Annotated in this window: 45 protein-coding genes, 1 tRNA gene and 5 pseudogenes (1 of these 51 only partly in view); 29 read left to right on the forward strand and 22 right to left on the reverse strand. The window is 59.0% G+C overall.

Going from position 1 to position 57,671, the window contains the following annotated elements:
* Positions 1-1,309: the final stretch of a trifunctional serine/threonine-protein kinase/ATP-binding protein/sensor histidine kinase gene (locus ASC97_RS09165; protein WP_162246683.1), read on the forward strand. The gene continues 4,088 nt to the left of window position 1, outside the view; the window shows 1,309 of its 5,397 coding nt (coding positions 4,089-5,397); its start codon lies off the left edge, out of view; it ends in the stop codon at positions 1,307-1,309.
* A gap of 103 nt (positions 1,310-1,412) precedes the next feature.
* Here the strand turns inward: ASC97_RS09165 and ASC97_RS09170 are convergent, their stop codons facing one another.
* From ASC97_RS09170 to ASC97_RS09185, 4 genes are read right to left on the reverse strand one after another with little or no spacing between them, the layout of a single operon-like run.
* A complete protein-coding gene (locus ASC97_RS09170; protein ID WP_057468044.1) occupies positions 1,413-2,006 on the reverse strand; it encodes an NADPH-dependent FMN reductase in 594 nt (197 codons plus the stop codon).
* A 53-nt stretch (positions 2,007-2,059) separates the two neighbouring features.
* Positions 2,060-3,088 carry a D-cysteine desulfhydrase family protein gene (locus ASC97_RS09175; protein WP_057468045.1) on the reverse strand — a complete coding sequence of 343 codons (1,029 nt, stop codon included), beginning with the start codon at positions 3,086-3,088 and terminating at the stop codon, positions 2,060-2,062.
* A gap of 43 nt (positions 3,089-3,131) precedes the next feature.
* The gene (locus ASC97_RS09180; protein ID WP_057468046.1) at positions 3,132-3,947 is read right to left on the reverse strand and encodes an SDR family NAD(P)-dependent oxidoreductase; all 816 of its coding nucleotides are present in this window, start codon (positions 3,945-3,947) and stop codon (positions 3,132-3,134) included.
* A gap of 40 nt (positions 3,948-3,987) precedes the next feature.
* Entirely contained in the window at positions 3,988-5,274 is a 1,287-nt protein-coding gene (locus tag ASC97_RS09185; protein ID WP_057468047.1) for an epoxide hydrolase family protein, read from the reverse strand.
* Positions 5,275-5,487: 213 nt separating this feature from the next.
* On the opposite strand from ASC97_RS09185, the gene ASC97_RS09190 reads away from it, so the two are divergent.
* A complete protein-coding gene (locus ASC97_RS09190) occupies positions 5,488-6,156 on the forward strand; it encodes a VOC family protein (protein ID WP_057468048.1) in 669 nt (222 codons plus the stop codon).
* 271 nt (positions 6,157-6,427) lie between these two features.
* On the opposite strand, the gene ASC97_RS09195 is transcribed toward ASC97_RS09190, so the two are convergent.
* Positions 6,428-7,360, reverse strand: coding sequence for a LysR family transcriptional regulator (locus ASC97_RS09195; protein ID WP_057468049.1), 933 nt, complete (start codon positions 7,358-7,360; stop codon positions 6,428-6,430).
* Positions 7,361-7,606: 246 nt separating this feature from the next.
* Here ASC97_RS09195 and ASC97_RS09200 point away from each other — a divergent pair, with 246 nt between their 5' ends.
* The 6 genes from ASC97_RS09200 to ASC97_RS09220 all read left to right on the forward strand — a co-directional run bounded on the left by ASC97_RS09200 (position 7,607) and on the right by ASC97_RS09220 (position 16,028).
* Positions 7,607-8,278, forward strand: coding sequence for a response regulator transcription factor (locus ASC97_RS09200; protein ID WP_057468099.1), 672 nt, complete (start codon positions 7,607-7,609; stop codon positions 8,276-8,278).
* A 138-nt stretch (positions 8,279-8,416) separates the two neighbouring features.
* Positions 8,417-11,062, forward strand: a complete 2,646-nt coding sequence (locus ASC97_RS09205; protein WP_057468050.1) for a PAS domain-containing sensor histidine kinase — start codon at positions 8,417-8,419, stop codon at positions 11,060-11,062.
* A complete protein-coding gene (locus ASC97_RS09210; RefSeq protein ID WP_057468051.1) occupies positions 11,059-11,433 on the forward strand; it encodes a response regulator in 375 nt (124 codons plus the stop codon). The genes ASC97_RS09205 and ASC97_RS09210 overlap by 4 nt, the downstream gene beginning before the upstream one ends.
* 135 nt (positions 11,434-11,568) lie before the next feature.
* On the forward strand, positions 11,569-14,184 hold the full coding sequence (locus ASC97_RS09215; RefSeq protein WP_244481429.1) for a PAS domain-containing protein: 2,616 nt from the start codon (positions 11,569-11,571) through the stop codon (positions 14,182-14,184).
* Positions 14,185-14,210: 26 nt separating this feature from the next.
* Positions 14,211-14,552 carry an ATP-binding protein gene (locus tag ASC97_RS35150; RefSeq protein ID WP_244481430.1) on the forward strand — a complete coding sequence of 114 codons (342 nt, stop codon included), beginning with the start codon at positions 14,211-14,213 and terminating at the stop codon, positions 14,550-14,552.
* Positions 14,553-14,729: 177 nt separating this feature from the next.
* Positions 14,730-16,028 carry an epoxide hydrolase family protein gene (locus ASC97_RS09220; RefSeq protein WP_057468100.1) on the forward strand — a complete coding sequence of 433 codons (1,299 nt, stop codon included), beginning with the start codon at positions 14,730-14,732 and terminating at the stop codon, positions 16,026-16,028.
* A gap of 376 nt (positions 16,029-16,404) precedes the next feature.
* On the opposite strand, the gene ASC97_RS09225 is transcribed toward ASC97_RS09220, so the two are convergent.
* Both ASC97_RS09225 and lov read right to left on the reverse strand, forming a co-directional pair.
* The gene (locus ASC97_RS09225) at positions 16,405-17,928 is read right to left on the reverse strand and encodes a PAS domain-containing sensor histidine kinase (RefSeq protein ID WP_057468052.1); all 1,524 of its coding nucleotides are present in this window, start codon (positions 17,926-17,928) and stop codon (positions 16,405-16,407) included.
* A 347-nt stretch (positions 17,929-18,275) separates the two neighbouring features.
* Positions 18,276-19,322, reverse strand: coding sequence for a blue-light-activated histidine kinase (gene lov / locus ASC97_RS09230; protein WP_057468053.1), 1,047 nt, complete (start codon positions 19,320-19,322; stop codon positions 18,276-18,278).
* 711 nt (positions 19,323-20,033) lie between these two features.
* Here lov and ASC97_RS09240 point away from each other — a divergent pair.
* The 7 genes and pseudogenes from ASC97_RS09240 to ASC97_RS09265 all read left to right on the forward strand — a co-directional run bounded on the left by ASC97_RS09240 (position 20,034) and on the right by ASC97_RS09265 (position 27,944).
* Entirely contained in the window at positions 20,034-21,596 is a 1,563-nt protein-coding gene (locus tag ASC97_RS09240) for an EAL domain-containing protein (protein ID WP_057468055.1), read from the forward strand.
* Between the two features lie 1,952 nt (positions 21,597-23,548).
* A complete protein-coding gene (locus ASC97_RS09250; protein ID WP_057468057.1) occupies positions 23,549-23,791 on the forward strand; it encodes a hypothetical protein in 243 nt (80 codons plus the stop codon).
* Positions 23,792-23,898: 107 nt separating this feature from the next.
* Positions 23,899-24,144, forward strand: coding sequence for a hypothetical protein (locus ASC97_RS09255; protein ID WP_057468058.1), 246 nt, complete (start codon positions 23,899-23,901; stop codon positions 24,142-24,144).
* A gap of 333 nt (positions 24,145-24,477) precedes the next feature.
* Positions 24,478-24,801, forward strand: coding sequence for a hypothetical protein (locus tag ASC97_RS35910; protein WP_274534147.1), 324 nt, complete (start codon positions 24,478-24,480; stop codon positions 24,799-24,801).
* A pseudogene (locus ASC97_RS35915) lies at positions 24,785-25,258 on the forward strand (hypothetical protein). The gene ASC97_RS35910 and the pseudogene ASC97_RS35915 overlap by 17 nt, the downstream one beginning before the upstream one ends.
* A 281-nt stretch (positions 25,259-25,539) precedes the next feature.
* Positions 25,540-25,818, forward strand: a pseudogene (locus tag ASC97_RS35155) (hypothetical protein); the annotation flags it as partial.
* A 245-nt stretch (positions 25,819-26,063) separates the two neighbouring features.
* Complete coding sequence (locus tag ASC97_RS09265) at positions 26,064-27,944, forward strand: glycerophosphodiester phosphodiesterase family protein (RefSeq protein WP_057468059.1); 1,881 nt, start codon at positions 26,064-26,066, stop codon at positions 27,942-27,944.
* Positions 27,945-28,451: 507 nt separating this feature from the next.
* Here ASC97_RS09265 and ASC97_RS09270 read toward each other — a convergent pair.
* The 5 genes from ASC97_RS09270 to ASC97_RS09290 all read right to left on the reverse strand — a co-directional run bounded on the left by ASC97_RS09270 (position 28,452) and on the right by ASC97_RS09290 (position 36,199).
* Positions 28,452-30,389 carry an elongation factor G gene (locus tag ASC97_RS09270; protein WP_057468060.1) on the reverse strand — a complete coding sequence of 646 codons (1,938 nt, stop codon included), beginning with the start codon at positions 30,387-30,389 and terminating at the stop codon, positions 28,452-28,454.
* Positions 30,390-30,792: 403 nt separating this feature from the next.
* Positions 30,793-33,195, reverse strand: coding sequence for an arylsulfatase (locus tag ASC97_RS09275; RefSeq protein WP_057468061.1), 2,403 nt, complete (start codon positions 33,193-33,195; stop codon positions 30,793-30,795).
* A 378-nt stretch (positions 33,196-33,573) separates the two neighbouring features.
* Positions 33,574-34,632, reverse strand: a complete 1,059-nt coding sequence (locus ASC97_RS09280) for a terminase large subunit domain-containing protein (RefSeq protein ID WP_244481431.1) — start codon at positions 34,630-34,632, stop codon at positions 33,574-33,576.
* Positions 34,633-35,250: 618 nt separating this feature from the next.
* Positions 35,251-35,715 carry a hypothetical protein gene (locus tag ASC97_RS09285; RefSeq protein WP_057468062.1) on the reverse strand — a complete coding sequence of 155 codons (465 nt, stop codon included), beginning with the start codon at positions 35,713-35,715 and terminating at the stop codon, positions 35,251-35,253.
* A 409-nt stretch (positions 35,716-36,124) separates the two neighbouring features.
* Positions 36,125-36,199: transfer RNA gene (locus tag ASC97_RS09290), tRNA-Met, on the reverse strand.
* A 117-nt stretch (positions 36,200-36,316) separates the two neighbouring features.
* Here ASC97_RS09290 and ASC97_RS34605 point away from each other — a divergent pair.
* Positions 36,317-36,478, forward strand: coding sequence for a hypothetical protein (locus ASC97_RS34605; RefSeq protein WP_200959448.1), 162 nt, complete (start codon positions 36,317-36,319; stop codon positions 36,476-36,478).
* 50 nt (positions 36,479-36,528) lie between these two features.
* Here the strand turns inward: ASC97_RS34605 and ASC97_RS32750 are convergent.
* Positions 36,529-36,747 (reverse strand): annotated as a pseudogene (locus ASC97_RS32750) (DUF982 domain-containing protein); the annotation flags it as partial.
* Between the two features lie 270 nt (positions 36,748-37,017).
* On the opposite strand from ASC97_RS32750, the gene ASC97_RS32755 reads away from it, so the two are divergent.
* Both ASC97_RS32755 and ASC97_RS09300 read left to right on the forward strand, forming a co-directional pair.
* Positions 37,018-37,209 (forward strand): hypothetical protein, encoded by a 192-nt coding sequence (locus ASC97_RS32755; protein ID WP_082529933.1) that lies wholly within the window; start codon positions 37,018-37,020, stop codon positions 37,207-37,209.
* 539 nt (positions 37,210-37,748) lie between these two features.
* On the forward strand, positions 37,749-38,003 hold the full coding sequence (locus ASC97_RS09300; RefSeq protein WP_057468064.1) for a CrpP-related protein: 255 nt from the start codon (positions 37,749-37,751) through the stop codon (positions 38,001-38,003).
* A gap of 184 nt (positions 38,004-38,187) precedes the next feature.
* Here the strand turns inward: ASC97_RS09300 and ASC97_RS09305 are convergent.
* Positions 38,188-39,163: pseudogene (locus ASC97_RS09305) on the reverse strand (LysR family transcriptional regulator).
* A 100-nt stretch (positions 39,164-39,263) separates the two neighbouring features.
* Between ASC97_RS09305 and ASC97_RS32760 the strand changes: the two are divergent.
* A complete protein-coding gene (locus ASC97_RS32760; RefSeq protein ID WP_082529934.1) occupies positions 39,264-39,524 on the forward strand; it encodes a helix-turn-helix domain-containing protein in 261 nt (86 codons plus the stop codon).
* Positions 39,525-39,614: 90 nt separating this feature from the next.
* Here ASC97_RS32760 and ASC97_RS09315 read toward each other — a convergent pair whose 3' ends face one another.
* Positions 39,615-39,986 (reverse strand): nuclear transport factor 2 family protein, encoded by a 372-nt coding sequence (locus tag ASC97_RS09315; RefSeq protein ID WP_057468066.1) that lies wholly within the window; start codon positions 39,984-39,986, stop codon positions 39,615-39,617.
* Between the two features lie 191 nt (positions 39,987-40,177).
* On the reverse strand, positions 40,178-40,396 hold the full coding sequence (locus tag ASC97_RS09320) for a hypothetical protein (RefSeq protein WP_057468067.1): 219 nt from the start codon (positions 40,394-40,396) through the stop codon (positions 40,178-40,180).
* A gap of 352 nt (positions 40,397-40,748) precedes the next feature.
* On the opposite strand from ASC97_RS09320, the gene ASC97_RS09325 reads away from it, so the two are divergent.
* Positions 40,749-41,231, forward strand: coding sequence for a ProQ/FINO family protein (locus tag ASC97_RS09325; RefSeq protein ID WP_057468101.1), 483 nt, complete (start codon positions 40,749-40,751; stop codon positions 41,229-41,231).
* Between the two features lie 76 nt (positions 41,232-41,307).
* On the opposite strand, the gene fhuB is transcribed toward ASC97_RS09325, so the two are convergent.
* The 5 genes from fhuB to ASC97_RS09350 form a co-directional block, all read right to left on the reverse strand.
* Positions 41,308-43,302 (reverse strand): Fe(3+)-hydroxamate ABC transporter permease FhuB, encoded by a 1,995-nt coding sequence (gene fhuB, locus ASC97_RS09330; RefSeq protein ID WP_082529935.1) that lies wholly within the window; start codon positions 43,300-43,302, stop codon positions 41,308-41,310.
* Complete coding sequence (locus ASC97_RS09335) at positions 43,286-44,158, reverse strand: ABC transporter substrate-binding protein (RefSeq protein WP_057468102.1); 873 nt, start codon at positions 44,156-44,158, stop codon at positions 43,286-43,288. The genes fhuB and ASC97_RS09335 overlap by 17 nt, the downstream gene beginning before the upstream one ends.
* Positions 44,159-44,242: 84 nt before the next feature.
* Positions 44,243-46,426 carry a TonB-dependent siderophore receptor gene (locus ASC97_RS09340; protein WP_057468070.1) on the reverse strand — a complete coding sequence of 728 codons (2,184 nt, stop codon included), beginning with the start codon at positions 46,424-46,426 and terminating at the stop codon, positions 44,243-44,245.
* A 179-nt stretch (positions 46,427-46,605) separates the two neighbouring features.
* Entirely contained in the window at positions 46,606-47,490 is an 885-nt protein-coding gene (locus ASC97_RS09345; RefSeq protein ID WP_057468103.1) for a helix-turn-helix domain-containing protein, read from the reverse strand.
* A 133-nt stretch (positions 47,491-47,623) separates the two neighbouring features.
* Positions 47,624-48,631 (reverse strand): LacI family DNA-binding transcriptional regulator, encoded by a 1,008-nt coding sequence (locus tag ASC97_RS09350; protein WP_057468071.1) that lies wholly within the window; start codon positions 48,629-48,631, stop codon positions 47,624-47,626.
* 180 nt (positions 48,632-48,811) lie between these two features.
* Here ASC97_RS09350 and ASC97_RS09355 point away from each other — a divergent pair, with 180 nt between their 5' ends.
* From ASC97_RS09355 to ASC97_RS09390, 8 genes are all read left to right on the forward strand, one after another.
* The gene (locus ASC97_RS09355; protein WP_057468073.1) at positions 48,812-49,840 is read left to right on the forward strand and encodes an ABC transporter substrate-binding protein; all 1,029 of its coding nucleotides are present in this window, start codon (positions 48,812-48,814) and stop codon (positions 49,838-49,840) included.
* Between the two features lie 78 nt (positions 49,841-49,918).
* Complete coding sequence (locus ASC97_RS09360) at positions 49,919-52,153, forward strand: ABC transporter permease (RefSeq protein ID WP_057468074.1); 2,235 nt, start codon at positions 49,919-49,921, stop codon at positions 52,151-52,153.
* Positions 52,150-53,214 carry an ABC transporter ATP-binding protein gene (locus ASC97_RS09365; protein WP_057468076.1) on the forward strand — a complete coding sequence of 355 codons (1,065 nt, stop codon included), beginning with the start codon at positions 52,150-52,152 and terminating at the stop codon, positions 53,212-53,214. The genes ASC97_RS09360 and ASC97_RS09365 overlap by 4 nt, the downstream gene beginning before the upstream one ends.
* 34 nt (positions 53,215-53,248) lie before the next feature.
* The gene (locus ASC97_RS09370) at positions 53,249-54,049 is read left to right on the forward strand and encodes an inositol monophosphatase family protein (protein ID WP_057468077.1); all 801 of its coding nucleotides are present in this window, start codon (positions 53,249-53,251) and stop codon (positions 54,047-54,049) included.
* Positions 54,050-54,179: 130 nt separating this feature from the next.
* Positions 54,180-55,094, forward strand: coding sequence for a DnaJ C-terminal domain-containing protein (locus tag ASC97_RS09375; RefSeq protein WP_057468079.1), 915 nt, complete (start codon positions 54,180-54,182; stop codon positions 55,092-55,094).
* A gap of 2 nt (positions 55,095-55,096) precedes the next feature.
* Positions 55,097-55,441, forward strand: a complete 345-nt coding sequence (locus tag ASC97_RS09380; protein WP_057468081.1) for a chaperone modulator CbpM — start codon at positions 55,097-55,099, stop codon at positions 55,439-55,441.
* A 30-nt stretch (positions 55,442-55,471) separates the two neighbouring features.
* Positions 55,472-55,957, forward strand: coding sequence for a cupin domain-containing protein (locus ASC97_RS09385; RefSeq protein ID WP_057468082.1), 486 nt, complete (start codon positions 55,472-55,474; stop codon positions 55,955-55,957).
* Between the two features lie 115 nt (positions 55,958-56,072).
* On the forward strand, positions 56,073-56,546 hold the full coding sequence (locus ASC97_RS09390) for a VOC family protein (protein ID WP_057468084.1): 474 nt from the start codon (positions 56,073-56,075) through the stop codon (positions 56,544-56,546).
* A gap of 45 nt (positions 56,547-56,591) precedes the next feature.
* Here ASC97_RS09390 and ASC97_RS36210 read toward each other — a convergent pair.
* Positions 56,592-56,687, reverse strand: a pseudogene (locus tag ASC97_RS36210) (DUF6615 family protein); the annotation flags it as partial.
* Between the two features lie 234 nt (positions 56,688-56,921).
* Between ASC97_RS36210 and ASC97_RS09395 the strand changes: the two are divergent.
* Positions 56,922-57,137: a hypothetical protein gene (locus ASC97_RS09395; RefSeq protein WP_057468104.1), complete on the forward strand. Its 216-nt coding sequence runs from the start codon at positions 56,922-56,924 to the stop codon at positions 57,135-57,137.
* The last annotated feature ends 534 nt before the right edge of the window (positions 57,138-57,671 follow it).

Raw genomic sequence — 57,671 nt, forward strand, 5'->3', positions numbered from 1 at the left:
AAACCCCTACTCCAGCGATGCCTATTTGGCGACCAATCGCGTCCGCTCGGTCTTGTGCTTGCCGTTGATCAATCAAGGCAGGTCGATCGGCGTTCTCTATCTGGAAAACAATCAGCTCTCTCAGGTTTTCGCACCTGCCCGTGTCGCCGCAATCAAGGTAATTGCATCGCAGGCCGCGATTTCGATCGACAATGCCCGCCTCTACCGCGACCTGGCAAAACGAGAAGCCCGGATCGGGCGGCTGGTGGACGCCAACATCATCGGAATTTTCATCTGGGAGCTGGGAGGGCGGATCGTCGAGGCGAATGACGCGCTCCTGACGATGACTGGATACGACCGGGCGGAGTTCGCGGAGCGCGGATTAAATTGGACCGAACTCGTGCCCCGCGACCTGCGTGCTCTCGACGATGCCCTATTTTCAGAATTGCGCGGGACCGGCAGACTTCGACCTTTCGAAAGCGAGTACATGCGAAAGGATGGCACCCGCGTTCATGTCCTGGTCGGCGTCGCGGCCTTCGACGATGACGCGGAGCAGGGTGTGGCCTACGTTCTCGACCTCACTGAACGGAATGAAGCTCAGGAGGCGCTCAACCTGGCTCGGGCGGAGCTCGCTCATTTCTCCAGGGTGTCGGCGGTCGGAGCGCTGACTGCCTCGATAACGCATGAAATCAGTCAACCGCTGTCTGGCATCATCACGAACGCCAGCCTCGCCCTTCTCGTACTCGATTCCGCGCAGCCAGATTTGAACGTCGTACGCGAAACCGTCGTCCGCACCATGCGTGACGGAGACCGCGCCAGGGGCGTTCTCGACCGGTTGCGCTCGCTCTTCAGCAAGGGGGAATTCGCGGACGAGCGTCTCGACCTCAATGAAGCCGCTCGAGAGGTTATCACGCTCGTATCCGCCGATCTCCGGCGCCAAGGGATAGACCTGCGCCTGGAATTGGCAGACGATCTGCCTGCGGTCTTCGGAGATCGGCTTCAGCTTCAGCAAGTTGTCCAGAACATCGTTCGCAATGCATCGGATGCGATGACGGATATTGGCGACCGGCCGCGACGGATGCTGATCAGAACTGCTGCACGACCCGATAATACGGTGACATTCAGTGTGACAGACTCGGGAATAGGACTACCCTCGACGGGGCAGGAGTCGCTGTTCGATGCATTCTACACCACTAAGACCGACGGCATGGGGATAGGCCTGTTCGTCAGTCGCACCATCATTGAAAGGCATAATGGCAGCTTATGGGCCGAGCCGAACCAATCCTCCCCGGGAGCGACATTCGCGTTTGCGCTTCCCAGCGTTGGGTGACGCTGCCAGTCCGCCCGGCGATATAGCGCGGGATCGTGCTCCGTGTAGAAGATAAAAACGGAGCGGGGGCGGCTCAAGCCCCCGTTCCTTTTCTTCCCAGGGGTTAGACCTCCGAAGCCTTCGCAGCCATCGTGGCCTTCGCCCACCAGACGAGCTCGTCCAGCGCAGTCTTCGCCGACGGCAGCAGATTGGCTTCGATCTCCTCGATCGGCTTGTTGCCGCCCATCGAGAAAACGGTGAAGAAGTCGCTGCCGCCAATATGAACGGCCGCATGCGTGGAAACCATCTGCAGCTCGACGCCGATTCCGCGCAGATGCTCGAGTGCGCGCGACCCGCCCGCGGTGCCATAGGCGATCGCGGTGAACGGCTTGCGCGCCCATTCCACATACGACTGGTCGAGGGCGTTCTTCAGCACGCCGGTGATCGAGCGATTATATTCCGCGACGACGAAAATGTATCCGTCGTAGCGAGCGACGGTCTGCTGCCAACGAACGGCTTCCGCACTTTGGCTTGGCGCGTAGGCGTTCGACGCGACCTCGTCGAAGAACGGCAGGGGGTGGTCACGCAGATCGACGATTTCGACGTCGATGTCGTCGCGGGACTGAGCCTGCCTCAGTATCCACTGGGCGGGCTTGTCGGCGAAACGCGTCGGCCTTGTAGAGCCGATGATGATGGCGATCTTTGGTTTCGTAGGCATGGCATTCCTCATTTTATGTCGTGTTGATGATGATGACCCTCGGGGAGAGAGGATCAGTTGCTGCTCAGGGCGTCTGCATACGCATAAAGCCCAGGAGAACCTCCGGTCATGACGAACAGGACGTTCGATCCTGGCGCGATGACTTCGTTTTCGATATCGGACAGCAGGCCGGCGAAGGCCTTCCCTCCGTAGACGGGATCAAGAAGCAGGCCTTCAGTGCGGCCGACGAGCCCGATCGCTTCGACCATTTCGGAGGTCGGCATGCCGTAGCCGCCACCGAGCTGCGCGCCGTCTATCGCCAGCTCCTGCGCTAGAATGCGGTCTTTCTTTCCGAGGAGGTCGAAGACCGCGTTGACCTTTTCCACCGTCGCGGCGACGCATGTCTCCGATGGCGAGAGAACGGTGTATGCTCTGATCCTTGAAGGATCGTTCCGAGCCAAGGCCGCTCCCGCGGCTAAGCCGGCGTGCATGCCGCCGCTGCCATTTGGGATGACGACGTGGTCGAACGCGATGCCGATCTCGGTCGACTGCACTGCAATCTCGAACGCGCAATCGACGTAGCCCAGAGCTCCGACCGGCGTCGAACCTCCAAGCGTGCCCAGGAAGGCCTTCCCCCCGGACGCGGCGATCTCGGACGACCGGCGTAGAGCGAACTCTCCGGCATCGTCTCCCGTTTTTAGGATATGAACGCGAGCGCCAAACAGACGGTCGAGCACGACGTTGCCATTCGCCTGGTAAATCTCGCTATCGCGGGGAACCATCTGCGCAAGAACCCCTTCGCATGCCAGCCCAATTCTTGCGCAGGCGGCGGCGGCCAATCGGGTGAAGTTCGACTGCACGCCTCCGGTGACGACCAGCGTGTCGCAGCCTTCCGCCATCGCCTGTCCCAGCAAGAACTCCAGCTTGCGGAGCTTGTTGCCGCCTCCGCCGAGTTCCATCAGATCGTCTCTCTTCGCCCAGATCGAAACACCTTTCCGCCGATCGCCAAGCACCTGCTCCAGCCGGCTTAATCGCTGGATCGGCGTCGGTCCTTGCATCAACCGTACCCGCGGGAATCGGTTTAGTAGATCGAGGTCGGCCATATCGTTGATCCACTTCACTCGTTGTATTCGTCGCGTCGGCACATCAAACCTGCGGCGCTAACGCGGGAGTCCGATATCGCGGAGCCGGAATGTTGCGCGAAAGATTCGGCATCAGCTTCTGCCGGGCCGCTTCGTAAGCGTTCCAGTCTGCGATGTCGGGAACCGAAGGAAGGGTGATCAATTCGCCCATGTCGAGACCCGCGAGTGCAGCATCGACCGCGTCTTCAGCCTTCATGATGATCTGGTCTGGCAGATGGTCGAGCGAACCTCCGGATGCTTCCCAAAAAGGTGTTGCGACCGCGCCCGGAAGGACCGCCTGGATGCGAATGTTCTTTTCGGCCAGTTCCTTCTGCAGGGAGAAAGTCAGGGCAATGACGAATGCCTTGGTTGCGCCGTATACCCCGTTGAGGATTTCGGGCGCGAGTCCCAGTGCCGACGCCATGTTGACGATGGTTCCGTGCTCTCGAGCGACGAAAGACGGCGCGACGGCATAGACCAGACGGGTCAGAGCCGTGACGTTGAGCTGGATCATCCGCTCCATGGCCTCCACGTCGGACATCAGCAGCGGCTCGACGGCGCCGACGCCGGCATTGTTGACCAGCATCGTGATCGACGGGTCGCTGCGAAGGATTCCTTCGATCTTCAGAAGGTCCTCCCGCTGGCCAAGATCGGCCCGAACGGTCTTCACGCTTCGACCCGTTGCCTGCGCAATATCCTTGCCGACACGGGTTAGCGAATCCTGGCTTCGCGCCACGAGTATCAGGTCGTAACCACGGCGCGCCAACTTGTTGGCGTAGAGGGCTCCGATGCCTGACGACGCGCCTGTGATAAGTGCAGTCCCTTTTGGAAAGTTCGTCATGGTATATTTCTCCTGGTTTTAGTTGGATACTTCGGATCGTTCAGCGCAACGTCCTGAACGCCGCACGCAGCTCCGATGTGAAGAGCTCGGGCTGCTCCCAGGCGGCAAAGTGGCCGCCCTTGTCGACTTTGTTGTAGTAGATGAGGTTGTGGTACGCCTTCTCGGCCCAGCTCTTCGGAGCCTGGTAGATCTCGCCAGGAAAGACGGTGATCGCCGCCGGGATCTTGATGTCGACGGCGTTGAAGTTGTTGGCGTTGTTCTCCCAGTATAGACGAGCGCCCGAGGTGGCAGTCCCGGTGAACCAGTAGAGCGATATGTCGTCGAGCATTTCGTCCTTGGTCAGGGACTTCTCCGGATCGCCGCCGCTGTACGTCCAGTCCGCAAACTTGTCGTAGTACCAGGCGGCAAGACCGACGGGCGAATCCGTCAGCGCATAGCCCAGCGTCTGCGGCCGCGTGACCATCATTAGAGCGTAACCGGCTCCCTTGGTGTAGAGAGCATTCATCTGCTCGTATGCGATCTTCTCCTCCGCGGAGAGACCGGCGGGAGCAGGCTCGCCATCGGCAAGCGCCTTCGCGATCTCAAGAGGAACCGTGGCCGGCATGTTGGTGTGAATGCCGAGCAGCCCTTCTGGCGCCTGGGCCGCCATTTTGTCGGAAACGACGGCGCCCCAGTCACCGCCTTGCGAGACGTAACGGTCATAGCCGAGCCGCTTCATCAGCACGTGCCACGCCCGTCCGATGCGGTCCGGTCCCCAGCCGGTCTCGGATGGAACCTCGGAGAACCCGTAGCCTGGCATCGACGGTATGACGACATGGAAGGCGTCTTCGGCTGTGCCGCCATGCGCGGTAGGATCGGTGAGCGGCCCGATCGTCTTGACGAGTTCGAGTACTGATCCCGGCCAGCCATGCGTCATGATCAGCGGAAGTGCATTATCGTACTTCGACTTCACGTGAATGAAGTGGATGTCGAGGCCATCGATCCTGGTCATGAACTGCGCATGTGCGTTCAGTTTCTTTTCGCAACGGCGCCAGTCGTATCCCTCGCCCCAGTACTCAACGATAGGTTTGAGCTTTTGAAGCTGCGCTCCTTGCGAACGGTCGGGAACCGTCTCCTTGCCGGGCCAGCGCGTTGCCCGGACACGGCGGCGCAGTTCATCGAGTTCCTCCTGCGGGATTGCGCACTTGAAGGGGCGGATAGCATCGCCCCCCGTTGCCGCCCTGACGGGCTTGGGGAGAACGCTGAGGGCGGCGGTCGCGGCCGTGACTGCAAGCAGTTCGCGCCGCGTCGTCGATAGTGCGGTTCTCGTTTCTACTCCTGCTGACATGACGTTCTCCGTTGAAACTGAATGGTTGGAATGCGTCCTAGGGATCGTCCGGCAGGGCTGCCGAAGATATTGTTCGAAGGTATCGGCGATACCTAAGGATCGGTAGCGACGTGCTCGACACATCGACACCTTCGGACAATGGACATCAGCGACGGCGACTGCGCATCGTGCCGACCGCGGTGAAAATGCCCGCCATTCAACAGGGAGATCGAGATGGCTATCCAGGAACCCACCCCATCCAGTTCTGCGCGCCCAGGCCACATAGACATCAAGCTCGAGGTCGTCGTCATTCCCGTGTCCGACGTCGATCGTGCCAAGTCCTTCTACACCGGCCTTGGCTGGAGGCTCGACGCCGACGTATCCGGGAAGGACGGCTTTCGCGTCGTGCAGGTGACCCCGCCGGGCTCGCCTTGCTCCGTGATCTTCGGATCGAATGTGACGGCCGCCTCACCCGGTTCCGCTCAAGGCCTTCACTTGGTCGTCACCGACATCGAGATGGCGCACGCGGCTCTTGCCTCCCGCGGCGCCGAGATGAGCGGCGTCTTCCACGACGCCGGCGGCGTCTTCCATCACAAGGGCACCGACCAACGGCTGCCAGGACCACATCCCGCCCGGTCTAGCTACGGTTCTTTCGCCTCCTTCTCCGACCCGGACGGAAACGGCTGGCTGCTGCAGGAGGTCACGGCGAGACTTCCCGGTCGCATCGACGCCAAAGGCGCTGCGTTCACATCCGCCGGCGACCTCGCAGAGGCGCTGCGAAGGGTTGCTTCCGCCCATGGCGAGTATGAGAAGCGCGTCGGCGGCAAGCACGACGAGTCCTGGCCGGAATGGTACGCCGACTATCTGGTCAAGGAGCAGGCTGGCCAAACCCTGCCGACGTGACCGCTTCAATCTCTCACTTCAAGGCTTTCCGACCGCCCTTCGGGTCTGAAAGCCTGCGCCCCAGGCGATCCTTCCCGCCCGAGCGTTGCGCAAGAACGCCGGCCCCCTCGGGCCGGCGTTCCCGCTGGCTACCGGCGACACTCGTCCGTCCGCCTCGGATAACGAGCACTCGGCCGGTACCGAGCTCATCACCGTGACTGGAGGTTAGCCGGGGAGGACGCCACGGAGAACCGTCGTTTACCTGCAGACAGCCAACCGCGTTTCGGCACAATTATTCGAGGCTGCCGGATTCTGCGGCGATGCGTCCAAGTTCCGAACGTAGACGCGGGACTGCAAAGTCGATGAAGGCTCGCACTTTCGGAACGGCTGCGCGACCTTGAGGGGTGAGGATGTGGACAGGCAGCGCAGGTGGCTCCGCCTGATGAAGAACGACTCTGAGGCGACCGTCGCGAACATATTCCGCGACATGATAAGAATAGAGCCGGGTGACGCCCATTCCTTCGGCGGCCGAGGCGGCGGCTGCTCGGACGCTATTGACGAGATAGCGTGGGGTGAAGTGAACGGTTCTTGGGGCGGACGAACCGTTGGCCGGTGCGAAGCTCCAGGATTCGAGACCGAAGTTTGAAAAGGCGATCAAGTCGTGGCGGGAGAGATCCGACGGCTCATTGATAGCGGCTCGGCTGTCGAGATATTGCGGCGCCGCGACCACGACGCGGCGAACATCTCCGCCGATCCGTGTGGACATGTGGGTCGAGTCTGCGAGATTTCCGATTCTCAGGGCGACGTCCACTCCCTCATCGACAAGGTTCACGAAGCGGTCGAGCATCAAAAGCCGAACCGAGACGTTGGCGTTCTCACGAAGGAAGCTGTCGAGGATCGGCCGGAGCACCTCTTCGCCCAGGATGGGCGGCGCCGAAATTGTCAGCGTCCCACGCGGCATGGATCGCTCTGAGCCGGCGATCATGTCCGCCTCCTCGAGATCGACAAGCACCCTGCGGCATGCTTCGACATATCTCTGGCCCGCTTCGCTCAGCTTTAGACTCCTTGTCGTGCGGTGAAGAAGCTCCACGCCGACATGTTGCTCAAGCAGACCCAATGCCCGACTGATCGCAGTTGGGGACCGCTTCAGCCTACGGGCGGCGCCCGCCAGACTTCCTTCTTCGACCGCAGTGACGAAGACCTTCATTGCATCGATACGATCCATTACCTGCTCCTGACCGCTTCTGGCGCCGGCGACCCGCGCAAAGTTGTGTCACGGGCCTTCTACCCAACAAGCGGGTGACACGCGACCCTTCAGGCCCGATACCATCGTACAATGGACTTCCCCGCTGGACCGCTCATTCTGTCCACGTTTGCTAAGCGAACTGATGATTTTGTCGCCAAGCGCACATTTTGTGATACCATTTTTCGGGAAGTTGGCGACGACCTGGACAGCTCTTTGGGAGAGCACATGTACCGGATGACCTCCACGGTGACGACTTTGAACCTAGGCGATCAGGATCGACCGACGGTCTTCGTCGTTGATGACGACATCTCAGTGCGAGAATCGCTGGAGCTGCTGATTGGGTCCGCCGGGTGGCGCCCCCTGCTTTTCGACTCCGCGCAAAGTTTTCTCGAAGCACCGGTTCTGGCCTCGCCCTGCTGCCTGGTTCTTGATGTGAATATGCCAGGACTGAACGGCCTCGATCTCCAGAGCATGATTACGACAAGCCGGAGTAGGATGCCGATCATATTCGTATCCGGTTTCGGCGACGTCCCGACGACCGTGAAAGCCCTCAAAGGAGGCGCGTTGGATTTCCTTACCAAACCGATCGAGACGGTTGCTTTCCTGGAAGCTGTGAGCTCGGCGTTGGAACAGAGCGCGGCCATGTTGCGTGACGATAGCGACTTGGTCGAACTGCAAGGGTGTTACGAGGCGCTCACCAAGCGCGAACGAGAGGTCATGGTGCGCGTGGTCAAGGGCCTTCTCAACAAGCAAGTGGCATACGAGTTGGATATCAGCGAGATCACCGTCAAGGCCCATCGCGGCCAAGTCATGCGGAAGATGTGCGCCCGAACTCTTCCAGACCTCGTGAACATGGCCGCGCGCCTTCGGCTGGAGGAGTCTGCCGAAATTCATTGAAGCATAAACTCTCGATGGGCGCGCGGCAACTTGGTAGTACCCGGCGATAAAGTCACAACCGATACCATAGGATAATATACGGCAAGTTGATTAAAACGCACGATATCCTGAGGGTGCAATCCCGCGAAAAGGATAGATATGAGCGTGGAACTCGTTCGGGTTCTGGAAGCGTTGCCAGGAATGGCTTTTACCGCCCTCCCGGACGGCAGCATCGATTTCATGAACGCCAGTTTGGTTGATTTCCTCGGGCTTGGTGAAGCGGTGACGGTCTGGCCACTAGCCGCCTCCCCCGCAGATCTGCTGAACACGAGAGAGCAGTGGTACGTGCTGCTGTCCGGACGCGAGCCTTTTGAAATCACATTGCCTATAGGTCACCCCACCGCCTCGTTGAAGGGATTGCATGTCCGTTGCAAGCCATCGATCGACAACGATCGAGTGGAGAGGTGGTACGGCTTGGCGACCGAGGGGGCGGACATTGCATCGCGACCCGAGATGGGAGAGGGCGCCGCCGCGAAGGCCTCGGAAAATCAGACTGTCTTGGAAAGCATACCGGCTGGCATAGGAGTCCTCGATGCGAACGGAAACGTCGAGGCGATCAACGGCCACCTCCTGCAATACTATGGTCGGTCGCTTGATGAACTACGTTCCTGGGGTCGAAGTGACGTAGTCCATCCCGATGACATGCAGGGGTTAACCAAAGCCGTTCAACAGGCGGTCGAAAGAGGCACGGCCTACGAGGCCGAGGTACGGCTCCGGCGCGCCGACGGAGAATATCGTTGGTTTCAAATCGTCGGTTATCCCCTCGCGGATGAAAGCGGCGGCATCGCCCGTTGGTACGCGCTCCATATAGATGTCGATGACCGGCGGAAGGCCGAGGACGCGCTACGATCCAACGAAATGGAGCTCAGGAACATCGTCAACGCGATGCCACTCACCGTGTGGACGAGCCGCCCCGACGGCTACTGCGACTTTGTGAATGATAGATGGCTGGAGTATGCCGGATTGAATGCCCAACAAGCGGAAGGCTCTGGTTGGAAATCCGTCGTTCACCCGGAGGATGCGAGCCATCTCGCAAAGTCCTGGAACGCTTCTCTTGCTTCGGGGCGTCCTGCCGATTTCGAGGCAAGAATGCGTGGAGCCGATGGCGGATACAGGTGGTTTCTCTTTCGCGCCACGCCGCTTTTGGGTCAAGACGGCAAGATCGTGAAGTGGTACGGAACCCACATCGATATAGAAGATCGCAAGCGCGCCGAACGCGCGCTTGCCGAACGAGAGCGCGAGTCTCGTTTGATCGTCGACGGCATCGCAGGCATGATAGCGATCTTTTCGCCAGACGCCCAGTTGATCGACGGCAATCAGCAGATCCTTGACTATTTCGAGCGTCCGCTCTCGGAATTGAATGACTGGTCGAGCAACGGTATCACGCACCCGGACGATCTGCAGACCTGCATCGATAGCTTCATGGGTTCCATTGCCACGGGAGAACCGTACGATTACGAAACCCGCTTTCTCCGGCACGACGGTACGTGGAGATGGTTCCAGCTTCGAGGACTCCCCCTTCGCGACGCCGAAGGCAAGATCATCCGGTGGTATGGACTATTAACGGATATCGACGACCGAAAGCGGGCCGAGGAGAAGCTGCGGAGAAGCGAGGCGTTTCTCGCGGACGCCCAACGCCTTAGCAAGACAGGGAGCTTCTTGCTGAATCTTGGTACGAGCGAAGTCACCTGGTCGGCGGAAACCTATCGTATTTTCGAAGTCGATCCGACGACGCCAGTGACGCTCGACGTCGTCCTGTCCCGTCTGGATTCAGATAGTCTGGCTACCGTGGAACAGGTTATCGATCAAGCCAACAGAGGGGCCGGCGACTTCGACTACGACATAACCCTGATAACGCCGAGCCAATCGACGAAATACATACGGGTACTTGCGCATAGTGAGCGGAACAGGGATGGGGATCAGGAATTGATCGGCGCCGTGCAGGACGTTACCGAGAGCCGGAAGGCGGAAGATGCGCTCAATCAAGCGCGGTCAGAACTGTCCTATGTAACTCGCGTTACGAGCCTCGGCGTGTTGACCGCCTCGATTGCTCACGAGGTGAACCAACCGCTAGCTGGCATGGTGACCAATGCGGAGACTTGTCTGCGAGTTCTGGCTTCGAATCCCCCAAATCTCGAGATCGCAAAGGACACGGCACGGCGAACGATCCGCGACGCAAACCGCGCTGCCGACGTGATCGCCCGTCTTTGGGAATTGTTTAGCCGCAAACCACCGCACCTCGAGGCAGTCGACATCAATGAGATTGCCGAGGAAGTCATCGCGCTGATATCGAGCGACCTGCAGCATGCGAAAACGTCATTGACGGCCGACTTCGCAAAGGATTTGCCGACCGTGACCGGCGCTCGCGTGCAGCTTCAGCAAGTTATCATGAACCTCCTTCGAAATTCGATCGAGGCGATGCCGACCGCGGGAGATCGGCCGCGACGAATTCGTTTGAGGACAGAGGGGGGTCTTGAAGAAGTCCGCCTCTGCATTGAGGATACCGGCGTAGGATTTCCCCCCCAGGGGGCAGACCGGATTTACGATGCCTTTTACACGACAAAGCCAGACGGCATGGGAATCGGCCTCTCTGTCAGCCGTTCGATTATAGAGAACCATCACGGCCGGCTGTGGGCTGCACCAAACGCTGACTATGGTGCTACCGTAGGGTTTTCAGTCCCTACGTCTCCGAGCAGCGACGGGGAAAGTATCGGTCGGTCGGCGGATATGCGGAGGAATTTATGACTACCCGCAAGAAACAGGTCTCGGTCGTCGACGACGACGAATCCGTCCGCGAAGCCCTACCGGATCTCCTCCGCTCGTTCGGTCTGTCTGTGGAAGCTTTTGCGTCCGCTGAGGCGTTTTTGAATTCTAAGTCCTTAGAGACCAGCGACGGCATGATCCTTGACGTGGCAATGCCTGGCATGACCGGGCCGGAGCTTCAGCAGGAACTCGGTCGGAGAGGCCGACGGATTTCAATCATTTTCATAACGGCGATCAAGGATGAGGACGTGCGGTCGAAATTGATACGTGAAGGTGCTTGCGACTGTCTGTTCAAACCCTTCAGCGCCGACGACCTTCAGGATGCGTTGCGCCTCGCATCATTGTTAGACTGATACAGAGGGGTTGGCGGACCTAGGATGCCTGCAATCCGGCATGCGCGTAGGTACTAAAGTGTCTAGTCCCGCGCAGTAGCCGTCAAAGGATCGATATTGTAGGCTCTCGCTCAGAACGTGGGCTTTGAGTGGGCGATGGGGATAAACGTCTTTCAGTTCTTAGATGTGCTGCCCGGCATGGTATGGACCATGCAGGAGGATGGCCAGGTCGATTTCGTCAACCGAAGCTGGGTAGAGTTCACGGGGCTGCGACCGGCGTCCGCAGAGTCTTGGCGCTGGGAGGATGCGGTGCACCCGGCCGATGTTGGCGCAGTCACCGTCCATCTGCAGAACGTTAGGCACGCAGAGACAGAGGGAACGATCGAAGCGCGCCTTCGAAACGCTACAGGCGAATTTCGTCGATTCCTCATTCAGTGGGCGCCATTGGAAGACACGTGGTGCGGGGTGGCGACCGATATTGAACCCGTCGTTCAGAAACGGGAAAGGTCACAGGCCGCACTCGATTTCCAGCTCGTCGTCGATAGCATCCCGATACCCGTGGCCGTGACAACCCCAACTGGGGAAGTCGAAGGCCTTAACCAACTGACCCTCTCCTATTTTGGACTGAGCCTCTCGGATCTAAAGGGCTGGAAGGCATCGGAGGTCGTGCACCCGGATGACCTGAAGGAAACCATAGAAGCCCAGATCGGAGCTCACATGGCGGGCACCTCTTACAACGTTGAGAGCCGCCACCTTCGCGCCGACGGCATTTATCGGTGGCATAACGTACTGGGTCTACCGCTGCGGGACCAGTCTGGTGCGATCCAGCGGTGGCTGCATCTGCTGATCGACATCGATGACCGAAAACGGGGCGAGGTAGCCCTTGCAAACAGTGAACGCGAGTCTCGATTGATTATCGGCACTATCGCAGGATTGGTTGCGCTCTTTACGCCCGAAGGTCAGTTGAATGGCGCAAATCAACAGCTTCTCGACTACTTTCAACTGCCCCTTGAAGAGGTCGTGAACTGGGCGACCAACGGCATCACGCACCCCGACGACCTGCAGCACTGTGTCGAGACATTTACGGCGTCGCTCAAGACGGGAGAGCCGTATGACTTCGAGACGCGCTTCCGTCGCTATGATGGCGAATTTCGCTGGTTCCAAGTCCGCGGTCACCCGGTCAAAGACGATAATGGCGGGATTGTCCGCTGGTATGGTCTGCTGACTGATATCGATGATCGGCGCAAGGCGGTGGAGGCGTTGCGCGAGCGCGAGATCGAGCTGCAATTGATCGTAAACTCGATCCCAGGCCTCATCATTGTGCTCCGGCCCGACGGGGCTGTGGAGAGCGTAAACGATCAGTCCTTGCGATATTTCGGCTATGATTTTAACGAGCATCAAAAGTGGCAGACCAACGATATCATTCATCCTGACGATCGCGACCGGGGCGTGGCTAGGTTCGCCGAGGCGGTCGCCGCAGGTCAATCGTACGAGGTAGTGGAAAGGCTCCGTCGGCACGACGGCGTCTATCGTTGGTTCCAGGTACGAGGAACTCCCGTGCGCGACCACGAGGGCCTCGTCGTACGATGGTACTTCCTGTTGAATGATATCGACGACCGGAAGCACGCCGAAGTGGCGCTTGCGAACAGCGAGAGGGAGTTCCGCCATATCGTCAACATGGTTCCGGGCATGATCATACTTTCGCAGCCTGATGGAACGCTCGACGGGAGCAACCAACAGCTACTGGACTATTTCGGAATCTCTCTCGACGAGGTGCAAGACTGGTCGACGAACGGCATAACTCACCCCGATGACGTGCAAGTCAATATCGACACCTTCCTGGGCGCACTCAAGGGCGGCAATCCTTACGACTACCAAAGCCGTTATCGAAGACACGACGGCGTGTTCCGGTGGTTCCAGGTGCGGGGACAGCCACTTCGGGATGCAGAGGGCAAGATCGTCCGATGGTACGGACTACTGACCGACATCGACGATCGCAAGCAGGCCGAAGATGAACTGCGTAGAAGTCAGGCCCTTCTCATTGCAGGCCAGCGCTTGATCAGGACGGGTACGTTCTCCTGGCATGTCGAAACCGACGAACTGATCTTGTCCGACGAATGGCTTCGAATCCTCGAATTCGAAAAAGACGAAGTCGTGACGTTTGACCGGATAACGGAGCGGATACATCCGGACGACGTCGCACTGTTTGCCGGGAAGATCGGCGCCGTACGCGAAGGCGACGAGGACTCGGAATACGAGGTCCGCGTTCTCGCCCGCAACGGCGACATAAAGTACGTTCGCGTCATCGGCGAGGTTATAATTCACCGGAATGGAAGTCGGGAATGCCTTGGAGCGATTCAGGACGTGACACAGAGGCGCTTGACGGAGGAAGCGCGCGATCAGTTGCGCACCGAGCTTGCGCGAGTAACCAGCATCCTCAGCCTCGGCCAGATGTCGGCGGCGATCGCGCACGAGGTGAACCAACCACTATCGGGCATCATCACGAACGCGAACACCTGTCTGCGGATGCTTGCAGCCACGCCGCCCGACATAGATACGGCCCTTGAGACGGCGCGGCGCACGATCAGGGACGGCAATCGTGCCACCGAGGTGATCGCCAGACTGCGGGCGCTATTCAGCAAGCGCAACATCGAATTCGAAGACGTCGATATAAACGACGCGGTGAGTGAGGTATTGCCTTGTCTGCAGGTGATCAGAGACGCAACGGCGTCGCTGTACGAACGTACTTTGTCAACTCCCTTCCCCCAGTGAACGGCGATCGCGTTCAACTTCAACAAGTGATCAACAACCTGCTTCGCAACGCTATTGACGCGGTATCAGGTGTGAAGGATCGGCTGAGATCGGTCGAGATCCGAACCCAGCTCGGTGGTGATGGGCAGATAAGCGTTGCGGTCAGCGACAACGGAATTGGTCTCGACCCGGACGGAGGTACGCGGATCTTCGAAGCCTTCTACACCACGAAGAACAATGGGATGGGGATCGGTCTTTCAGTCTGTCGCTCCATCATCGAGAGTCATGGTGGGCGCCTTTGGGCCGAGCCTAACCATGGGCCGGGTGTCACCATGCATTTCTCCGTACCGGCCGCCGAAGAGGCAAGCATCACCGCGGCCTCGCAATGAAAGGCTGGAATCTTCCCCCGCTCCGGCAGCTCTGATCCGGTCCACCTCCGCACGAAGTCGAGCAGTCGGGGAAGTACCCGATACAAAGGTGTCGGCCATACCTTGGTGCAATTGTTGCAGACCTCCCTCGGTGCGAATTTTCTCCTCGTCAAACAGCGCACGAGCAAGGAGGACGCCATGTCCCGAGTAGAGCCAAAAGTTACCCGTCGAACACTGCTTGCAGTCGCGGCGTCCGCCAGCGCAATCGGAGTCTTTCCTGAAGCGTTCGCAGCGACCGGTCCGGTATCCGAACTCCGACCCTTCAAGTTTACCGCGTCCAAGGATCAACTCGCCGATCTCCATCGACGCGTTGCCGCCACCCGCTGGCCGGACGAGGAAAATGTCACAGACGACAGCCAAGGCGTCAGGCTGGACACGATTAAGAAGCTCGCCACCCATTGGAAGACCCACGACTGGCGAAAGGTCGAGGCTCGGCTAAATTCATTTCCGCAGTTCCTGACCGAGATAGACGGCCTCGACATTCATTTCATTCACGTCAAGTCGAAGCACGAAAATGCGCTGCCGATAATCATCACCCATGGCTGGCCTGGATCGGTCATCGAACAGATGAAAATCATAAAGCCCCTCACCGATCCTACCGCTTTTGGTGGCACCGAAGCTGACGCTTTTCATGTGGTCATTCCTTCTCTTCCGGGCTACGGCTTCTCGGCCAAGCCCAGGCAGACGGGCTGGAATCCGCCCCGCATCGCCAAGGCATGGGCTGGGCTGATGCAGCGCCTCGGCTACACGAAGTACGTCGCGCAGGGCGGCGACTGGGGCAATGCGGTCACCGAGCTGATGGCTGTGCAGGAGCCAGCGGGCCTCATCGGCATCCACACCAACATGGCGGCCACCGTGCCGGCCGATATCGCCAAGCTGCTGTCATCGGGCGCGCCGGCGCCTGCGAACCTCTCGGACGATGAGAAGCGCGCCTATGGGCAGCTGGACGATTTCTACAAGAACGGTCTCGGCTACGCGATCGAGATGAACAATCGGCCGCAGACGCTCTACGGCATTGTGGATTCGCCTATTGGACTTGCCTCCTGGATGCTCGATCACGACATCCGCAGCTACCGGATGATCGCTCGTTCCTTCGGCGGCGAGAAGGAAGGCCTTACGCCCGACGACGTGCTCGACAACGTCACGCTCTACTGGTTGACGAATACGGCTATCTCCTCGGCTCGCCTCTACTGGGACAACGCGCACTTCCCCTCCGGCGGCTTCTTCGATCCACGTGGCATCAAGATCCCGGTCGCCGTCAGCGCCTTCCCAGATGAAATCTATCAGGCGCCGCAGAGCTGGGCCGAAAAGGCCTATCCGAAACTCATTCACTACGGCCGCCCGGCAAAGGGCGGACATTTCGCCGCCTGGGAGCAGCCGGAGCTGTTTACAGCCGAACTGAGAACCTCCTTTAGGTCTTTGCGTGATCAGATCTGAAACTGTCCGGCGGCGGGGTCGCCGGACTTGACTGAAATCTCACATCTGCCGACCTCTCTCTGGTCCAATCATGGAGCAGACATCAGTGACGAGGTCGGCGGGAAGCCCCTTCCCGCGCATGCGTTAGATCGTCTCCGCATCCTCCGCGTCGTGAACACAATCGGCCACATAGCTCGTGGCCCACTTATGTGGGACCTCCAAGGCAGCGACTGGGCATCTCGGCTGCGAACTGCTTCGAGTTTGCCAAAAGCCAAATCGAACCATCTAACCTATCGCCTCTTCGATGACGGCTACGACAAGCTCTCGGATGTCCAAGGCGCGCGAAGCAAGAACGAAAGGAACGCGAAAAAACGGGCATCAAACCGGCCGCTGACGATCAGAAGCACCGCCCACCTTTACAGGCCTCCGTAAGCGCCCGCGACAACTGAGCCTGCGTGTATGGCTTCGACAACCTGACGACGTCTCCGAGATCGCCGACGCCGTCCGGCAGTTCCGCGTATCCTGTCGCGAGTACGACCGGAAGCGTGGGAAACCGCTCTTGGATTTCCTGGCAGAGCCGCGCGCCTGTCATCTTCGGCATCGCATGATCGGTGACCACTACGTCCGGTAGCTGCTCTGTCCCGAGTATCGCAAGCGCCTCCTCGCCGGAACTGGCCTGGAGGGTTTCCATGCCAAGGTCCTCCAGCAGGAGCACCGTGTTCATGAGAACGAGGGCGTCGTCATCAACGACGAGCACGGTCATCGACGTAGGGGCCGGTTCCACGAGGTCCTCTGGAACGGCTGGCATGGGAGCCGCGTCGCTCTCGTCCGCGAGGGGCAGCCAGAGCTCGGCAGTCGTTCCCTCGCCTCGGGTGGATTTCAGCACCAGTTGTCCGCCGGACTGGGCCATGAGGCCGTGGACCATTGGCAGACCGAGCCCTGTGCCCTTGCCGACACCTTTCGTGGTGAAAAACGGGGTCGTTGCATTGGCCAGAGTTTGCGTGTCCATCCCCTCTCCCTGATCGCGCACCGAGAGACAGAGGTAGTCGCCTGACGAAGGTATCGCGCCCTTTGGAACGGTTCGCAGATCTGCGGCCACGACGATCTGTCCTCCGTCCGGCATGGCGTCGCGGGCGTTGACCACGAGGTTCAGAAGCGCACTCTCGAGCTGGTTCGCGTCTGTACGTACCCGAGGCAGATTGGGGGAGAACTGCGTGGCGATGACGACTTCGGGTCCGATGGTCCGGCGCATGAGTTCGGTCATACCTGCAACAAGAGCGCCGACGTCTACGGAAGCGAGCTGAAGTTCCTGGCGGCGGGAGAAGGCGAGCAGCCTCTGGGTCAGGTTCGCCCCGCGCTGTGCCCCCTGTATGGCGTTGTCGATAAGGTCAGCGACATCGGCTCTGACGGCCCTCTTTTTCGCGATCTCAAGACTTCCGAGGATCGCCGTCAAGAGGTTGTTGAAGTCGTGGGCGAGACCGCCCGTCAACTGCCCCACCGCTTCCATCTTCTGCGCCTGGAACATCGCTTCCTGCGCAGCACGTTTCTCGCTGATATCGCGAGTGATTTTCGCGAAGCCGACAAGCTTGCCGTCCGGGTTCCTGATCGGATCGATAATGACGTTCGCCCAGAAGCGCGAGCCGTCCTTCCTGAGACGCCATCCCTCGCGCTCAAAGCGGCCTTCCTGCTCCGATATCTGTAGGGCGCGCGCGGGAAGGTCTTCGGCGCGATCCTCTTCCGTGTAGAACGTAGAGAAGTGTCGTCCGACGATCTCAGCTTCCGAATAGCCCTTTAGCCGTTGAGCGCCGGGATTCCAACTCGTGACGACGCCGTCTCGGTCGAGCATGTAGATCGCATAGTCCGTGATCGCCTCCACAAGGGTGCGATAGCGCTGCTCGAGTTTTACGTCGGTCTCGTCCATGCGAACTTCCTGCCAATACTGAAGGTGTGTGGTCGTCAGGCGAGTTCTACCGCGTAGGATTTTCAAGACAACCTAAAATTCCATGCGCCGTCGTACCGAGCGGTGGGCGAAGCCGGAAATTTCCTGCGGTAATTCTGTACGAAGGTGGTGCAGCTCTCAGATTCACACTTTGCGAAACCTCGCCCCAGCATGCAGGAGAGCCGGGCCCAACGGAAACTTATGTTCCGTGACCACAAGAGTCGCGAATGCCGCGGGAACGGCCGCTATCGTCGCCCGCCGACCCCGCAAAAAGAGTCACCGCTTCCGTGTGCGCGCTCATCGAGAGGCCGCGGACTGACTCGCTCATTTCACGGCGTGTTGCGCATATCAGTGCCTACCCGATCGAGGGCAGGAAGGTGGATACGTAGCGCCAGACCATCGTTGCTCCAGTCGCGCGTTATCGAGCCACCAAGCTGTTTTTCCACGACCGCTCCGACAAGGACGTTTCCAAATCCCCGTCGGGAAGGTTCCGCAGGCTGGGCTCCGCGTTCGATCCAGTGAAGAACAAAGCCCCGGGCTTCCTCGCGCCAGTTTATCGTCAACGTGCCGTTCGCGCGAGAAAGCGATCCATGGACTGCAGCGTTTGCCGCGAGTTCATGGAGAGCGAGACCTATAGGTTGGACCGCTGGGGCTGGGATCATTATCTCCGGGCCACTCGCGTTTACGCCAGCCCCACCGAAGACCCGGAGCTGAGCGCGAACGATGTCGCCAAGCAACACGTTCTGCCATCCATTTTCGGCGAGCAGCGCATGAGTGCGCGAAAGCGCCTGGACACGCTGTTGAACGGATGCCGCGTAGGATTCGATGCTGTCGGCCCTGGATAGACGGACGACGCTGTCGACGATCGCAAGAACGTTCTTCGTCCGGTGATCAACTTCCAGAAGAAGGCGGTGTTCGGCCTCCTCGAGGGTTTGGATTCGCCGATATTCGGTCACGTCGATCTGGGAGGCGAAGTAGTACACTACCATGCCATCGTCGTCCTTGATGGCGCTAATATGGAGCTGGTTCCAGAACGGGCTACCGTCCTTCCTGTAGTTCAGTATTTCGACCGTCGCGTCGCGATGCTGCGCGATCGCAGCACGAATTTCGGCAACGGCGGTGCGCGAGGTCGCTTCGCCTTGAAGAAAACGACAGTTCCGACCGATCACCTCGTCGGCGGAATAGCCCGTCAGGTTCAAGAAGGATTCGTTCGCGAGCACGATGGGCAGATCGGGATGACGGGCGTCCGTGACGACTATCGGCATCCGGGTTCGCTCGAACGCAAAAGAAGCCAGCTCCTTGCGGTCGGCCATCCCCTGATCGGACGCGGCCGAAGGTCGGTCGCCATGAATGTTGGAAGCCTCTACATGGGACAAGGGTGCACCTCGGAGTCTAATTGGTGGTAGAGAACGTTCCTAGACGTTTGTAGTTGCGAGCCTTATCGGAAAACTCATTGGCCCGATAAAAATGGACTCGAAGTGGACCTTTAGCTTGTGACCATTCTCGTAGACGATTTTCATCCCCTTGGACCTGGAGGCGGTTCTTAAAGAATTCGGGCCGACGTCGTCTCCCCCGCTGACCCGCGCGCGGACGCTCTTCAATGACCGCCACGTCCCGATATCGCGTTCGTTAATCCACGGTTGAACGGTTGAACCTGCACCGATGTGGTCGAAAATCAATTGTGCGATACCAATGCCGACCCTCTCACCGCAAAGATTGGCTGCGAGAACAATCACCACGACCACCAGACCGTTGGGGAGCTCCTTAGAGGTAGCTCAGGGCAACGGATTTCATCGCGGAAGAAAATCCTGCCCCACTCTTCCACAAACAGAAGGATGAGGTGCAGCAGTACCTCGTCCACTAGCAGACCACCAAGTTTCCTCTGGACGAACCTGCCCTAGTCAAGCGATGCGAGCCCGTTCGCGGACCCAGGAGGAGTGCATGTCACCCAGGCGGCCTCCGACGGGTGGACGCAACCGCCGTCAAACCCCGACGGCCGCTCGTCGAACAGAGCAACTTATGCTAGAAACGAACGTTCATGTGTCAGCCTGGTTCCCAACGACCTTGGAGGCATCAACTTGAAGAGCATGGAGCGCGCCGTTCGCCTTCTTGATAGATATGCAATCCTGGTCTGCTTGTTCGCCGGCTTGTTGGCAGGTGCGCTTGGCGTGGCCGGAGCACGAACTATCACTCTTGCGTCGGCCAGTGCCGACCTTGACCGATATGCGACCACTCTCCGGGCGCGGGCCGAGGCCATCAACGGAGAGACCGAGAACGCGCTTGCCGCAGCCAACCTCGTCAAAGGAATCGCTTGCGGATCGAGTGACCTCGGTCATTTGAGAAAAATTGCCTTTAATGCACGGTATATCAAAGATGTAGGAAGGATAACTGACGGAAAGCTCGGATGCTCAAGCCTGCTCGGCATCCTCTCTCCACCATTCGCGATACCGCCACCGGATCTCACTACCGGGGACGGCTACCAACTCTGGCTCCAGGCAGGCATGCTGCTCACAGACAAACGTGCTCTGGCGGTGAGGACGAGAAACGCGGGCGTGATGATGGATCCTTCAGCGTATCTCGATCTGGTCCAACAGCCATTTCGCTATTCTGTTGCCCTCGTCAATTCCCAAAGTGGGCGTGTTCTGCGGTCGTGGGGCGAACGCCTTGTCGGTGACAGCGTTTTAATAGCCCGCAAGGACGTTTCGGTGGATACCGGAGACGACCTCATGCGTATCACCTGTTCCAAGGACCTCTTCATCTGCACGGTCGCGGCTTTAAGCCGGGGCGAAGCTATGGCCGAACACTCGGTATTCATCTATGGCTTCGGTGCACTCGGCTTCCTTCTCGGCGGACTTTTGAGCTGGATCGGCTTCCTGCTCCACCGTAGGCCGAAGCCACTGACGGCGCGGCTCAAACACGCTTTGCAGTCGAATCAATTGACACTGGTCTTTCAACCGATTGTCGACCTGCGCTCCGGTCGTATGGTTTCTGCCGAAGCGCTGGTCCGATGGGTCGATCATGAAGGTCACGCCATACCTCCCGATGTCTTCGTGTCCGCCGCAGAGGAGAACGGAACTGCCGGCGAGATTACCGCGTACGTCGTCCGGCACGTGGTCCATATCGCGGGACCGCTGCTGCGAGACCATCGTGAATTGGTCATCACGGTGAACATCGTTGCCGCCGACTTGAGCGATCCAAACTTTTACGCAGTTCTTGAGCAGACCTTCGACGCTTCGGGTATCGCCAGGGAACAGATTGGCCTCGAACTGACCGAGCGATCAGTCGCCCGGCCGGATATCGCTGTGTCGGCGATCGCCAGGCTGCGCGCATTGGGCCATCCGGTGTATCTTGATGATTTTGGCACAGGCTACTCAAGCCTGGCGTATCTCCAGGACTTGAACGTCGACGTCATCAAGCTGGATAGGGCGTTCACTAACAGCGTTGGTACGGGTTCCGTAACGGTGTCGATAGTGCCGCAGATTTTGGAAATGGCAACCGCACTCGGGCTTCGGGTTGTCGTCGAGGGTATCGAAACCGATACCCAATATTCCTATTTTGCTTCCGCGCCTAATCACTGCCATGGACAGGGCTGGGTAATTTCCCGGCCGCTCTCATATGACAGGCTCGTCTCTTTCAAAGCTGAGCACTAGTCTAGTCGCTCAACGCCCCCCACGAACGGGCGTCCATCGACAATCGTGCCAGAACGCGCCAAGAGTATGCGTAATCGGGCGGCCCCACAAGGGCGAGCTCCCGCTACAATCTTGGCGTTGCCGAGATGAAGGGAGACAACGATGTTCTCTGCTGCTTTGCGCGACGCGGTTTCCGCGCCTCAAAGCCGATCAGGCTCAGCGCTAGCGTTTGTACAGATATGCAGCATCCCGTTCCATGCGCAGCGAAGCCTGAGACGGTGGCGCTCCACGGATCTGTATTCTGTCGGCTGTCTTACCCATCGTTATGACAGCCATCCGTTGAAGTCTTGAGAGGCCGTGCTTTTCCAGTCCCAGTTCGGCTCTTATAGGTTCTGGGACGAGATCCACCGCAGCTCGCACCCTTGCAGAAGGCGCGGGCGTCAGTCGCTCGACCATCGCCGATCTTGAAGGCGATAAGCGGGAGCCTTACGAATCGTCGCTATTTGTGATCATGAACGAGCTAGCCAGCGCCGATATCAACTTTACTGAAACGGGCGTCGGGTTTCGGGAATGGCCACCAAGCCCGTATGTGCCTACCGGCATGCGGCAGAACCTGCCGAAGCCGGCGCCAGCGAAGATCGGCGATCGGGACAAGGTCAAACTGCCGCCGCTCCGTCGTCGAGAATCATAGAAAAACCGCCGGCATTCGCACCGACACCGAAAAATCGTCTCTAATTGTGGAACTAACTAACGGCCCGTTCGTTTATCTATTGCAACGCCCAAGAGCTGTTGTACCAAGGCTGCGAGAGCAGCCAAAAGGCCCGGTGTAGGTTCCCTCCGCACCGGGCTTTTCTTCGGCGACTAGTCGCTTTAAGCAGTTTCCCGTCATGGCAAATAATCCCCACAACGAACCCACCGGGCCGACATACACCGATCGAAGTATTTCGGGCAGTCATGAAACGAAAACGCTCGTGACCTCACTCTTAAACCAACGCCCCTTTGGCCCTGAACATAAGGCTTTGGATTTGTTGCTTGCGGATCGAAGGGCCACCGAGAGCGAAGAGACGCCCGCGAATCCGGTCTGAACCCCATTAGCCGCTGCTGCCCGCACTCAGACCTCGGCGTCGCGCGGTGGAAGCGCCTAATCCGTCATTAGTTACCCTCGTACCTTCGAAAACAACTAACCTGGCGTTTTGCGGGCTCCGTGCCACATAATGGTAGAGCCCGACTTCACATGCGCTGTGATAATCGGCGATGGAACTATCATTAGGACATCGGCGACGAGACTCTCCTGTTTCCGTCGCTCGCCGGCGACAGCCCAACCTCGTCGGTCCGACCCGGTGTCGGTACCCCGCACCGGGCTTGTTCTACTTGAACCGGCCAGTTCGATTGCTATGGTATATGATCCCAACAGGGAGCCTGATAAGACCACCCCGTCTTTGGCCCGCCGGGGTGCTATGCGCATTTGGATTGTACTTTCGGTGGCTGTTCTCTTCGCAGCGTTAGCATGGATCGGCCCAACCACGCCGAAGGGCGAGCGCCTGCCGGCTGCTTTGGAGACGAGCGAGCCGCGTTAGAAGGGGGAGTCGCTATCTCTCCACCGGTGTGTATAGCCTGCGCCTCGTTCGCTCCGCCGCGCCCCAGAAGTAGGCTTCCAGAATCAAGGAGCCGTTCACTCTGCTCTTCTTCCACTTAGCTAAATCTTCGACGTCTTGCCCCTGCCCCACATCGGCCGACTCGGTCGAACGCCGCCCAGTTGACACGCTAAGTATGCCAAAAAACGAAAAAGCCCCGCTCGAAGGCGGGGCGGATCGTGATAAAATCTTGGGAGGCATTATGGCTCATATGGTTAATCGTTATAGCTTGTGTCAGGCTGTGGGTCTTGGCAGGTCGGCCCGACCGATTTAATTGGTGAATTTTATTTGCCCTCCGCGCTCGGTAGCCAGCGAACCGCGGACGGTGTAAAGTCCCGCATGGCCCTAGATCCACTCAAAGCCCTCTCCGACTACGGTGAAGCGAAATGCACCGTGCAGCTCTGGGTTACCGACGCTCCTGCAGTCGACTTCAACTCGTTGAAAGCCGCTGTCCGCTATGCAAAAGAACAGGGCGGGCGATGGCAGGAGATCGAAATCACCGTGCATCTGCCCAGAGAAGACATCGTCTATGCGACGGAAAAGGTGCACCGGTTGATCGACGCATTACGAGATCGCCGCTAGAAACAGATTGACGCACTCGACGAAGGCAAGAGGCCGGCGCCTTTATTCGGCATGGAACCAGTTCGGCTCAGAGCGGTTTTCTCCTTGGATAAAAACGGAGATAAGTTATGGCCAAGGACGATCTGAACGCAGGCTTCACCGGCACGCCCACTGAACAACCGACTGGGTTGAGAAAGGTTGCCAAAACTGCCACGGACGCGGTGGTACGTGAGTCGGGGGCGGTTGCCGCTGGCGCCGCAGATCACCCGCATACAGCTACGACCATTGCTCTGACGATCGGTGCAGTGGCGTTTGGTCTGGGCTACCTCATGGGCCGTGCGGCTGGCGCCAACGACTATCGGTATTGGCGCTAGGGTTTGGGAATTTTGGCCTAGGAGAGGAAAATGAAAATCGTATCCGATTTTGCTATCGCCTGTGCCGCACCATTAAGGGCGCCGGGCGCGACACGGCAAATACCGTAAACGCCACGCAGAATGCGGGCAACCGCGTGGGCAACTCAATGGGCCACTAAGTCCAACAAGGCCCAGGCACCAATAAAAACACAACAACCTCCGGCTGGTGAGGACGACCGGGATACCGTGTGGAGCGCGCGCCGCGGTGAGTGGCGGGTGGTGGTGGCGATCGTTGCGTTTCCAGCTAGGGTAGGTGAGCCAGTCGGAGCGCGGCACCGCGACGTTGAAGGAGCCTTGGCCAAAATACACGCTGTAGACCCTGGTGCCCCCGCTGAAGCCCGCGAAACAAGTAAGAAGGAAAAGTCGTGGGACTACGACAAGGAAATCAAGAACCTTCGGGTCGAGTTGGCACACCTGCAGGCCTGGGTGAAGAAATCGGGGGCGAGGATCGTGATCGTCTTCGAGGGGCGCGACGCCGCGGGCAACGGTGGAATGATCAAACGAATTACAGAGAAAGTGAGCCCACGGGTGTTTCGTGTGGCTGCGCTGCCCGCGCCGACCGACCGTGAAAAGTCGCAAATCTACGTGTTACCTTGCCCACATGCCTGCCGCCGGTGAAATCGTAATCTTCGATCGCAGTTGGTATAATCGTCCCGGCGTCGACCGTGTCATGGGGTTTTGTAGTGAAAAAAAGTCCAGAGATTTCTGGAGGTTACTCCAGGTTTTGAGGCGGCAATCGTGGAGAGCGGAATTATCCTGCTGAAGTATTTTCTCACGGTCAGAGGAAGAACAGGAACGTCGTTTCAAGCGGCGTATCGAAGACCCCGTGAGGCAGTGGAAATTGAGCCCCATTGAGGTCGAGTCCTATCGCAAATGGTGGGACTACACGCGTGCCTATGACGAGATGCTTCGCAGGACCGAGCACGAGCAGGCACCTTGGCGGATCGTTCCATCGGACGACAAGAAGCGCGCGCGTATCAACTGCATTTCCCACATACTCAAAACCATCCCCTACGCGTCAAATTCGACGAACCAGATCTCGGCAAGCGCCAGAAGCGACCGTCCGACTATCTAGAAGATACAAGAATCAGGCATGTTGTCCCCGATCTAACAAGCTAGACGTCAGGCGCCCTCCGTCGCCTCCATTCTATAGCTGCGGGCACAGGAGAACTCGGGGCGGCTGACATCGTCCTTGGTTCACCCAGAGGACGGAGCGACAGGGGCGCCGACTGATCGACGCCGACCCGCTGAACAAGGTGGCTTGAATTGTTAGTTGGAGATGTTCGCCCAATGCCGACCCTTCCCATCGTAACCAGCCTGAGAGAATACCGGGCAGAATGGCTCCGCTACGATCTAATGCAGGCAGGCGGGCTCATTCCGTCCTGCCAGAGACTTCGAAGACAGCATTCAAAGCGACGGCATCGGCCAGCGCGGCGACGGCATCGCAGATCTTCCGATCATTCCTCGTGAGATCGAGGATATCCTGACGATCACGGCATCAGAGCGGAAGCGCTGGCTCGAGGATGGTCGCCTGCCCAGCGCCGGAACGCGAACGGGGAGGCTGCAAGGGCGGGCAAGGAAGATCACCTTTCACGTATTTGCCCCCGAGTCGTCGAAGATCTGCTCGACCGTGGCGACCCGCTTCTGGTCACGCGAACGTACAGATACAGGTGATTTGGATGCATTTGATCGCCCGCCCTTCTGCAGTCAGCTCCTATTTCCAGTGAGAACCGTAGAAACGGGCTCTCACTGGAAATAGGAGCTGAATCAAGTATAGCGTCGCCGTTTTGATAGACGGTGCATTTTGGGCTAATACGATCCACCCTGCCGGTCTTTTAGAACGGTTGTTGAGACGCCAAGCAGTCAACGGAGGCGGACGCATGCGAGAGGCAACGGCCAAACCGATGGTGGGACTATCGAAGGTCGCGGCGCATTTCCGCGTCGCGTTCGCCTACCGCATGCCATTCATCGCCACGCATCTCGCAGTCCGACTGGTCACGTCCGCGCTACTCATGCCATTGATCGGACTGCTTCTCGGCATCGTGGTCGCATTTTCCGGCCGCAGCGCCATGACCGATCAGGACATCGCCCGGCTGCTGCTGACGCCTTTCGGCGCTCTAGCGGCCGCGGCCGCCCTCAGCCTCGGCATCGCCGCCGCGGCGCTGGACGTCACGTTAATGATGTACACGCTGGCGGTTCGAGAGCGGCATGCCTTTCCCGCGATCCGGCGGGGGCTTGGCTTCGTCGTTCCGCGTTTTCCACGCCTGGTGCGCTTCGGCCTGGGGCTTCTCCTGCGCGTCCTCGCCATTGCCCTGCCCTTCGGCCTGGCGATGGCTGCCACCGCTTATTGGCTACTGCGCGACTACGACATCAACTACTACCTCACCTATCATCCACCACAGGCCTTGTTCGCCGCCGCCATCATCGCAGTCTTGGCGACGCTGATGGGCCTGGTCATGCTGTCATTTCTGACCCGCTGGGGCTTCGCCCTGCAACTCGTCGTGGGGCTGGGCGTGGCGCCAAGGACCGCCTTCAAAGAGAGTGCCGCGCTGCTGCAAGGGCGGACGTTGAGCCTGTTGTGGCAGATCGTCGTCCTGATCACATTCCGATTTGGCATGGCCGCTGCCCTCGCCGCGCTATTTGGGGCCATGATCGGTGGAGTTCCTTCGCTTCTGGGCGACAGTCTACGGCCGATAGCTGCGATGACTTTCTTCCTGCTGCTGGTCTGGTGGCTGATGAATACCGCCGTATCGGCGCTCGCGAACGGCGCCCTTGCGCGGCTCCTGCTGACGGAGTTCTCGGAGGCGTCTGGGCAGGAAGGTCTCCCCTTGACCGCGACGGCCGATGCCGGCTCTGGCCGCCGAATGCCACTCTGGGCAATTCTTGTATCGGCGGGGGCCTGCGTCGCAGCGGGACTGTTCGTGACGGAGGCTTTGCTCGCGCGAATGAGTTCGCCACGAACGGTCGAGATCATCGCCCATCGTGGTGCGGCAGGCGCACGGCCTGAAAACACCATGGCGGCCGTTCTCAAGGCGATCGATGACGGCGCCGACTGGGTGGAGATCGACGTGCAGGAGACCGCGGATGGCGAAGTCGTCGTCGCCCATGACAGCGATTTCATGAAGTCGGCGGGTGTCGACCTGAAGATTTGGAACGCGACGATGAGCGATATCGCCGGCATCGACATCGGTAGCTCGTTCGACCCCGCCTATGCGGCAGAACGGACGCCCACTTTGCGCGACGTGCTCACGGCCGCGCGCGGAAGGTCGAAGGTGATGATCGAACTGAAGTACTACGGGCACAATGTTGACCTGGAGAACAAGGTCGCCCGGATCGTCGAAGAGACGGGAATGACCGACAATATCTCCGTGATGTCGCTCAAATTGCCGATAGTCGAGAGAATGCAGGAACTGCGGCCGCGATGGCGTACCGGGATTCTGGCTGCCAGAGCTATCGGTGACCTTTCTAAGCTCGACGCCGACTTCATTGCGGTGAACACAGGACAGGCCTCGGTCGGTCTGGTCAAGCGGAGCGCCGCGGAAGGAAAGAAGCTCTACGTCTGGACGGTCGACGAGCCTGTGAAGATGTCGCGGATGATCTCGATAGGAGTGGACGGGCTTATCACCAACCAGCCCGCGTTGGCGAGACAGGTGATGGAGCAGCGAAATACTCTGTCCTTGCCCGAGCGCCTGCTTTTGTGGGTGGCCGACAGCTTCGGGATCGGCGGTTTCCGTCTCGTTGGAAACGAGCAGGACGCCTGAGCGATCCGAGCATCAAGGCATCGACCCTTTTTTGAACAGTCATCCTTTCTCGGACCAATGCAGGCCCGGAGGCGATCGAACAACCGTCCGCGAAGGGGCGGCGTGAGACGGGCATCTCCTTTGCGCCCTCCTGTCGGTCGATGGCCGCCATGGGCCCGATACCGTTATGGCAGGATCGCGCGCCAACAGGAGACATTGACCGGGTCGCTCGATTTGGGGCAGATCGGTAATCATTGCCCGACCTGAATGGAAGCGAACCACAGCTTTTGGGCACATAACATAATTACGCGAGGTACGGGCGGACGCTTCATCGGAACAGAGCGCCTGCTTATCTCTTGCATCAATCTGCCTGCACCCTGAGTGCGTTATCGACAATGGGGAATTTGGCGGTCGCCGTTTGGCGTTTGCAATCCGAAACGGGCTTCGTAAGTCCGCTTGGGCCCGAGCGCGGACATTCCCGGCTCGGCTTTTTTGTCATCGTTCATTCCCTCGTTATACTGGTGCGCATTACCTAATCCTAGCGAGATACTCCGCGCGGTTAAATGGAGAGAGCGACGAGCGGGACCGACTGGGAGGTGCCCCGCTTAGCGGTGCATGATGGTCAAACGAAGTTTCCATGACACCCGCACCGCCGGTAAGCCCCGGGAGTTGATGGCGGACGCTTTGAACATGAATCGATGCAATCATGCCTTGGAGTCGGGCAACGGCGTCCTCTATCACCGTTTCGGATATAGAGGCACCACATTTGGCAAGCAGGGTGATCAGTAAGGGAAGCGTCGTCGCTGGAACCTGCAGCCGAAAATGCTCTACGGGTTCGCAAACGATCACCTCAGCCCGGGAAAGTGCCTCAGCCAGAACCAAGGGCGTCAATCCTCGGAAATCTGCTGCCGTCGTGGCCGGCGAGCTCTGCCCAACGGCCGTCAGCACAACGTGGCAGTCGACGACCTGCCATCCATAAAAACCAGCCTTCAGGGCCTCTAATACAGTCTCCTCGATTGCTCGATAGAAACTAATCGGCATCTGCCCGACATCCGCTTCCAGCGTGTAGGCATTGCCGGAGCCCGGAGATCGAGGCTCAACCCGCAGACCCACCGTCGCAAGAAATGGATTAGGGGATTTGAACATGGTTTCCAGCGCGGTCGCCGATCCAGTCGGGCGCTCGACATGAATGACGGTGCTTTCCTCAAAATCCGCATCTACACCGAAATCGGCGAGCAGCGTCGCCTGGATTATCTCCTTCTGAACCTCCCCGTAGAGGGACAGATAGATTTCATTCGCATCGTTGGTCGTGCGCAGGTTGATAAGCGGGTCCTGTTCCGAAAGCTGCTGCAAGGCGAGCCACAGTGCACCTCTGTCAGACCGCCGCCGTGCCACGACATGTGTTTCTAACGTGGGAGGAGCGAACTGCCGCGTAAACGCTTTTTTGCCGCCTGCCCCGACTTCGTCGCCGATCCTGACGCCTGAGAGCCCGCCTACCTTTGCGACTTCCCCTGCGGCGGCGTGGTCACATCTGCGCAATCCCGTCTCGCCGAATACCTGAAGGCTTGTGACCTTGGCGGGTCCGGTCGGCAGTTCGATAAGATCGCGAGCGCCTATCGTCCCGGCCTCCACATTAATGTACGCGATTTTTTCACCGCCCCAGCCACGCTCTATTTTGAAAACACTGCCCCGCAGATCGGCCGAGGTGTCCGGGACGCGGCTGGGCAAAAGGTTGACTACCCCTTTGATGAGTTCCGGAACACCAAGACCCGTCATTGCGACTCCTCCGTAGGCTGGATGCACAAGGTCGCCACGAACCTGTGTCGCGATGGCGCTTCGAAATCTCTTTGCGGTCAATCGTTCGGGAGCCAGGACATAGTCATCGAGAAACGTTTCGTCGCCGATGGCAAGCACCTCGCAAAGGCGGGAGAGGTTTTGATCCGTCTCCATGTCGACAGGCTCGACATAGGCTTGACGACTGCCGATATTGTCGATGGTCGACATGGCAAGTGGCCGGACCACCAATTCCCTCGCCATATCGGAGAGCACTTCCTCATAACGCGCACCGGCACGATCCATCTTGTTGACGAAAAACAGGAAAGGAATGCCAAGTCGCTGAAGCACACGGACAAGGACACGCGTCTGCGCTTGCACTCCTTCCACGGCCGAAACAACGACAATCGCCGCGTCGAGCAGCCGTAATACCCGTTCCACCTCGGCGATAAAATCAGGGTGACCGGGGGTATCGATCAGATTGACGCGAAGGTCGCCGATACGAAAAGCAGCGACAGCGGCAGCGATGGTGATCCCGCGCTGCCGTTCCAATTCCAGACTATCTGTCTGGGTGTTTCCGCCATCCACGCTTCCCAGCTTGTCGATGGCACCGGTTTCGAAGAGGAGTCGTTCAGTGAGGCTGGTCTTGCCTGCATCCACATGGGCCAGAATGCCCAGATTCATAACGCGCATATCTAATCATCTTCTCAAAATTTACGATCTGAATTTTTTGAGAAGTGACTCGGCGCATTGGGACCTCCAAATGAACGTCTATCGAAGCCGCGTCTGAAGTTCAGGCGGGCGAGTGGTGTTGTAATAACAGCAGGACAGGATCGTCAAGGGCCGATTGCCACTACAACTTAGGGCAACTTCGCGCTAACACCGGACATTTCCGCAGCGCGCCGGAAGAAGAGCGTCCTAACGACATGCCGCCCGCCAAACTGCGATCCCACAGCCGCCTATCGCTGCGAGACGAGGATTTGTGAGCCGCGCCGCCGTTGCTGTTGTGTATTGGGCTATGGCTTCCATTCAGACGGTCAGTGCCCCGTCGCGAGGCACTGAAGACGGGCTTTCGTGACTCCCGCACAGGGGTCGCCTATAACTGCGGCGGTCCAACCTTGACCGTTACCTTGTCGAGCGTCCCGGTGAAGCGGAAGGGCACCTGATAGTCCTCGTCGTCGACAGATGTGCGGGTATCAAGGCCGACATCGAATGACTCGTCGATTGTCACCAGGAACGGGATCGTATGAGGGATCGACCGCTCCGCGACCTTGGAGCCGTCAACACTTAGCACGCCTCTACCGCCCTTCCCAAAACCGGGGCCGTCATAGGTGAAATCGAAGGCGACGGTGTGTTTGCCGGGCGTCAGTGGCTGCTCGCCCGCCCAACGGAAGCGTTCAAGCGCCAGAAGGTTGTAAGTAAAGACAGGCTTTCCCTTAATCAGGTACAGGCCATAGCCACCAAAGCGGCCGCCCAGAGTGGCAAGCATACCCTCCCCACCGCCTTCTGATACCTCGATGTCTGCGCTGACCGTGTAGGATCGGCTGAGTGGGCTAGCCGCCGAAGCCGCCGCCAAACCGGACAGCTCGCCGGAATACACGAATTCATTGCGACCAGCAGTCGCACTCGGCCGCGGCGCAAGCAGACGTGCGGCGACGGAGTTGTCCAGCGGCAAGACCTGATACTTTGCTGCCTCGACAAGGAAGAGTTGCTGCATGTCGCGCAGCTTGTCCGGTTCCTTGGCGGCGAGATCGTTGAACTGGGAGTAGTCCTCCGTGAGGTTATAGAGTTCCCAGTTGTAGCCGTCGATCACGTCTGGCAGTTTACCGAGCCCCATCAGCCATGGCCCCGCCGGTGGCGTGGTAGAGGCGATCCAGCCGTCGTGGTAGATTGCACGATTGCCGAACATCTCGAAATACTGAGTCTTGCGCGCTGAGGGCATATCCTTTGCGCCCTTTGTCCACGTATAAGCCATGCTCACGCCTTCGATCGGCTTCTGCGCGATTCCATTCACCATCCGCGGTGCTTCGATTCCGGTCGCTTCAAGGATTGTCGGTACGATATCGATCACGTGGTGGAACTGGCTGCGGATGCCCCCCTTGTCGGTGATGTGACCGGGCCAGGACATCGCCATACCCTGTCGTGTGCCCCCAAAATGGGATGCGATCTGCTTGGTCCACTTGAACGGCGTATCGAAGGCCCACGACCAGGCAACCGACATATGAGGCTGGGTCGTCGGATCGCCCCAGGCGTCATAGTATTTCAATTGGTCGGCGACCGGCATGTTGATGCCTTGGATGGCTGCGAGGTCAAAAGCTGTGCCTATGGTCGATCCCTCGGCGCTGGTTCCGTTGTCCCCCTCGATGTAGATGATGAGAGTGTTGTCGAGCTTGCCCTGCTTGCGGACCTCATCGATCACCCGACCGATCTCGTTGTCCGCATAGGCCACATAGGCGGCGAAGACCTCGGCCTGTCGCGCGAACATCTTTTTCTCGTCCGGCGTCAGCGTATCCCATTGCGGCAGGTCATCCGGCCAAGGGGTGAGCTGGGTATTCTCGGGTATCACTCCAAGCCGCTTCTGATTGGCGAAGATCTGGTCGCGCATGGTGTTCCAGCCCATGTCGAACTTGCCCTTGAACTTGTCGATCCATTCCTTCGTCGGCTGATGCGGGGCGTGGGTAGCGCCCGGAACATAGTACATAAAGAACGGCTTCTCCGGTGTCGCGGCGTTGACCTCGCGCAGATAGGTGATCGCGTCATCGGCCATGCCGGTGATCATGTTGTAGTTGGGATTTTCATTCCACGGAAAGATTTGGCTGTGATTGCGGAACAACCACGGCGTCCATTGATCGGATTCGCCGCCCATGAATCCGTAGAAATAATCGAAGCCCATCCCCGAGGGCCACTGGTCGAAGGGTCCAGAGGTGGAAATCGCGTATGTGGGAGTGTTGTGGTTTTTGCCTATCCATGAGGTGGCGTAACCGTGTTCCTTGAGGATCGTGCCAATGGTGCCGTTGTTCGGCCCGATGATTGAATCGTATCCCGGAAACCCGGTGGACTGTTCGGCGATTACCCCGAAGCCCGCCGAATGATGATTGCGACCGGTAATCAGCGCTGCGCGCGTCGGCGAGCAGAGTGCGGTGGAGTGGAACTGGGTAAACCGCAGCCCGTCGGTCGCGATCCTGTCGAGCGTTGGTGTAGGAATGACGCCGCCAAAGGTACCGGAGACGCCGTAGCCCGCATCGTCTGTCATGATCAGCAGTACGTTCGGAGCGCCCTTGGGCGGCACCACAGTCGGTGGCCACCAAGGCGTGGAGTCCTTTGCGTCCAAATTGATGGTACCCCCGAAGGCCGGTGGCGTTGCTGGCAGCGACTGCCCGTCGATGGTGGAGGTTGCGCTCGGTGAACCGGCGGCCCCGGTGACTACCTGTTGAGCGGAGACGGGAAGGCATGAAAAACAACTGGCGGCGAGCATTGCTAGATAAATGCGCGTTTTCATCGTTGATTGCTCCCTGTTAGAACCCTCGGCACCGGAAGCGAGCGATCGCTTCCGCTCTAACGCTTGCGCATTTGCACCAGCGGCGGCCTATCCTATCACGCGATTGCAGATAAGGTCAGATCGCCGTTCGCGAAGAGCCGGAGACATGGATGCAAAGCCCTGCCCGAACTGCTCGAATACAGCGTCATCGCCTTCCAGTTGCTCTTCCGTGAACCCGACCTTCGACAGCCATGGCTTGAGGTGCCGCCAGTTCCACCGGTCAAACGCGATCTTGCGATATCCAACCGCCCGAAAAGTTCGAACAGATGATGCGCAACGAACTCGTATTCGACGGTCGGCCCAGGCGTCGTCTCTAGGTGTCCGCTCTTGGGCCAGACGTCATATGGAACGCGGTCGGCCTTCGCCTTTGTCGCGCAGCGCGTCACCGGGCAACCAAAACGTCGGCCGCACATGCCCGATGGTCCCGGCATCGGTTTCCTTCGGTGCCATGAGCACCAGAGAAGTCAAGTCGGACACTTCGGAAAGGTCCAGCCCACCGAAGACAGGCAGCCCATCGGAATCGTCAACTGAACCGTCGCAAGCACGCCAAATCGCCGGCGCAACAAACGGTGCGGAGGCATCGATACGCTGATTGAGGAACAGCCAGCGAAAGCTAGCCTCCTTGCTCGGCACACGACTGGCGAGCGCTGAGAAGTCCTCGACGTCCTTGATGGAGCGGAAGCCGCCCAGCGCCGGGTTCGCAGCGGCCCACGCCTTCCGATCGTCTAGTGCACAGTCGGCGGGAGCGGTGTAAATGTGGCTGACAATGCGGGGATCTTTCGACGTCTCAGCGTCGTCAATCCAGCGGAAGAAGAGATCATTATCGGTAGCCGCCTGCGTGGAGATGGCAAAAAGCATAGCCTTACCATCATAGGCACCCTGCGACGTTTCGATCGCTTCAACGAAGTCATCCGTGGGGCCTTTAATCTGCCCGACTTCGTCCAGGATCGCCAGGATAGGCGAGCCCCCATGCGCGCTTTTTGCTTCTGCTGAACTCGCTTGATACTCGACATTTTTTGCCAGTCCGACAATCATTTTTGCCGACGGCACGATACGCGCGAGCTTGGATAGCTCTGGTGACATCATCACCATTTTGGCGGCGTAGTTGAATACCTCGGCTGCCTGCTTGCGAGAGCGCGCACCCAATACGATGCGGCCATTCTGATAAGCTTCCGGCCCGACAATATGAGCGAGGAGCAAGCAAGCTATGAGGCCAGTCTTACCATTCTTGCGGGCGATCGATAGGTGCGCCCGAGACGTGCGGGCAGGATTGTCATAGACGGCCTTAATGAAGCGTTTCTGGAAGTCCAGAAGCTCTACCGGTTTGCCGAGAAGTGTCCCTTCTGGCACAAGACAAAATTTTTGGATGAGGGCGACGACCCGCTCCCCGCGAGTCATTCAGCTACAGGAGGCTTAGCCGACTGTTTTTCTTTGCGTTGTTGTCCACTGCCCACATCGGCCTCAGCTTCGAAAGCTGGTTGAGCGCATCGTCTTCAGACTTAGCCGAGCTGGCGGGGATGATGTGGTCAATCTGCCACTGGTTCATGTTATGCCACCCCATTTCCCCCAGCGAACTGGCGTTCCAAGTGCCGCACAATTAACCAAGTCGCTCGAACGTGCTGGAGGTCTTTATGGCGCCGACCTGGCGGATGGCATGTCGATGAAGTCGGCTCAGACGAGCCTGCATCGCTAGGCGAGGTTCTGTCTTTCGCCGCTGTCTCTGAAGAACTCTGTTCGCCATCAAGCGACGATTTCGTTCATCTTCCGGAATAGCCTTGGCCGCTTGCGTTTTGGCCGCAGTTTCCCTTTGCAGGCATCCGTCCGACCTGGTTTGGTGTGGCCGGGTGGTGGAGGTGACCTCTCCACAGTCGCATTTGGCTTCCATATGCCGTGACGGTGCTCATTCACGCCAAGATACTTCGTGAAAAGGAGCCTTCCGTTTCGATCACCGGTACGATCTTTGAACCTGTGACTAACGCCGGTGTTCGCATCAATTCCGCTTGGCATACGTTCTCCTCAGCCCGGTCGCGCCAGCAAAACGACCTCTAGGGGATTGTCTCCCTCGATGCCCTTTGCGGCCGCACTCCTCTTAGCGGCATCCCTAGCCTCGCCCGTTTGCGCGCGTGCCTGTAGGGAGAGCGATCGGCGAAAGGACAGAATTGAGCTGGCGTGCATCTGCACGATTGATTTTCGCGGGTTCGCCGCTGGCGTTCCCTTGTCGGAATAAGCGATGCCGCCTTCCGTCCGCAACAGCGATTGTTCGCGCACCAGATCAGCCATCGTCCTGGCGAGCATCGCAGCGAGCTCAAGCTGGTGAGCGGACCACTCTGACCTAGCGAACTCTGTGATCACATTCCGGAAGAACGGGCCGTCCTCATCATCGGGTGGAACGTTTTCAGGCGGCAGGATCTCGGTAGTGGCTTTTGCCATGACGCGCACGGCTTCCGCAGCGCTGTCGATGCGCGCCTTTCGCTTGGCCATGGTTGGTCCTCATAGGAAAAACGGTAATAGCGCTAAAAACGCTCGACCCCGACGCCGGCACCCAGGCCGACGGTCGCCGACTTTCGACCACCCCCCTGCCTAGCCAAGCTCGATCGGATATCCATCGAGACCGTAGGTCACGACGTTCCTGCCGTTCTCGATCATCTGCTTCGCGCTGTCATGGTGATGCTTGCACAACGACTGGAGGTTCGAAGATCGTAGAATAGCCCGACATCGCCCTTGTGAGTCTTGATGTGGTCGACGACCTCGGCAGCCGTGACGTCCTCGGTGATCAGGCAGAACCGGCACAGCGGCTCAATGCTTAACTGATAGTCGCGACGGGTACGTCACCTGGCTGTCTTGTACATTGAACGGTACGCATCAGCCTCGGCCGAGCGATACCGTGATCTGGTTGCAGAGGTGGGAGTTGAACCCACTCCCTGATGGTTATGAGCCATCCGAGATACCGTTTCTCTACTCTGCGTGAAGGAGCTGCGGTGGGCTGTTGCACTGCACTGTGCGAATACCCACATATGGATAGACGGTTTAGGCGCGCCCTATTGGCGCCCGTGCCTTGCCGCAATCCCAAGGAGAAAATGTCATGACCGATCCACAAGACGCGTCTGCGTCCGCGAAGCCGTATGACGCCAAGACGCTGGCGAAGAAGCATCGCATCGACATCGAAGAAGCGGCGAAGATCATTGCCGAGCACGGTGCCGATCGAAAGGCTGCCGATAAGGCAGCACGCCGCATCGCTGCGTAAGAAATTATAAAGACGCTTGGAACTTTCTCGATCTCGACGAGCAAGCCGGCTTTTTTTGTGAACCGTTCAAAGTTCTCGCGAACTGCCTCGAGTGGGAATGAGCCGTTGGCCGCTCTACGGCAGGCGCCGTACAGTGTGTGGTACGCCAAATCCCGATGCTCCTCCGGCCATTCGTCCAGAAAATCAAAAACGTCTTCAAGGCAGGCGATTTCTTCGATGAAATGTCTACCCCGCACATATGCGGCGCGGTCAAAAAATGAAGGAGCCATATTCCACCTCCGTACTTGGCCGTTGACAGGCTAAAATTACGAAAGCAGGTGCTAATATTCAAGGCGAAAAATGGGATGCGCCGCAGCAATTCGAAAACGAAAGCGGTTGCTCGACCTCGCATCGCGAGGGAGCAGCCGCATGATCGCCTGTCGGGGAGGAGGCGCGCCAGGCAACCCAAAATAATTCACGGATCACGTCTTATTTTATTGGGCCCTAATTTAGACTTTAGTATCATTCGTGCACGGGCAACTAAATGGGAGTTAAGTAACATGACTGAACGCGTTGACTACGAGCGCGCTAAGGCTGCGGCCGCCACTAAAGTCTGGTCCGTGACAGCCTTCTGCCAGCGCCACCGTCTCGACAATGACGAGGAGAGGCGCCTGAAGCTTCTCTTTGGTGAATTCGCTACAGCATGCGAATTACTTCACAACGCTCAGCGGAGTCCTCGCTGGCATCATTAAGGCGCTTCCAGTCTCCGTAGGTGAGCCGCAGCGTGCTCGTTTCCACGCAGAACTGAGCCTTCTCCGATTGAGGGCTCACAGAGTGTATCAGTTTTTCCATCTCATGGTGCAGCGGTAATATTCGCTCTGAACCCGGATTGAACGGAGGTGGGCCAGCCGGGACAAAAATGGAAAGAAAAAAAGGGCCAACGGTGAACCGTGGCCCATAAATTGTGAAGGTCATAAACCTCCAGAGGGGAACAGCTGCTGCGGCGGACTGGGAGGAGATACCGCCATATGCATCAGCTGTGTGCGTTATGATTGTTTTTTGACCAATTGGAAAACATTTTTTGTGCAATGCAGCTATGCGCCCACCGCTCGAGTCGTGGGCCTTGGATTGGGCGCTGGTACCAGCAGCTCCAGCGATACCCGTATCGAAGGCGGGGTCATGTCATCAAATACAGACCTCCTCCCCAAGTTGCCGCTTACACAAGCTATTCAATTAGCAGCACCTTGCAAAGCAACTTCCGAATGATAGCTTGGCTTTCGGGGGGTGTACTTTGACAATTGAAGAACTAATCGATTTGCAGGAAGCAGGCTCCCGAGCGCGGATACTCGGACTTCCATTGCGAGAAAATCCATATCTGAAGGCAGATCGAAAACCGGTCAACGAGACCTGTGCCTTGGAGGATTGGATGGCCCGTCATGACGCATGGAATTTTGGCTGGCAAGCCGAAGACGCCAGCCGCGATGGAAAGACCGGTAGCTTTGTTTCAGGGTTGATCCGCTCCAACGAGCGCCGCGCAATCGGGTAGCTTGACGCCCCTACAGCCTGTTAGAATTGGCATCGCAGGCATGCCATTCCATCTGATAACCGTATTCGAGCCCGCGTGACCTTGTCGGTGTGGGGTGGAGAGGGGCCGCTGAAGATTAAGCACTTGGGTAATTTCACGCTCTTTCTATGTCTACCCAGATGGTACCCGCCACCTACCCGCGACCTCACCGCCCCGGCCGCGCTAGCGATTTTGCAATATCGATGATGTCGTCGCGCGATGCGGTTGGATCGTCTTTACTCCAGGCAACACCAAGCCCGATCCGGAAGTCGATCCCCCTCACCTTCTTCAGCTCAAACGCCCGGTTGGGCAGATCGAGTGTCCATTCCGGCGCAAAGCCGATCCCCAGCCCGGCCGAGACCAGTGACACCAGCGAATAGGTGTCGTCGCAGCTGTAGGCGATATTCGCCGTCAGATCGTATTCCTCGAACTTCTCATTGAAGTAGCGTTCTGTGAACGACAGGTTCTGCCTGTTGAAGGCGATGATCTTCTGGTCGCGCAGATCATCGATGGTGATCTCCTCGCGGCTCGCCAGCGGATTGGAATGGGCCACTGCCAGATGGTAGCGCTCATGGGCAATCGAGCAGAACCGGAGGCACCCGATGTTTTCCACCGGACGGATGAAGCCGAGATTGATCTGGCCGCTCTCCAGGCTGCGAATGATGTCACCGGTGTTGCCGGAGGAGATATGGATGCGGACATCGGGAAACTTGCGGGCGATCTTTGCCAGGAACGTCGGCAGCATGCCCATGGTGGCGGGATAGACGGTGCCGATGGATGCGGACATCGGGAAACTTGCGGGCGATCTTTGCCAGGAACGTCGGCAGCATGCCCATGGTGGCGGGATAGACGGTGCCGATGCGGATCTGGCGGATGCGGCTGCCGCCGGCAGCCCGGGTCAGCTCGGTGGTCAGATCGACGTCGCTCAAGATCCTGACGCAGCGCTCGTAGAAGGTCTCCCCTGCCCTTGTCAGTTCCACTTTCCGGGTCGAGCGGATGAAGAGCGCGCAACCGAGCTCCTTCTCAAGCGCAATCACATGGTTGCTCAGCGCCGGCTGGGCGATCCTCATCTTCGTTGCCGCCCTGCCGAAGTGCAGTTCCTCGGCCACCGCCTTGAAGTAGGAGAGTTGGCGCAGTTCCATGAGTCCGTTCCGTCCACAACAAAGAAGTATGGGCGACACTACCTTTATTCGTATATAATAGCCAGTTATTTAATTTGTAACAGAATGATCAGGTGCGCAAATGACGCCCCGTGATCTACTTTCTTGGAATGTGAAAAAACTTCGGGTTCGCAGAGGCCTCTCACAAGAACGCCTTGCGCTCGAGGCCGGATTGGAGCGTGTCTCAATTTCTCAGCTTGAGCGAAAGCAGGTGAACTTGGGAGTCGACTCGCTGGGAAAGATTGCTTCGGTATTGCAATGCAAGGTTTTCGAATTGTTGCTTGAACCGGCGGACAATGAGCCGCAGCCGGAGAATTTGCGCCGTGGTCGCCCAACAAAGTAGATGCCTAGGCACCAAATACCCGTTCGCTCCCCTCATATTGCGCGCCTTCTTGGGCATTGCTTGTCTCGACGATGACGCGGTTTTGCCCAATTATTGAACCAGATGTGCGCGCGAGGGTGCCGGGTCAAACCGATCCGAGAAATATTGCGTTTCCTTGGCCACGAGCCCTTCGCGAAATTCCATGATGCTCACAACGTACGACGGCTTGGCGTCGTAAGTGAGGACGAATTCGCTGACCCAGAGATCGCCGCTGCCGACAATTCGCCGGACGGTAAAGCGCTTTCTGTTTGGCTGGAGGAATCGGCTCTCCTGAATGTTCTGTCGACCGCGAATCCGCTCGCCCGATTGGGGATAGTCCAAGGTTGCATCGACGCGATAGATTTCATGTTCGACCTCGAAGTCGCCCGCGTCGGAAGCGTCCCAATGTCGCTTCAGCAAAAGGCGCACAGCATGATCCTGCATCTCAATCTCCGATGGCGTTCCGGTTGCCGCTGAACGGCACCTGATGTCTCGGTTTGCGGTGTCTTCCCAACCGGAAAGGGCCGACAATGGAAAGATTGGGTGAATAATCGCCACGTGTCCATTGTGCCATGGTGGTTGTCCAGCTTGCCCCTGCTCTCGCCCGGTGCTCTGGAAACGGTGACGCCCGCAGGTCACTCGCTCTCGATGCCTGCCATCAGCCCGTCAAAAACCTCAATCATTGCGTCGGCAATTGCTTGCCCCAGCGCATTGCCCGCCTCGCCTATTGCCTTTTCGTCCATGTCACGTGCCGCCATCGCAAGGGCGGTTCCTTCCTGGGAGACGATTTCACGCGCGCGTTCGACAGCCCATTGAGCGAAGTCAGCGCGATTGTCGATGGTGACGGTTTCCATGATCGTTGTTCCTTCGAGTTCGAAACTGAAGGTGCGTCATAGCGCTTTGCATCGAACTATCGAAGTGCGAAAACATGGCATTCCGGAGAAAAAATCGGCTGATCGGCCCAATGCGCTCCGCCATTGGTCCAGTGGAGCTGCTCCCAACCCCGAGGGGTGCGCGAACGCAATACATCTGACGCGCCGAAACACTATCGTCCGATGATCGTCAATATTTTATGAAGATCGGTTCATAATCGCCACATTGGAAAGAAACAGAACAAAAAGCGCCACTCGGCGCCTCATTGTCCCGATTTGTCATGAAAATTGCATGTTTTCCTGATTACCCGTGTGCATGAAGGAGAGCAATGCGATGACCAAATCCGGAGCCGAAAGCAAGGGCGCCATTACCGCTGGCGCTGCCGACATCGAGAAGGCGAAGGCTATCGCGGCATTGCTGATTCAACCGATCGGCCTTTTGCCGCAGGCATCGGGCGATCCGATCAAACCCTTCGCTATCGGTGTCTGGAACGACATCCGGGTGCTCTTGAAGCCGGACACGCCTGTGACTTCACTGCGCCGGGCGACATCTGCCTACACCCATTCCAAACGATACCTTTTCGCCTGCGCACAACCCGATGCATATCGGCACGGTATCGACGGTACCCCTAGTACTCCGGTGTCCGACGAAGACCGGATCGCGGCGCAGCTCGCTGTCACGAAGTTAAAGAACAGCGCGTCGGAGCCCCCTTCCCCACCGCCACCGTCCCTCCAGATGCCACCTGATGCGACGAGAGCCAACAAGATCCGTGCCGGGATCCTTGGCCGCAGTCAGCGCAAGGCGTCATCGCTCTAGCCGGTTTGGACATCGACAGACCTCGAGGCGGTTCCCGCATCCAAGGCACGCCGCTGCTCTCCGGAGCACGACCAGCCTAGCTGGATGCTCCGTTTTTCCGTGTCAGAAGCCAGATGAGATACGGGCCGCCGATCAGCGTCGCGAAGAGGCCGACGGGCACCTGATAGGGATAGATGACGATCCGGGACAGCCAATCGGCCACCATCAGGATCGACGCGCCGATCAACACGCTGGCCAGCATTTGATGACGCTGCTGCCGGAAGCCGAGCAGCCTGGCCAGATGCGGTGCGATCAGTCCCGTCAGGGTAAGCGGCCCGACAAGGAACGACGCAATGGCAGTCATGACAGCGGCGATCATCGCCAGCAACAGGCGGCTACCTCCAACCGAAAGCCCGAGCGAGCCGGCGGACACCTTCCCGAGAGACAGGATCTCGACCCAGCGACCGAGGAGCAAGAGAGGAGTGACACATGCAACGAGCGCGGTGACTGCAATCCATGCCTGCAAAGCACCTGCCCTGTTCGTTGAGCCCGAGAGCCAATTGAGGAGGATGTAGCCGCGCATATCGCCTTGAGCGAGCACCATCGTCACAATGGCCATCGAAAATGCACCGATGGCAATGCCGGCAAGAAGCATGCGTTCGGGCGCAAAATGGGCACGTGCCGAAATAATCATCATGACGATCAAGGCGGCCAGCGCTCCAAGCGACATGGCGACAACCATCACCGCCGGCGAAGGAAAGGCAAACAAGAACAACGCGATAGTCAAGCCTGCTCCACCACCGGCGCTTACACCCAGCACTTCGGGGCTTGCGATCGGATTGCCGGTCACGCGCTGCATGACGAGACCCGCAATGGCAAGCATTGCTCCGGCGCCCCCGGCTGTTACGGCGCGGGGAAGCCTGTAGGGCAGCAAGTCGATGAACAGCTGTTCGGAAGCCAGGTACCAGCCGTCCGGTCCGAGGCCGATCACCAGAGCTGCAGACAGAAGCACGAGGAGAGCGATCAGCAACAGCATGAGCGCGGCTACGGGTCTTTTCCGCCGTGCCGGAGAAAGTGCCTGGGCGGCTGCCGCCGCCGTCGAATGGACGCGCGGAAGAAGCAAAAGCAGCAATGGCCCACCGAGCAATGCCGTTGCGGCCCCCGCCGGCGCAATATCGGAAAAACCGGGGCCGAGCAGCTGCGCCAAGGCGTCGGTGACGAACAACAATGCCGCGCCTGTCAGGGGCGACGCAATCAGGATCTGCCCTGTCGTCCGGGCACCGAGAAGCCGCGCAGCCGCGGGTGCAGCAAGGCCGACAAAGCCGATGATCCCTACGACCGCCGTGACGGAAGCGGATAGCCAGACACCGAGCGAAAGAACGGCGAAGCGCGTCGAATGAAGCGCGACACCAAGGCTTTTTGCGCCGCTGTCGTCCAGCGAGAGCATCCGCAGCGGCCTTATCAGCAGCAGCGCGGCTGAAAAACCGAGCGCCAGGCGTGGGAAAAGCGAGATGACCCCATTCCAGTCCTGCTGGCTGAGCGACCCCGCCCCCCAGATATAGATGGACATGGCATATTCGCCGCGCGACAGGATAATCGTCACGCTCAGGGCCGATGCGATCAACGTGACAATCATGCCCGACAATGCGACCGTCACCGGGTCGAGCCCCCGTCGCCAGCTTAAACCCAGAACGATTGCGACAGCGCCAATCCCTCCTGCAAACGCCACGACCTCGCGCGCCATGCCGATCAGAAGCGGCGAAAAACCGATCCCGGCCGTCAGCGCCAATTGGGCGCCCGAGGCGATACCGAGTGTCGACGCGTCAGCGATCGGATTTCGAAGCACGCGCTGAAGGAGTGCGCCGGACAGCCCGAGCGCCGCACCGGCGACAAGAGCAAGCACTGCGCGGGGCATGAGGCTATCCCAGAAAAGGATCGCATCGAGAGAAGCCTCGGCCGCAGGCAATCTCGGGCGCAACAACACGAGCGCCGCAAAAACCGCAAGGCAAAGGCCGGTGACGACCAGGCTCATTGCGGCAGGTGAAAACTGCGTGCGCTCCCGCGGCATCCGATGGCTAGCCGTTCCATGCATGGGTGAGCCCTTCCATGAGGAGATCGGCAAACCGCGCCGCGGCGGGCAATGCACCATAGGGATTGACCGAACCGAGCGTCAGGACGCGACGCTCGCGAACGGCGGGCAAGGCATTCCAGAACGCGCTGGTACTGAGGGTTGCCATCGCATCGTCTGGCTGCGGCGGAATGAGGATGATCCAAACGTCTGGCATCGAGGCGAGCGTTTCGATTCCGACCGGTGCCATCGCCGAATATGCGCTCGCGCCTTGCCAGGCGTTCGTCAGGCCAAGGCGTTTCAGCACCTCGCCGAACATGCTGTCGGAGCCAAATGCGCGATAGTGGCGTGCGTCGCCAAGATTGATCGGCAGGATGGCGCGCCTGTCCCCCCGCGTAGCAGCATCGCGATACCGCTTAAGTTTCGCTGCCAGCTCTTCCGTCAATCGAAGGCCACTCTCCAGCCCGAGGCGGCTTCCGATCGCGACCGTCGCACGCTCGGCAAGGTCGAAGGGGCTTTCACCGGGTGCGTAGATTGTGTGGCTTTCAACCGGAGCAATCCGGGACATCAGGCCATCGGCCCAAGCGTAGAAGTTCGAGTTGAAGATGAGGTCGAGTCGGGCAAGGCGGAGGGCCTCGAGGTTCGGCGTTCCTCGCAAGCCGAGGTCGGCGACACCTGGCGGAACGGCTGGCATCACCGCGACTTCGCGGAACTGGCGAAGTTCGGTTCCGGCAACAACATCCGCGCCAATCGCGAGCAGCGTTTCGAGCAGTGCCCAGTCGAGTGTCGCGACGCGTGGCGTCGGCGCCGCGCGTACGATGGCGGGAGCAGCGAGCACTGCTGCCACCGCCATGAAATGTCTGCGTGTGATATCCGTCATGACCGCCAAGCAAATGCGACTGGAGCCAGAGGCGAGCCTCTTTCGTCCAGCCGCTTAAAGCAAAAGCTTACTTTTGTTGTCAACTTACCATTTCTTGGAAAGCTTGAAGGTAATCGTCCGGGCGTCGCCGTAGCCACAACCGGTCAAATCCTTGCAGCTCGCCACATATTCCTTGTCGAACAGGTTCGCGACATTGAGCGAGGTGGTCCAATTTTCCTTCTCGTAGCGAATGGCTGCATCGAATATGGTAGCCGCCGGAACCTTGAACGTGTTCGCTTCATCCGCCCACGACCATCCCTGATGGCGGACGCCAGCACCGAAGCTCATACCCTCGAAGTTGCCTGAGGTGACGGTGTAATCAAGCCACATCGATCCTGCGAATTTCGGCACGATATAGGGTGAGTTACCGATCAAGGCCGGATTCTGGCCGTTCTCGGTCACTTCCATATCCGTATAGCTCAGCGAACCCAAAAGCTTCCAGTTGTCGTCGAGATTGACCTGTGCTTCAAGCTCGGCACCTCTGGACTCGACCTCACCGAGTTGTGTGATGACATTGAGCGTGCTGCTGACCGCATTGTTGCGCTTTTTGATGTCGAATACAGAGGCCGTGATCAGCCCGTCAAAGAATGTGGGCTCGTATTTGACGCCGGCTTCCACTTGTCGTCCTTCTTCCGGCTCCAGAGGGCCTGACGCGGCGGTTCCGACCAATGGGTTGAAGAAGGTGGAAACGCTGACATATGGCGTGACGCCGTTTGCAAACTCATAGGCGAGACCCGCGCGACCGCTCCACGCCGTGTCGTACGAGCGATATGTGGTGCCCCTCACCGCGTCAGAGTCGGTATCCACATAGTCGTAGCGCCCATTCAGCGTGACCAGCCAGCCGTTGCCGAAGCGTATCTGGTCCTGGGCATAGACGCCGACCTGCTGTTGGGTGACGATATCATCGGCGTAAACGAAGTTTGCGCCCTGCGGGGCGCCGTAAACCGGCTGGGTAGCACTGATGGGGGTTGCCCCGCAGCAAGCCTGCCAGTCATCCAGACGATAGTATTTGTAGTCCAGCCCGACCATGAGGTTGTGCGTTGTGCCTGCAGCCTCGAATTCCGTTTCGGCATGGTTGTCGATTGTAACGGTATCGACTTTCGATCGACCTTCAAAGCCGATGCGGTTTAGCTGGTAGTTGGGAGCGGTTGGAACTCCACCAACGTATCCAAAAAGGTAGGGTCCTTCTTCATGCTTGTAGAGGTGTCCGTAGCGGAAACTCTGGCTCAGCTTCCAGCCGTTGTCGAACTCGTGGCTGATGTCGTAGCCGACCATCTGCTGCGCATAGACGCCCGAGTCTATATCAGGCTCGCCGTAGAAGGCGTCGCGCTTGATCTTGCCGAAAGGCGCATCCACGACAGTGCCGACATAGGGGAAGAAACCGTTGCCGGTATGGACCTGGTCGAGACCACCGGCGTGAGCCCACACGTTGACGCTGGTCGTCGCATCCGGCTCGATCGTCAGCTGGGGCATGATAAAGCCGCGCAGGTCCTTGGAGAAGTCGGAGTAATTGTCGCCGCCCGCCACTTTGCCGGTAAGACGGTAGGTCATGGTATCGCTTGTGCCGAGCTTGTCTGAAAAATCGAACCCGGTGAAGGCGTTGCCGTTGGAGTTGATGCCGATCTCGGTGTAGTAGAGTGGGTCGTCGGTCGGGCGCTTTCGCACAAGGTTCACGATCCCGCCAGGGTTGGCGCCACCCACGAGAACCGACGATGGCCCCTTGAGGACTTCTACACGTTCCAGCATGAACGGATCGATCTGGAAGCCGCCGAAGCCGTAGCTGAACAGGGGCAGATTATCCATGAACACGCCGGTCTGCGTGGCGTCGAAGCCGCGGATGAAGAACCAATCGGTATCGGGATCGTTACCGTATGGCTGCGTCGTGACGCCCGGCGTATAGCGCAGCGCTTCATCGATCTTGTTGGTGACGCCGCGATCATCCAGTTCCTGCCTGCCGATGACGGAAACCGATTGCGGAATGTCGATGATCGGCGTGGCAATCTTCGAGCCTGTCGTTGTGTTTTTCGCGACATAGCCGTTGACCGGCCCAATGCCGGTTGCGTCGGCGGCGCCGTTGCCTGCCGCATTGCCGGCAGCCCCGCCCTGGATAATGACAGGCTGCAGTTCCGTCGCATCCTGCGCCAGAGCCATTGTTGCGGTAGAGCCCAGCATGGCGACGCCCGCCAGGAGCTTTGCCCTGAAGATGAACCGGTCGGCTTTCGCGCCCATATCTATTCTAACCCTACTCAACGCCATTTGCCGCCATCACGACGGGCTCGGCCAATGCCTACGAATAAGATGAGTGATTAACTCAATTTTAAGGGTGCAGCTTGTCGTGATCCGGGACGAATTGAACGTTCTTGGGCAATTTTTCACGGGGCAAGTGAATGCCCGGGCCGCTGTGTCCTTCAAGCCACGCGGGTCTTCTTCCAATTGGCCGGCGTCGTTCCGATATTCTTGCGGAAGACGCGCGTGAAATGCGCCTGGTCGGAAAATCCCGTTTCAGCGGCAATCACCATGAGCGGCTGCTCTCCCTGTAGAAGGAGCTGTTTTGCGCGGTCCAGCCGCGCGTTCATTTGCCACTGGTGCGGCGCCATTCCCGTGGACGCCTTGAAGGCGTGGCTGAAATGGGATTGCGAAAGACCGGCGAGCCCTGCCAGTTCTTCCAGCCGGATATTGCGCATGCAGTGTTCGTGAATGAATTCCGTCGCCTTTCGCAACTGCCATGCCGCAAGCTTGCTGCGCTTGCGAGGAGCAACCTTGGCGAGGTTCATGACATCTATGATGAGAGCGAGCGACAGGCCGTCGCCGTAGAGATCGTGAAGGGGGGTCGGGTTCAGGCATTCAGCGGCAATCAACCGGGCAAGCGTCAGAATGCGCTCATCCGAAAATAGCAGGCGGGCATCCGTCAGCCGCACCGGATCAAGCTCCTCCATCAGCCGGCGCCCAACGATGTCGGCGTCGAAGTGAAGGTCGAGGTGGCGAAGATATTGAACGTCGGTGAGGTCGGCCCAGAGTTCCAGGCCCGCCGGCACATAGGAAATCGGACGCCGTTCCGTGTCCTGTACTCCTCCTTTGCCCCTGGGGGTCAGCCTGATCTTGGAATTGCCTTTCCCGTGCAGGTCGAGCAGGATGAATAGACGGGGATCGTTCGCGACATAGAAGCCGCCGGCATGAGGAGCGCATTCAACGTCCCACACATCGGCGACGATGCCGTTCCAGGATCGGCGATGAAGCCCTCCGAGCACGGAAAAGCCTTCGATCTTGTTCTGCATGCTCGGTTGAAATGTCATGGGCAGGAAAAGCACTATACCTTCATTTGTTACTCATGTTTATCGCATGCGATCGCGAATGGCAATCTGCCGCCGCCCAGTCGTGGCGTCGACATTAAGGGCCCCTGAGTGACCGCTCGGCACGATAATCTGGTTACCCGCCCCGGATAGATCCGCGCCAGATCAGCTCCGCCGTCAGTCGGACGGAATGATCCTCGCCGTCGGCATTTTCGGCCTTGCTAAGCCATTCGACAGCATGGGAGGCGATCATCGAAACCGGTTGTGCGAAGGTCGTCAGGTCGTAGGAGGACCACGACGCTTGCTCGATGTCGTCGAAGCCTGCGATGCACAGCTGATCGGGGACGGAAATGCCGAACTGATGGCGCGCGGCATCCATGAAGCCGCAGGCAAGAAGATCCGTCGCACAGAAGACGGCATCCGGCCGTTCGGTGCGGGTCAACATACGCTGCGCAAGCACCTTTCCAGCCTCGTAGCCGGTCCATCCGTAACGCTCGACAATCACCTCAATACCGAGCCTTGCCGCCGCGGCAATGAAACCACGCTCGCGCCCCATCAGGCTCGGCGTTCCCGCCTCGGAGTTGGCAAAGGCAAGCGTGCGGCAACCCGCGCGAACGAAGGCAGTGGCGATCCGGCCGCCCGACTCGTAGTCGTCCAGATTGATCTTGAGCGGCCCCGGCTGATCGTCATCGCGATTGATCAGCACCAGGCGCTGGCCATTGCGCAGGCAGAGCTGCGTGATGGACTTGTCGGGAAGGCCGGACAGAATGACCGACGCATCGGCACGGTAGCGAATTGCCTGACGCAGTGCCCTGTCGACACTGCCATCTGAACGATCCGTGTTGATCAGCATCGCGACCTTGCCGGCATTCTGAAGCTGCAGCGTCAGTTCGCGCAGCAGGGCGGAACGGTAAGGCGTTGCAACATCGGACACAATGAGGCACACAATACCGCTCTCGTTGCGCATGAGACCACGGGCGAGATGGTTGACATGATAGCCGAGCGCTTCGGCGGCCTCGAGGACGCGCCTGCGCGTATCGGCCGAGACACTCGCGCCGGGTGTAAAGGTTCGCGAGACGGCCGAGCGGGATACTCCCGCCCTTTCGGCGACTTCCTGCGCACTTACGAATAGTTTCGACGACATCAACGCGCTCCCATTGCACGGAGCTTTGCACGATATTGCACTTGCGTGCAATGGCGGCGATCACCGCATTTGTGAAGTTTTTGTGAAAAAATTGTTGACATCGGTTTCAGCGATGTGCACCGTTTGCACACGCTTGCAAAGCGACCGGCGTGGAGGCGCCGCAATCACCAGGAGGAAAATATGCGATCGATTAAATTGGCCGCGGCAGTGCTTGCCGCGGGTGTGTCCCTTGCTGCTTATTCAGCGCATGCTGCCGGCGACCTCAACCTCATTTGTTCGGCCGACCCCGTGGTTTGCGATCTGATGAAGGAGCTCTTCGAGAAGCAATCCGACGTCAAGGTCAACATGGTTCGTCTGTCCGCTGGCGAGACCTATGCGAAGATTCGTGCCGAAGCACGCAACCCGAAGACGGATATCTGGTGGGCCGGTACCGGAGACCCTCATCTGCAGGCCGCTGCCGAAGGGCTCACGCAGGAGTATAAATCACCACTTTTCGACCAACTGCAGGATTGGGCAAAGAAGCAGGCTGAAAGCTCGGGTTTCCGGACAGTCGGCGTCTATGCCGGTGCACTCGGCTGGGGCTACAACACGGACATCCTTGAGAAGAAGGGCCTGAAGGAACCCAAATGCTGGGCCGATCTCCTTGATGCGTCCTACAAGGGCGAGATCCAGATCGCCAACCCGAACTCGTCAGGAACGTCCTACAACACGCTTGCAACGCTCGTGCAGATCATGGGCGAGGACCAGGCCTTCGACTATCTGTCGAAACTCAACGCCAACGTTTCGCAGTACACCAAGTCGGGCTCCGCTCCGGTCAAGGCGGCCGCACGCGGCGAATCCACGATCGGCATTGTGTTTATGCATGATGCCGTCGCGCAGACGGTCGAGGGTTTCCCGATCAAGGCCGTCGCACCGTGCGAGGGCACGGGCTACGAAATTGGTTCAATGTCGATCGTCAAGGGTGCGAAAAACCTGGACAATGCGAAGAAGTGGTACGACTGGGCGCTGAGTGCTGAAGCGCAATCGCACATGAAGGACGCAAAGTCCTTCCAGCTCCCTTCGAACAAGTCGGCCGAAATTCCCAAGGAAGCCCCGAAGTTCGAGGACATCAAGCTGATCGACTATGACTTCAAGAAGTTCGGCGATCCGACTGTGCGCAAGGGGTTGCTCGGCCGCTGGGACAAGGAAATCGGCGCCAAGGCGAACTGAGACCAAGGCAGACGCGGCCGGAGGCAACCCTCCGGCCGCATCTAGTCCGACACAACTCATTGGGATGCACATCCGCTCATGACCAACAGCAATCGAAGGCTGGATATCGCCCTCTTCTTTGGCGCCGCCGCATGGGCGCTTCTGCCATGGTACCGGGTAGAGGGAGGCTTCTTCGGTCTCGGCTGGGTCTCCGGCTTTGGAAGCGCGGCCTCCACGGCACCTGGCCTGCTGGAGATCATGCGCTACGGCCGCCCATGGCTTGCGGTCGCGCTAGCGCTTCTTGTAATGGCAGGTCTCGCGCGCTTTGTCTCCGCTCCATCGCGCCGCGGCGCATTGCTTGCCTGGGCCGGCGGTCTAGGGGTCATCTTTTTGACCCTCCAGGGGCTGGCGATCAATTTCTCCGGTTGGAGCTGGACGATCAGCGAGACCCTGTTCGGCCCGCTTGCCGACGGCCAGCCATCCATGGGGGCGGGAGCGATCCTCACGGGCATCGTTTTCGTTCTCCTCTTCTCTTTTGGGCTTGCAGAACGCGGCGCCATGAGGGGCGATGTCTTCGTGGTGAGCGCGATCACGATGCTGGTTGTCCTGGTGGCGATCTTTGTTTTCTATCCAGTCGGCAGCATGTTTATCGGGGCTTTCCAGGCCTTCGACGGTTCGTTCAATCCGGACGGCTTTATCAGCAATATCCAGGACCCTTCCATCTGGAGCCTAAGCTGCCTGACGGGTGGCGATCGCTGTGGCGTTGCCTGGCGCACGCTTTTCCTGGCGATCATGACGGCCAGCGGCGCGACGCTTCTCGGTCTGTGCTTTGCACTCGTCGCCACCCGCACGCGCTTTCCCTTCAAGAAGGGATTGCGATTTCTGACCATCCTGCCGATTATCACGCCGCCATTCGTGGTCGGTCTGGCCTTGACGCTGCTCTTCGGCCGCGCCGGTGTCATCACGCAAGCTGCCGCATCGATCCTTGGCACGGAGCCGGGTCGCTGGCTCTATGGTTTGACCGGCATCTGGATTGCGCAGGTCCTGTCTTTCACCCCGATCTCCTTTCTGGTCTTGATCGGCGTCGTCGAAGGTGTCAGCCCGTCCATGGAGGAAGCCTCGCAGACGTTGCGTGCCGACCGCTGGCGGACGTTCTGGCGCGTATCGCTGCCCTTGATGAAGCCGGGCCTGGCAAATGCCTTCCTGATCGGGTTCATCGAAAGCATGGCGGACTTCGGCAACCCGATGGTCCTCGGCGGCAGCCACGGCGTCCTGTCGACGGAGATTTTCTTCGCGGTCGTCGGATCTCAGAACGATCCATCACGCGCAGCAGTTCTGGCGATGATCCTCTTGTTCTTCACCATGTCGGCATTCATCGCACAGCGCTTCTGGCTGTCGGGCAAGAGTTTCGCCACCGTCACCGGCAAGGGAGACTCCGGCGTCCATATCGCCCTGCCCCGCGGCCTGTCGATCGCCGTGCATGCGCTCGTTATCCCCTGGATGATCTTCACGATCGTCGTCTACGTGATGATCCTTTTCGGCGGCTTCGTGCGGACATGGGGCTTGGACAACACGCTCACCTTCGAGCATTACATCAAAGCCTTCTCGATCGGGTGGCGCGACGATGGCGGCCTTGCGTGGACTGGCGTTGCCTGGAACTCGTTCTGGACGACCATGGAGATCTCGCTGATTTCGGCACCATTGACGGCCGCCGTCGGCTTGCTCACGGCCTATCTGATCGTGCGCCAGAAATTCGTCGGCAGAAATCTCTTCGAATTCGCGCTGATGATGAGTTTCGCCATCCCCGGCACGGTCATCGGCATCAGCTACATCATGGCGTTTAACCTGCCGCCGCTGGAAATGACGGGCACCGCCCTCATCCTCGTCGCATGCTTCGTCTTCCGCAACATGCCGGTTGGCGTGCGCGGCGGTGTTGCGGCCATGAGCCAGCTGGACAAGAGCCTCGACGAAGCCTCGCTGACGCTTCGCGCCGGCACGTTCCGGACGATCCGCAAAGTGATCCTGCCGCTGCTGCGTCCGGCGATCACCGCCGCATTGGTCTACTCGTTCGTACGCGCCATCACCTCGATCAGCGCTGTCATCTTCCTCGTCAGCGCCGAGTACAACATGTCGACCGCCTATATCGTCGGCCTTGTCGAAAACGGCGAATATGGCGTGGCCATCGCTTATTCCTCCGTGCTGATCGTCGTGATGATCACCGTCATCACAGGGTTTCAGCTTCTCGTCGGAGAACGGAGGCTGCGCAGGGAAAACCGCGTGGGCAACATTATCCAAGGAACGGCCACATCCATCGGTCAGGAGAAAACCGCATGAGCCTGAAATCTCAAGGTTCCGTCGTCTTCGAGAACGTCCGCAAGACTTTCGGTGCGTTTACTGCGATACCGGACCTGTCCCTGACGATCGAACCCAGCACGCTTGTCACCCTGCTTGGGCCTTCCGGCTGCGGCAAGACCACCACATTGCGGATGCTGGCGGGCCTGGAGCATCCGTCGTCTGGCCGTATTCTCATCGGCGGCAAGGACGTGACGATGCTGCCCGCCAATGAGCGTGACGTGTCGATGGTGTTTCAAAGCTATGCGCTTTTTCCGCACATGACGGCGCTCGACAATGTCGCCTACGGGCTCGAATCTTCCGGTCTCAAGCGACAGGAAGCGCGCGAACGCGCCGAGGAGGGTCTGCAGCTCGTGGGGCTTGGCGGAATGGGCAAGCGTCTGCCCGCCGAATTGTCCGGCGGCCAGCAGCAGCGTGTCGCGGTTGCCCGAGCACTCGTCCTGGAGCCTCAGGTTCTCCTTCTGGATGAGCCGCTATCCAATCTCGACGCGCGGCTTCGCCGCCGCGTGCGCACGGAAATCCGCGAACTGCAGCAAAGACTGGGTTTCACCGCAGTCTACGTGACCCACGATCAGGAAGAGGCGCTTGCCGTCTCGGACCGGATCATCATCATGAAGGAAGGACATATCGCACAGCAGGGGGCGCCCCGCGAACTGTACGAGACACCGACCTCTGCCTTTATTGCCGACTTCATGGGCGAGGCAAATGTGATGGCATGCGATGTCGTTGGCGTCGACGGGAACAATGCGACGATCAGCATCGCGGGTCTTAAGCACCGCGTCGTAGGACGCAACGCGAAGACGGGGCCGGCCCAGCTTGCGATCCGGCCCAACGCCATCACCCTTTCGCCACGCCTGGCAAACAGTGCTTTCAACGGTCAGATCACCCACGCGGCCTACCTTGGCGATCACGTCGAGTATGAGGTCAAGACCAGCAACGGAACGCTGTTCGTTGTCGACCCGGCTGTCGAGACGGCGCTGGAGCCATTGACCGAAGTCGCGATCGGCTTCAAGGATCGCGGCATCGCGCTTATCAGCGAATGAGTACAATTATCTGTTTTACAAAGGAAATGTTGCAATGACATCGCATGCCATACCGGGACTTGAAACGCGGCTGGCGCTCGCCGAAGCGGTTGCCCGCGAAGCGGGAGACGTCGCCCTCGACTATTTCAAGCGTCGTGAAACGCTTGTTATCGAGACCAAGAGAGACCCGCAGGACGTTGTATCGATCGCAGACCGCGAAGTCGAAAACCTGATCCGCGCGAGATTCCACGAAGCCTATCCGACCGACGGCATCCTGGGTGAGGAATATGGGCTGACGAGCGGAACCTCCGGTTTCACCTGGGTCATCGACCCGATCGACGGGACGAGCCCATTCGTCAACGGCATGCCGAACTGGTGCGTCTCGATCGGCCTTCTTTACGGCAACGAACCCGTCGTCGGCGTTATCTCGGCGCCCTGCCATGACGAGCTCTATGCCGCAGCACTCGGCATGGGCGCCAGGCTGAATGGCAATGCGCTGACGCTCGATCCCGCTCGCAACATCAGAAATGCCGTCACCGGTATTGGTGCGAACAACTACGTCACGCCAGCCTTCGTCGCCAAGATGGTCGAGGATCTTCTCGGTGCCGGTGGCAACTTCATTCGAAACGGTTCGGGGGCGCTGATGCTTGCCTACGTCGCAGCCGGACGCCTGGTTGGCTACTACGAGCCCTACATGCATGCCTGGGACTGCCTTGCCGGCTACTGCCTGGTCAAGGAGGCGGGAGGCTGGTTTCATCCCTTCCCGACAGAAGGCGATCGATTGACCAAGGGGTCGCCGGTCCTTGCAGCAGCACCCGGCGCAGTCGACGATCTGCGCAAGATTGCAGGGGTCTAAACCACAAGGTCCATGGCATAGGGCAGATCGGCGGCTTGGCGCTCCGATCATGCCCTCGCCGGATGGCAAGCGGCATCCTATATACGTGGCGACAAGCCGGCGCTGTCTGCCGGCTGAACCGGAGACATGTATGAGCCGCGATCCATACGAGCTTCTAGGCGTAAAGAAGGACGCCACGCAGAAAGACATCCAAAGTGCCTTCCGCAAGCTCGCCAAGAAGCTGCATCCCGATCTAAACCCGGGTGACAAGAAGGCGGAGGACCAGTTCAAGGAGGTTTCCACCGCCTACGAGATCCTCAGCGATGAGGAAAAGCGCAAACGCTTCGATCGCGGGGAAATCGATATGACTGGCGCTGAACAGGCACCGCGCAGCTATTACAGGGACTACGCATCGCAATCGGGCGCCGGCGACCCGTACCACAACAGCGCTGGTTTTGCCGATTTCGGCGATCACGACGATATTTTCTCCAGCTTCTTTTCGGGCAGGACACGTGGCGGACAGTTCCGGTCCAACGGGCAGGACCGTCACTACTCCTTGGAGGTCGACTTCCTCGATGCCGTCAATGGCGCCAAGACCCAGATAAAGCTACCGGATGGGCCGGCTCTTGACCTGCAAGTTCCAGCCGGAACGCGCGACGGCCAGAGCTTGCGCCTGAAGGGCAAGGGCGAACCGGGCATCGGCGGCGGTCCGCCGGGTGACGCACTGGTCGAAATCCGGGTGCGGCCGCATCGTTTCTACGTCCGCGATGGGGACGACATCCGCTTCGATCTTCCGATATCGCTATCGGAGGCGGTACTCGGCGGAAAGGTGCGCGCGCCGACGCCGTCCGGCCCTGTGAACCTGACATTGCCGCCGAATTCCAACACCGGGAAGGTCCTGCGGTTGAAAGGCAAGGGTGTGCCGAAACGCGGCGGCGGTGCGGGCGACGTCTACGTGACGCTGAAGATCGTCCTGCCCGACACGCCCGATCAAAAGCTCGCCGACTTCATGGCAAGCTGGACGCCAGCCAATCCGCAGGATCCGAGAAAGAGCATGGGAGAGTAACCATGAATGATCTTGAATTGCGCCGCTTCCTGAAGATCGACGTGACGGTGCTTGATGTCTGGGTAGAACAGGGATGGCTTCTACCGGAAGCCAATGAGGGCAACCGCGAGTTTCGTGACGCTGATGTGGCGCGAGGTCGGCTGATCCTCGACCTCACCCAGGAAATGGGCGTCAACGAGGCCGGCGTCGATCTCATCATGGATCTTGTCGATCAGATCCATGGCCTTCGCGGCACACTTCGCGACATGCTGTCTGCCATGGAACAGCAGGACGACGAGGTGAAGCGCAGGCTTCGTGGCAAACTCGACGCCCTTGGCCGCACGCGAGGTGGGCATCGCGACAGTTGAGTGTTTGCATTTGGAGACGGAGGTTGACCATTGAGCCGCGATCATAGCCACGACGACCACCCGGAGCCCATCGACTGGCGGGAGAACGGCGTGAAAGTCATTCCGGGCAACTCGCTTGACCCGAATACCGCGCAAACGCCTGGGATGAGCCGCGCGACGGCCATCAACAATGCGCGTGCCGGCGCCGAGAAAATCTGGGCGGGTACCGTCACCATTCATGCCAATGCCAAGACCGGCGCTCATCACCACGGCGATCTGGAAAGCATCATCTATGTGGTGAAGGGCAAGGCGCGTATGCGCTGGGGCGACCACCTCGAATTTACGGCAGAAGCGGGACCCGGTGATTTCATCTTCGTCCCGCCCTATGTGCCGCACCAGGAAATCAACGCCAGCCGGGATGAAACTCTGGAATGCGTGCTGGTGCGTTCGGGTCAGGAGCCTGTGGTCGTCAATCTCGACATTGAACCGATCGAGCAGCCCGAAGACGTCCGATGGATCGATCCCATCCACAAATAGCAAAGCTTGCTGTTTCGAGATAGCACTCCACCGCGGCAATAAATGACGGGAGAATGCAAGCTTGCCTCCTATTTCAGGGAGCAAACGCTGCTCCAACAGTCGAAAGGCCCAGGCAATGGCAAAGAACACGATCTGCGTATGGTACGACAAGGACGCTGAGGCTGCCGCCCGATTTTATGCCGAAACGTTTCCCGACAGCGCAGTCGGTGCGGTCATTCGTGCCCCTGGAAACTATCCCTCCGGGCAACAGGGAGATGTTCTGGTCGTAGAGTTCACCGTTGCTGGTATTCCCTGTATCGGCCTCAACGGCGGTTCGGCGTTCAAACACAACGAAGCCTTCTCATTTCAGATCGCGACTGACGATCAGGAAGAGACCGATCGCTACTGGAATGCGATAGTCGGCAATGGCGGACGGGAAAGCGACTGCGGCTGGTGCAAAGACAAGTGGGGTGTCTCTTGGCAGATCACGCCGCGCGTGCTGACCGAAGCGCTGGCCGCTGGCGGCGATCAAGCAAAGCGTGCCTTCGATGCGATGATGACCATGCAGAAGATCGATGTCGGGGTAATTGAGGCAGCTCGGCGTGGGTGAGGTCTCTTGGCTACTGCCCTCCGCGAGGTCTAGCGGCGCGGCAAAGATCCAGTCCATATCGCCGCCGGTCGTCGGCTCGTTGGGAAAATCGATGCGTATGCCTAGGGGCTCCAAGCCAGTTAACCTGGCTATGGAGGACATCGGTCACGCTTTCCTCGCGGGAATTTCGTTTCAGGCCACGATTTGAAACGGTATGCGCGAGGGACGCGCCCTTGCCAAGGCGCGTCGAACGGGCATTTCAACCGACGGCCTTACGGCCGATGACAGCGACAATTGGAAAGCAAGCCTGTGAGGGCGATCGCTGATGAGCGAGTGGTTGCGATTGCACCACTTCGGCAGCAGTATTGGATCGTGCCGGGAAAAAAGGAGATTGCCATGAGCCTTCCAGAGATCCGAGAGAAGTATCGCGAAAAGATCGAAGAGCACCGCGAGCAGATCCGGCAAATGGAGGAGAAAGACGCCCGTCATTTCCGGAAAGAAGGGAACGGCCCGTTGTCCGACATCACGGATGAAATTAAGGCCGAATATCATCGGCACATCGAGACCTATGCGGCTCTCATAGCCGAGATCGACGCCATCCTCGGGGTTTGACATCGAGCGCAGAGAAAGATGAGCATCCGAGCGACAGGATTTAATGGATGCAAGGATATCCAGCATCGGCCCTACCGCCTGGTGGCCGCTAGGCCAGTGCCCGCTTATAGAGCTTAGAAGGATGCGGCGAAGAAATAATTGATCGCCTTGAAGCCCGGCGGCTTCACGGGCGACGGCAGACCTTCCGCGAAGAAAGCTAAAAGCTGGATACCCGCGAGGAAATCTGGTTGCGCAAGGCAGGGCCCGAAGCGTGGAACCGTCGGTCTTCCGTGGCGCCGATCGGACATTTGCGTTCTTGCTGGTCAACCCGTTGAGGGAGAAGATCCGGCGCGCAGTCTGGTTGGCTCGCCCGCCGAATCTTCTCGTCGCACAGGGGTAGATGCGATGCCTAAGAATGCCGGTAGCCGACCGCGGTCGCTACACTGGTTCGCGAAGGTAGTGAAGCGGAAGTTTCTTTCCACCGGCACGGTCCCAATCTGGATCATGAAGGCATTCTTCCGCAGCCCAAGGCTGCATTAACAATGTATTAAAGCG

Source organism: Rhizobium sp. Root1203, assembly GCF_001424945.1.
Lineage (GTDB): Bacteria > Pseudomonadota > Alphaproteobacteria > Rhizobiales > Rhizobiaceae > Rhizobium.

Coding starts and splice junctions, on each gene's coding strand:
- ASC97_RS09285 (WP_057468062.1), bottom strand. CDS start 35,715: ATGGCCAAGCGAAAGGCGCGCATCGACAGCGCTGCGGAAGCCGTGCGC.
- ASC97_RS09395 (WP_057468104.1), top strand. CDS start 56,922: ATGAGCCTTCCAGAGATCCGAGAGAAGTATCGCGAAAAGATCGAAGAG.
- ASC97_RS09315 (WP_057468066.1), bottom strand. CDS start 39,986: ATGCAGGATCATGCTGTGCGCCTTTTGCTGAAGCGACATTGGGACGCT.
- ASC97_RS09200 (WP_057468099.1), top strand. CDS start 7,607: ATGTACCGGATGACCTCCACGGTGACGACTTTGAACCTAGGCGATCAG.
- ASC97_RS09270 (WP_057468060.1), bottom strand. CDS start 30,389: ATGCGCGTTATGAATCTGGGCATTCTGGCCCATGTGGATGCAGGCAAG.
- ASC97_RS09255 (WP_057468058.1), top strand. CDS start 23,899: ATGGCCAAGGACGATCTGAACGCAGGCTTCACCGGCACGCCCACTGAA.
- ASC97_RS09220 (WP_057468100.1), top strand. CDS start 14,730: ATGTCCCGAGTAGAGCCAAAAGTTACCCGTCGAACACTGCTTGCAGTC.
- ASC97_RS09240 (WP_057468055.1), top strand. CDS start 20,034: ATGGAGCGCGCCGTTCGCCTTCTTGATAGATATGCAATCCTGGTCTGC.
- ASC97_RS09210 (WP_057468051.1), top strand. CDS start 11,059: ATGACTACCCGCAAGAAACAGGTCTCGGTCGTCGACGACGACGAATCC.
- ASC97_RS09175 (WP_057468045.1), bottom strand. CDS start 3,088: ATGGCCGACCTCGATCTACTAAACCGATTCCCGCGGGTACGGTTGATG.
- ASC97_RS09370 (WP_057468077.1), top strand. CDS start 53,249: ATGACATCGCATGCCATACCGGGACTTGAAACGCGGCTGGCGCTCGCC.
- ASC97_RS09275 (WP_057468061.1), bottom strand. CDS start 33,195: ATGAAAACGCGCATTTATCTAGCAATGCTCGCCGCCAGTTGTTTTTCA.
- ASC97_RS09205 (WP_057468050.1), top strand. CDS start 8,417: ATGAGCGTGGAACTCGTTCGGGTTCTGGAAGCGTTGCCAGGAATGGCT.
- ASC97_RS09350 (WP_057468071.1), bottom strand. CDS start 48,631: ATGTCGTCGAAACTATTCGTAAGTGCGCAGGAAGTCGCCGAAAGGGCG.
- ASC97_RS09375 (WP_057468079.1), top strand. CDS start 54,180: ATGAGCCGCGATCCATACGAGCTTCTAGGCGTAAAGAAGGACGCCACG.
- ASC97_RS09190 (WP_057468048.1), top strand. CDS start 5,488: ATGGCTATCCAGGAACCCACCCCATCCAGTTCTGCGCGCCCAGGCCAC.
- ASC97_RS09170 (WP_057468044.1), bottom strand. CDS start 2,006: ATGCCTACGAAACCAAAGATCGCCATCATCATCGGCTCTACAAGGCCG.
- ASC97_RS34605 (WP_200959448.1), top strand. CDS start 36,317: ATGACCGATCCACAAGACGCGTCTGCGTCCGCGAAGCCGTATGACGCC.
- ASC97_RS09185 (WP_057468047.1), bottom strand. CDS start 5,274: ATGTCAGCAGGAGTAGAAACGAGAACCGCACTATCGACGACGCGGCGC.
- ASC97_RS09280 (WP_244481431.1), bottom strand. CDS start 34,632: ATGACTCGCGGGGAGCGGGTCGTCGCCCTCATCCAAAAATTTTGTCTT.
- ASC97_RS09225 (WP_057468052.1), bottom strand. CDS start 17,928: ATGGACGAGACCGACGTAAAACTCGAGCAGCGCTATCGCACCCTTGTG.
- ASC97_RS09390 (WP_057468084.1), top strand. CDS start 56,073: ATGGCAAAGAACACGATCTGCGTATGGTACGACAAGGACGCTGAGGCT.
- ASC97_RS09195 (WP_057468049.1), bottom strand. CDS start 7,360: ATGGATCGTATCGATGCAATGAAGGTCTTCGTCACTGCGGTCGAAGAA.
- ASC97_RS09355 (WP_057468073.1), top strand. CDS start 48,812: ATGCGATCGATTAAATTGGCCGCGGCAGTGCTTGCCGCGGGTGTGTCC.
- ASC97_RS32760 (WP_082529934.1), top strand. CDS start 39,264: ATGACGCCCCGTGATCTACTTTCTTGGAATGTGAAAAAACTTCGGGTT.
- ASC97_RS09345 (WP_057468103.1), bottom strand. CDS start 47,490: ATGACATTTCAACCGAGCATGCAGAACAAGATCGAAGGCTTTTCCGTG.
- ASC97_RS09320 (WP_057468067.1), bottom strand. CDS start 40,396: ATGGAAACCGTCACCATCGACAATCGCGCTGACTTCGCTCAATGGGCT.
- ASC97_RS09380 (WP_057468081.1), top strand. CDS start 55,097: ATGAATGATCTTGAATTGCGCCGCTTCCTGAAGATCGACGTGACGGTG.
- ASC97_RS32755 (WP_082529933.1), top strand. CDS start 37,018: ATGACTGAACGCGTTGACTACGAGCGCGCTAAGGCTGCGGCCGCCACT.
- ASC97_RS09265 (WP_057468059.1), top strand. CDS start 26,064: ATGCGAGAGGCAACGGCCAAACCGATGGTGGGACTATCGAAGGTCGCG.
- ASC97_RS09215 (WP_244481429.1), top strand. CDS start 11,569: ATGGGGATAAACGTCTTTCAGTTCTTAGATGTGCTGCCCGGCATGGTA.
- ASC97_RS09250 (WP_057468057.1), top strand. CDS start 23,549: ATGGCCCTAGATCCACTCAAAGCCCTCTCCGACTACGGTGAAGCGAAA.
- ASC97_RS09180 (WP_057468046.1), bottom strand. CDS start 3,947: ATGACGAACTTTCCAAAAGGGACTGCACTTATCACAGGCGCGTCGTCA.
- ASC97_RS09325 (WP_057468101.1), top strand. CDS start 40,749: ATGACCAAATCCGGAGCCGAAAGCAAGGGCGCCATTACCGCTGGCGCT.
- ASC97_RS09340 (WP_057468070.1), bottom strand. CDS start 46,426: ATGGGCGCGAAAGCCGACCGGTTCATCTTCAGGGCAAAGCTCCTGGCG.
- fhuB (WP_082529935.1), bottom strand. CDS start 43,302: ATGCATGGAACGGCTAGCCATCGGATGCCGCGGGAGCGCACGCAGTTT.
- ASC97_RS09335 (WP_057468102.1), bottom strand. CDS start 44,158: ATGACGGATATCACACGCAGACATTTCATGGCGGTGGCAGCAGTGCTC.
- ASC97_RS09365 (WP_057468076.1), top strand. CDS start 52,150: ATGAGCCTGAAATCTCAAGGTTCCGTCGTCTTCGAGAACGTCCGCAAG.
- ASC97_RS09360 (WP_057468074.1), top strand. CDS start 49,919: ATGACCAACAGCAATCGAAGGCTGGATATCGCCCTCTTCTTTGGCGCC.